Raw genomic sequence first — 42,601 nt, 5'->3', positions numbered from 1 at the left:
CTGCGGGTAGGCAACCCAGTCGCCGCCATTCAACCGGATCCACGGCTTGCCCTGATACATCATCACCACCGCATTGTCATTCTCCGACACCACCAGCGTCTGCGGCAGCTTGTCCGCCAGCACCGACATATTGACGTTCGGCGCGTTGAACACCTGACCGTCCACCACGCGCGACACCAGCTCGGACACCGCCAGCAGGCTGGTCGGCGCGTCAATGGTTAGCGGCTGGCCCTGATGCGGTGCCTTCATGCCGACAAATTTAATACCGACCGGCACGTGGGTAATGCTCGGGCTGGGAATATCGCGCAGGCCGGACATCTGCATCTTGTCGCCCTCCAGCGCCGCGCCGTGCTCCGGCACCACCAGCACCATCACGCGTCGACCTGACTTTTCAAGATTGGTCAGGAAGGCGTCGAGCTGATCGAACAGCACCTGCGCGCGCGGCTTCCACGGCGCAGTTTTGGTGCTGCCGAGATCGCGCGTGCCGTCGTGCAGCGGGATCAGGTTGTAGAAGGTGGCGCTGCGCGCGTCGCTGCTTTTGCTGCGATCGTCCAGCCAGCGCTGCATCAGCTGCGCATCGTTAAACACCGGCGAGCCGTCGAACGAGGTCAGCTCCGGCGCGATGCCGGCCTGCGACATCAGCGGCGCCTGAATATTGCCATCTTCGCGCAGCTCCTTCAGATAGTTACCAAACACCCCGGTGTGGTCCATCATCAGCTGCTGTTTAAAGCCCAGCTTTGCCAGATTATCAAACAGATAGCAGCGCGTATCGGTCGGTTTATAGAGATCGCTGTGCGAGGTCTGGCCGCAGCTGGCGCGCAGCAGACGGATGCCCGCCGGGCCGCTGTAGCCGGTCGCAGAGTTGTAGTTGTTGAGCACGATATCGAAATGCTGCCACAGCGGATGACTGCGCAGCTGAGAGACGTCGACGTCCGACCAGGCCAGGGAACAGATATTCACCACCAGAATATCGAACGGCTGCGAATCGGCCGGCAAGCTGTCGGGAAAATGGGTCACGCGCTTGCGCTCGCTGTCGTAAAAACGGTTCAGCCAGGCGGTCAGGTTGGCGCTAGTGGGCGGCGCGGACTGATCGAGTCCGTCCGGTGCGCTGGCGGCGGTCGGGTTGGCGGCGGGCGTCGGGTTCAGCGCCACCTCCGGCGCGGCGGCTTTGGTCGGCAGCAGCGACAGGGCAGGGCCGGCGATGGTCAGCACGTTGAGCCAGATCAGCATCAGCGACACCAGCACCGTGACGCGGATCCACTGCGAAATAAACAGATAAAGCACCAGCAGCACAAAGGCGGCGCCGATCATCTGCCAGTTAATAAAGCGATTCACCAGATCGAGCAGATAGGCGGCGGAGAAGCCCGCCACCTGATTGCCCTGACTGAGAATGCTCTCCAGACCTGGCAGCCAGGTGTCGTGCCAGAACAGGCCGAAGCCGATCGGAATCGATATCCAGTGGCGCAGCCGGTGCAGGCGCGGCGAAGGCAGCGGAAACAGCAGCCAGGCCAGAAACACCAGGTTGCTCAACGCGTGGAAATTGAGATAGCCGTACCACAGCAGGCCGAACTTAAATAAAAAATAGAGGTTCCAGCCGCCCAGCCCGCGCCAGTAAGACCACAGGCGGGAAGAGTGGGCAGAAGTCGATTGATCGTTATTCATTAATGATTTGCATCCGTTTTCGAGGATTTACGCTGCCAGCGACCTTCAGACTTCAGCGCACGCGCGGGCAGCAGGCGGTTCAACATGCCGTTCCAGCGGCGCGGCAGCCATTGCCGATATAACGGCTTTAAAAACAGTAAAATAAGCAACACTAACAGCGCTATCTGCACCCAGTCCATCAGGTTCATCGTGTGGTGCCCTCCGGTAATAGCGTAATGGGCTGCGGCGTCTGGCGTTCACGCACTTCAACCGGCGCGGCCGCGATCTGCGTCGGCTGAGGCGCCGAGGTAATATCCTGCAGCGCAACAGGCGTCAGGTTTTTTATATTATTGATTTCTGCCAGAATTTGGCTGTCCTCAAACCATACCATGCGGTTGGCGAACAGCTCGTCGTGCGACAGTGAAAAGATAAACTTCAGCGCTTTATCAAGGTCGTTGTAGCGGCAGGAAGAGAGAAACAGGATCACGCGGTCGTCCAGCACCGTCACCAGATCGCCAAAGCGGCGCGGTTTGCATAAGGTCAGGATCTGCTGCGGCTTCAGCTGCGGCACCGGACGCAGCGCCACCAGTAGCCCTTTGTCGTTTTCCGGCAGCAGCGTATTGCTGATCAGCTGGGCCACCGCCTGACAAAAGGCGTCGAGGCGCAGGTAGCCCTTCTCCTGCAACGGCTGCAGCGCGGCGGTCAGTGCATCGAGGCTGGCGGGCACGCGGCGGTTAAACACCTGACCCTGCACCGCCTCGAGGGTGGTCAGAAAGCGCGACATCGCCGCGCTGGCAGGCACGATGGCGGTCACGCCGCACGCCATCAACAGGCGTTCGTCGCTATAACGCAGGCTGGTGCCCATCTCACGCACCACGATTTTCAAACCGTTGCCGCGCGCGCGGCGCAGGCTGTGCACCATCTTCGCCAGCTCGCCAATATAGTCGCTGCGCGTCAGGCTGAAAATCACCGTCGCGGCGTTGGCCTGCTGCGCGCGGAAAAAGACCTGTTCATTGTCATCAAAGAGTTGCCACTGGCGCGAGAGCGGCGGAGCGCCTTCCAGTACTATTTTATCCGCCAGATAATGTTGCTCGTCGTTAAGGCTGAGCGGCTCCTGCTTTTCATTTTCAGTTTCCGCATAAAAACGATCGTCTTTGCAGACGAGGCGAATTGCGCGGTCGGCCAGCAGCCTGTCGGCGTCATACCACCAGTTAATTCGATACTGCCAGCTATCTTGTTGAAATGCTAAATGGGCGACGCCGTCCAGCTGGCGAAAATAACGCTGAAGATTATTACGCAGGTTAATTATCGTCGCGCCGGAGGTGACCATTAACAGCGTCAGCTGCTTTTTATTCAGCACCCGACGCATGCGCTTTATCCAGTCGGTCAGCTCTGCCTCGTTCAGCTTGTCCCACTGCGCCGCGCTGCTGTTAAAAATGACCAGCCCGCTTTTGCTGCTCAGCGTGCGAAGAAAGTCGGTCTCCAGACGCAGCAGGCTGTTCTTGCTTTTTGAGAGGGAAAACAGCGGGATACGATTTGGCCCCTCGGCAGGGTCCGGGGTCAGCAGGTCGCGTGGCTTCTCATCAGCGCTAATCAGCGTGACGGATTGCTGCGCCATGACGGCCTGGCGAATAAACGTGCGGGCATCTTCCTGACGTGCGCAGGTCACCCAATAACAGCCAGGAGTTTGCAATGCCGTTAATTCAGGCTGAACCTGCAGCAGCCCCAGCGCAAAGGAATTTTTCATATTGAATTCGCGATTTGTTCAGTCCAGGCTAGCTTATTATAGACGGGACAGGATGCAACCTGAGAAATTTAAAAAATACGTTATGACAGGCGGGTTCACATTGATCTATCATCGCGCCGATTCGGTAAAATGAATTTAATGTCCATACCAATATAACCGCCTTTTATCCGACGTTGTTTTATCCGTGGCGAAAAGTAATGAAAAATGAAAATGCTTACACGCTGGTCGCGTCCGACGGCGAACCTCAGGATGATATTAGCGCGTTGCGCGATGCTTTTTCTCTGCAGGCTTTTCGCTATATCGATATCGCCCGTGAAGAACGTCTGGCGAACATCGTCGCGCGCTGGCCGCTGTTAGCCGAAACGGCCGCTAAGCAGCCGGGACGTCTGCGCTAATGCCGCTGATCGCGCTGCAAGGCGTACGCGGCGGCACGGGCGCAACCTCTCTCTGCGCGGCGCTCGGCTGGGCGCTGACCACGCTGGGCGAAAGCGTGCTGCTGGTCGACGGATCGCCGGCGAGCCAGCTCGGCGCCCACTTCAACACGCCCGCGTCGCCGGAAAGCGGCTGGATGCAGGCGCTGTGCAACGGCGACGCCTGGCAGTCGGCCGCGCTGCGCTATCCGAACGGCCCTGATCTGCTGCCCCACGGTGCGCTTTCTCATCAGCAGCGCTTTACTGTGCTGCTTCAGGATCGCGCCGCCGCCGCGCCGCTTCTCGACGCGTTAGCGGATCTGAAACGCCGCTATCAGTGGGTGATTTTCGATCTCTCTGCCGAGTGGCTGCCCTGGCATGATGCGCTCGATAGCCACCTCGACGGCGTGCTGCGCGTGCTGACACCGGACGCCAACGCGCATCTGCGTCTGCATCAGCAGCACTTTTCGCCGCGCACCCGCTTTCTCGTCAACCAGTTCAACGCCAATAGCCGCCTGCAGCAGGATATTCACCAGCTGTGGGTCGCCTCGCTGAATAACCTTATCCCGCTGCTGATCCATCGCGACGAAGCGCTGGCGGAAGCGCTGATGATGAAGCAGCCGGTTGGCGAGTATCGGCCGCACGCGCTGGTCAGCGAAGAGGTCACCACGCTGGCGAGCTGGCTGCTGCTGCACCTGAATGGAGAGCGCCCGTGAACCCGCTGCGCTGGCTGCTGACCGCGCCGGTCTGGCAGGCGCTACGCCTGCGCTACGCCACGGCGCGCGAAAACGGCGCCTCCGCCTTCGCCAGCGGCCTCCATCTTTTCTGGTGCGCGCTGGGCTGGACGCTGCTGCGGTTTGAAACTCCAGGCTGGCAGCGCGTCATTCAGGATCGGCGTCGCCTCTATCCCCATATTTCGCCGGAGCGGCCGCGCCCGCTGGATATCCTGCGCTACCTGATCCAGAGCCTGTGGCTGGTGGTGATCCTGCCGCTGGACGACAGCGGCCGCAGCGAGCGCAAGCGTTTTCAGGGCTTTCACACCCTGTTCAGCTGGCGTCAGCGCGGCTATCAGTGGCTCGACGCGCTCGCTGCACGGGCGCAGACGGGCAATGTCGACGCACGCCTCGAACAGCGCATCCAGCGCCTGTCACCACTGGCGCGTCGCCTGATGTTTGTCGGCGTGGCGCTGTTCGCCTCGCTGCTGGCGTTACTCTGCATCAGCCAGCCGTTTGGGCTGATGACGCAGTTTATCTTCGTGGTGCTGCTCTGGAGCCTGGCGATGCTGGTGCGGCGCGTGCCGGGCCGCTTTCCCACCATGATGCTGATCGTGCTGTCGCTGACCGTCTCCTGTCGCTACCTGTGGTGGCGCTATACCTCGACCCTGAACTGGGACGATCCGCTCAGCCTGATCTTCGGCCTGCTGCTGATCGCCGCCGAAACCTACGCCTGGGTGGTGCTGGTACTCGGCTACTTTCAGACGCTGTGGCCGCTTAACCGCCAGCCGGTGTCGATGCCCACCACGCTCGATCAGTGGCCGAGCGTCGACCTGCTGGTGCCGACCTATAACGAACCGCTCAGCGTGGTGAAGCCGACCATTTATGCGGCGATGGGCATCGACTGGCCGAAAGATCGGCTGAATATCTATCTGCTCGACGACGGCAGCCGCGAAGAGTTTCGCGAGTTCGCCGCCAGCGTCGGGGTCAACTATGTGGTGCGCCCGACGCACGAGCACGCCAAGGCGGGCAATATCAACCACGCGCTGAAAACCCGCTGCCGCAGCGAATTTGTCTCGATTTTTGACTGCGACCACGTGCCGACGCGCGCCTTTCTGCAGATGACCATCGGCTGGTTTATCAAGGATCCGAAGCTGGCGATGCTGCAGACGCCGCACCACTTTTTCTCGCCCGATCCCTTCGAGCGCAACCTCGGCCGCTTCCGCCGCACGCCGAATGAGGGCTCGCTGTTTTACGGCCTGGTGCAGGATGGCAACGACACCTGGGACGCCACCTTCTTTTGCGGCTCCTGCGCCGTGCTGCGCCGCAGCGCGCTGGATGAGATCGGCGGCATTGCGGTTGAGACGGTGACGGAAGATGCGCACACCTCGCTGCGCCTGCATCGTCGCGGCTACGCCTCTGCCTATATCCGCATTCCGCAGGCGGCGGGACTGGCGACCGAAAGCCTGTCGGCACATATCGGCCAGCGCATCCGCTGGGCGCGCGGCATGGTGCAGATTTTCCGCCTCGACAACCCGCTGTTCGGCAAAGGGCTGAAGTGGGTGCAGCGGCTCTGCTACGCCAACGCCATGCTCCATTTTCTCTCCGGCATTCCGCGGCTAATCTTCCTGCTGGCGCCGCTGGCGTTTCTGCTCTGCCACGCCTACATCATCTACGCGCCCGCGCTGGCGATCGCCATCTACGTGCTGCCGCATATGCTGCACACCAGCCTGACCAACTCGCGCATTCAGGGACGCTGGCGCCACTCCTTCTGGAGCGAGGTGTATGAGACCGTGCTGGCCTGGTATATCGCCCGACCCACCACCGTGGCGCTGTTCAATCCGCACAAGGGCAAATTCAACGTGACCGCCAAAGGCGGCCTGGTCGAGGAGCATCATCTCGACTGGGTGATCACCAAGCCCTACATGTTCCTGGTGCTGCTCAACCTGGCGGGCGTGGCGATGGCCTTCTGGCGCATGCACAACGGCCCGGCCAACGAGGTGCTGACGGTCTGGGTAAGCCTGGTCTGGGTGATCTACAACATGGTGATCCTCGGCGGCGCGGTGGCGGTCTCCGTTGAAGCGCGTCAGATCCGCGAAGCGCATCGCGTAGAGATCGCCATGCCCGCCGCGCTGGCGCGCGAAGATGGCCATATGCTGCCCTGCACGCTGCGCGACTACTCCGACGGCGGCGTCGGCGTCGAGCTGCGCGAACCGAACGCCCTGAAGGAAGATGAAAAAGTGTGGCTGCTGCTGCGCCGCGGCCAGCAGGAGTTCAGCTTTCCCTGCCGCGTGCAGCGCGTCTTCGGCCTGCGCGCCGGCATCCGGCTGCATCAGCTGACTACCCAGCAGCATATCGAATTTATCCAGTGCACCTTCGCCCGCGCCGATACCTGGGCGCTGTGGCAGGACGGTTTCCCGGAAGATAAACCGGTGCAAAGCCTCGCCGATATCATGATCCTCGGCTTTAAGGGCTATCTGCGCCTGGCGGAATATGGTCCGCCGCAGTTACGTCGGCTGTTTAACCTGCTTACCGCTGGGGTGAGCTGGCTGGCCTCGCTGTTGCCGCAAGGCATCGGGCGGACGCCCGCTTCAAAAAACGTATTGAGTTGATGATATGACGATGACGAGAGTAAACGGTTGGTTTACCGCCCTGCTGCTGGGCACCGCAACGCTGAGCTGCGCCGCCGCGCAGGAGAGCGCGCCGATGAACGCCGCCGGGGCGACGCCGCTTCAGGCCGCGCCGCAGGATCCCGGCGCGCCGCTGCGCGACAGCCAGCTGAGCTTTACCCAGCTTGCGCCGCCGCCGGGCAGCATGACGCTGCGCGGCACGCAGCCGAACGGCCAGATCGAGTTCGGCGTGCGCAGCGACGAGGTGGTGACGCGTGCGCTGCTGAACCTCAGCTATCGTCCTTCGCCAGCGCTGCTGCCGACCCTGTCGCAGCTCAAGGTCTACCTCAACGACGAGCTGGTGGGTCTGGTTACCGTCACGCCGGAGCAGCTCGGCAAAGAGAATCAAACCCAGCTGGCGATCGATCCGCGCTTTATCAGCGACTTCAACCGCGTGCGCTTCGAGCTGGTGGGTCACTACGCCAACGTATGCGAAAACCCGGCCAACAGCGCCATCTGGCTCGATATCGGCAAAGAGAGTGGCATCGATTTGACGCTGCAGAAGCTGCCGCTGAAAAACGACCTGTCGCACTTCCCGGAGCCGTTCTTCGACGCGCGCGACACGCGCCCGCTGACGCTGCCGGTGGTGTTCGCCGCGCAGCCTGACGTGGCGCAGCAGCGCGCCGCCGGCATTCTCGCCTCCTGGTTCGGCAGTAAAACCGGCTGGCGCGGCCAGACCTTCCCGGTGCTCTACAACCAGCTGCCACAGCAGCAGCACGCCGTGGTGTTCGCCACCAACGACGCGCGCCCCGATTTTCTCAAGGATCTGCCGCCGGTGAGCAAGCCCACGGTGGAGATCGTCAGCCAGCCTGACAACCCCTATGAAAAAATGCTGCTGATCCTCGGGCGCAACGATGAGGATCTGCTGACGGCGGTGCAGGGCATCGCGCAGGGCGAGCTGCTGCTGCGCGGCGATACCTCGACCATCGACAGCGTGAAGCTGCTGGCGCCGCGCAAAGCCTACGATGCGCCGAACTGGGTGCGCACCGACCGGCGCACCACCTTTGCCGAGCTGACGCAGTATGAGAACCAGCTACAGGCGGACGGCCTGCAGCCGAATCCCGTTAGCCTGACGCTTAACCTGCCGCCCGACCTCTTTCTGGTGCGCGCGCGCGGCATCGATATGGATCTGAGCTATCGCTACACCGCGCCGTTCCAGCAGGACGGCTCGCGGCTGGCGGTCAATCTGAACAACCAGTTTATTCAGGACTATCCGCTGCCGCCGAAAAATACCGGCGGCCAGCAGCTGCTGCATATTCCGCTGATTCAGGGACTGCAGGACAACAGCCGCCAGCTGACTATCCCTGCGCTGCGCCTCGGCGTGGTGAACCAGCTGCGTTTCGACTTCGACTACGCCAACACCTTCGTCGGCGGCACGGCTGACGGCCGCTGCGAAACCGTGACGCCGGTCGGCCATCATGTGGTGGTGGACGACAGCTCCAGCATCGACTTCTCCGGCTACCGTCACTATATCGAGATGCCTTCGCTGCGCGCCTGGGCCGGTGCGGGCTTCCCGTTCAGCCGCTACGCCGATCTGGCGCAGACGCTGGTGCTGGTGCAGCCGAAACCGGACGCGCAGCAGGTCGGCACGCTGCTCAACGCGCTGGGCAATATCGGCGCGCAGACCGGCTATCCGGCGCTGCGAGTGCAGTTCACCGACGACTGGAGCAAGGCGAAGGATCAGGACGCCGATCTGCTGATGATCGGCGCCATCCCGAAAGATCTGCAGGATGACCGCCGGATCAGCGCGCTGGTCGACGCCGCCGCCAGCTGGATAAACACCCCGACGCGTCAGCCAGCGATCGATTCCGGCAGCCTTAGCGACGGCGATCGCGCGGTAGAGAGCACCACCGCCATTGGGTCGCGCGGTCCGCTGGCGACGGTCATCGGCTTCCAGTCGCCGTTTAACGACCAGCGCAGCGTGGTGGCGCTGCTGGCGGATGGCAGCCCGCGCGGCTGGCAGCTGCTGAACGACGCGTTGACCGACACCGGCAAACGCGGCGCGATTTTTGGCTCGGCCGCGATTATTCGCGAGTCGGGCGTCAACAGCCTGCGGGTCGGCGATAACTATTACGTCGGCCATCTCCCCTGGTGGGAGCGGCTCTGGACAATGCTGGCGACGCATCCGTTCTGGCTGGCGCTCTGCGCCGTGCTGGTGGTGGTGCTGTTCGCGCTGATGACCTGGCGTCTGATGCGTATCATTACGCGCCGCCGTCTGCTTGACGATGAAGATGAATAAAACCTGTGCGCTGCGGGCCAGCCTGCTGCTGAGCGGCGTGTTAAGCACGCTGCCGGGTCTGGCTGCGCCCGCCGCCGGACCGGAAGTCTCGCCGGTCGAATGGCTGCTGACGCAGATCCGCACCGGTGAATCGACCAACAAATACGATCTGGTGCAGCAGGCGCTCTACCGGCTGGAGAAGATCGATCCCGATAATCCGCAGGTGCTGGCGGCGCGTCTGCGTCTGGCGCTGCATCAGGGCGACATCGCCGCCGCGCAGACGCTGCTGGATCGGCTGAAAAAGGTGGCGCCCGACGACGCCGCCACGCGTGAATCCGCCGTCGGCCTGGCGCTGATCTCCGCCGACGGACGGCAAAAGCTGCAGGAGGCGCGTCTGCTCGCCACCTCCGGCCGCCTCGCGGAGGCTAAAAGCGCCTATGACGCGCTGTTCAACGGCGTCTTTCCCGACGCCAACACCGCGCTGGAGTACTGGCGGCTGCTGGCGCGCATTCCCGGCCAGCAGGATGTTGCCTATAGCCAGCTGCAGACGCTGGATCGGCGCTATCCCGGCAATATCGGCGTGGAGTTGCAGATCGCGCGCATGGCGTTCGATCGTCAGCAGCCCACTCAGGCGGTTGAGCAGCTGAAGCGGCTGGCCAACAGCAGCGCCGGACGCGACGCCGCCGCGGAACTCTGGCTGCAACAGATCAACAATCAGCCGGTCAGCGACGCCAGCGTGGCGCAGCTGAAAGCCTATCTCTCTGTTTTCACTGAGGGTGACGCGCAGAAGCAGGGCGAGGAGATGCTGGCGAAGCAGCAGGCGCTGCTGGCGGATCCCGCCTACCGCGAGCGTATGCGCGGGCTGGCGCTGGTGGACGCGGGCGGCGGCGCCAACGCCATCGCGGCGCTGACCGAGGCGCTCAAGGCGAATTCTAACGATGCGGAGCTGATGGGCGCGATGGGTCAGGCACAGGCGCGCGCCAACAATCGCGCCGCCGCCGTGCTCTGGCTTGAGCGCGCGATTCAGGCCGGACAGCAGAGCACCCAGGTCGGCAAGTGGCAGTCGCTGCTGCAGACCAACCGCTACTGGCAGGCCATCGACGAGGGCGACAAAGCGCTGGCGCAGCACGATCTTAGCGGGGCGGAGCGCCACTACCGCGACGCGCAGGCGCTGGATAACACCGACAGCTACGCGCTGATCGGCCTCGGCGACGTGGCGCTGGCGCGCAACAACGCGCAGAGCGCCGAACAGCTCTGGCAGCGCGCGCTGCGGCTCGACGGCAGCAACACCACGGCGGTGCGCCGCCTGGCGGGGCTCTATCAGACGCAGTCACCGGCGCGCGCCATGCAGTTTATTAACGGCCTGCCCGCCGCGCAGCAGCGCGCGCTGGCCGATACGCTACGATCCCTGCGCAGCGACAGCCTGCGCGCCGAAGCGGATGCGCTGGCGCAGCAGAGCCGCTGGTCAGAGGCGGCGGAGAAATATCGTCAGGCGCTGGCGCTCTCGCCGGACGACGTCTGGCTCAGCTACCGGCTGGCCGGCGCGCTGCGCAACGGCGGCGCGACGCAGCAGGCGGATGGGGTGATCGCGGCGCTGCAGCAGCAGCGTCCGCAGGACGCGACCGCCCTTTACGCCGCGGCGCTCTATCTTTCCGGCAGCGATCGCGACGACGCGGCGCTGGCGACGCTGCGCCGTCTGCCGCAGGCGCAGTGGAGTCCCAATATGCGCGAGCTGGCCGAGCGGCTGGAGCAGGATAAGCTGTTCGCGCGCGCGGAAACGCTGCGCGCGGCGGGGCAGGAGCGCGAGGCCATCGCGCTGCTGCGCCAGCAGCCCGCCACTAACCGACGCGACCTGACGCTGGCCGACTGGGCGCTGGCGCGCGGCGACGCGCAGCAGGCGCTGGCGGCGTATCAGCAGGTGCTTGAACGCGACCCCGCCAACGGCGACGCGGCGCTGGGACGTATCGAAACGCTGGTGGCGCTGAAGCGCAACAGCGAGGCGCGCGCGGCGCTGCAGGCGCTGCCGCCCGCGCAGGCGAGCCTGAACGGCGATCGCCGGGTGGCGCTCGCATGGCAGGCGGTGGGCGACGCGACGCAGGCCGCCGCCCTGTTTGCCGGTCTTAAACAGCGCGCCGCGCCGCAGCCACCGTCGCAGGATAAGGCGCTGGTGTTCCGCGACGCGGCGCGGCTTGAGCGCGCGCAGCAGCAGCCCGACGCGGCGCTGGCGGACTATCGCCAGGCGATGGCCGCCAGCGGCATCGGCGACAGCAAAAACGTCAGCCGGCTGACGCGCAACGATCCGCAAGACGACTGGCTGAAGCGCAGCATCCGCAGCGACGCCGCCGATCTCTATCGCCAGCAGGACACCACGCTGATGCTGGAGCAGGACTACTCGCGCAACAAGGGCACCGGCGGCGTCTCCGATTTCACCGCGCATACCACTATGCTGCAGGCGGAGACGCCGGTTGCCGACGGGCGCGGCTTCTTCCGGCTCGATCGGGTCGAGGTGTCAGCAGGCACCTTCTCGACCACCAACGGCAGTTTCGACGAAACCTTCGGCAGCTGTGACGACGCCAACTCAGGCGGCTGTAGCCGTGACGCGAACCAGCGCGACGAAGGCACGGCGCTCGGCGTCGGCTGGCGCAACGACGTCTGGTCGGCGGATCTCGGCACCACGCCGCTCGGGTTCGAGGTCACCAACTGGGTCGGCGGCGTCAGCTGGAAAACCGACGTGAAAGAGGTCGGCGTCACCCTGACCGCTTCGCGGCGTCCTGTCTCCAGCTCGCTGCTCGCCTATGCGGGCGCGCGCGATCCGGCGGCCAACGGCGGCAAAACCTGGGGCGGCGTGGTGGCGACCGGCGGCAGCGTCGGGCTAAGCTACGATCGCGGCGGCGCGCACGGCGTCTGGGCCGATATCAGCGCGCATCAGATCACCGGCGAAAACGTCGCGGACAACAGCCGCGAGCGGCTGATGGCGGGCTACTACTACAAGCTGATCAACAGCGATAACCGCCGCGCCACCGTGGGCCTTAACTCCATGCTGTGGCATTACCAGAAGGATCTCAGCGACTACACCTTCGGCCAGGGCGGCTACTACAGCCCGCAGCAGTATCTGTCGTTTTCCGTGCCGGTCACCTGGCGGCAGCGCACCGACAACTGGTCGTTCGATCTGGGGGGCTCGGTCTCCTGGTCGCACTCTAAAACAGACGCGCAGCAGCGCTATCCGGTGAATCCTGGCTTTACGCTGGCGAGCAACCCCACCTCGGCGAGCAGCAGCGGCGGCGGCGTCGGCTATACCCTGCAGGCCGTGGTGGAGCGTCGCATTACGCCGCACTGGTTTATCGGCGCGGGCGTGGATATTCAGCAGGCGAAGGACTACACCCCCAGCCACGGGCTGCTCTACGTGCGCTACTCCGCCGCCGGCTGGGACGGCGATCTCGATATGCCGCCGGAGCCGCTGATCCCCTACGCCGATTTCAAATAATTGTCGGAACGCGTAAAACTCGGACTCTGGCAGGCAGTAAAAAAAGTGAGTTCCAGGATATACTTGCTGCGCATTTTCCTGTCTGATAGCTGTGCTTTTTAGCCTGGAGAAGATTTTGCGCGTCAGCCGTTCACTTACGATTAAGCAAATGGCGACGGTATCCGCGGTGGCGGTGATTACCGTCTCTGTGTTTATCGTCATCCAACTGTTTCATTTTGTGCAGCAGCGCAGGATTGACTATGCCCAGCAGATGGAGAATATCGCGCATACCGTGCGTCAGCCGCTCTCTGAGGCGGTGCTGAAAGCGGATATCGCCCAGGCCGAGCGCATTCTGCAAACCCTGAAGCCCGCCGGCGTGCTGTCGCGCGCCGACGTGGTGCTGCCGAACGCCTTTCAGGCGCTGCACGCCAGTTTCGAAAACGAAAAGCCAATCCCGCTGCTGATCGCGCGCCTGTTCGAGCTGCCGGTGCAGATCACGCTGCCGCTCTATTCGGTGGAGAGCAGCGGCTCGCCTAAGCCGCTTGCCTATCTGGTGCTGCAGGCCAACTCCACGCGCGTTTACCAGTTTATCCTCAGCACCGTCTCCACCATGATCACCACCTATCTGCTGCTGGCGCTGATCCTGTCGGTGGCGATTAGCTGGTGCATCAACCGGCTGGTGGTGCACCCGCTGCGCAATATTTCGCGCGAGCTGCAGGAGCTGCCGCCGCAGGCGATCCTGACCCACAAGCTCGCCTTGCCCGCCAGCCACCGCGACGACGAGATCGGCATGCTGATCCGCAGCTACAACCGCAATCAGCAGGTGCTGGAGTCGGTGCATGATGAGATGAGTCGTCTGACCACCCACTACGCCGTGACCGATCTGCCGAACCGCGCGCTGTTCCTCGCGCTGCTGGATCAGCATTTGCGCAGCCACGGCAAAGGGTTCGGCGTCATGGTGATCCGCATCGAAACGCTGCAGGAAGCCAATGGCGTGCTGAGCGACGAGCAGCGCGACACCCTGATGCTGACGCTGGTGGAAAAAATTCGCGGCACCGTTGACGACCATACGCTGCTGGCGCAGACCGGCCCGAGCGATTTCGCGCTGCTGATGAAGCGCGCCAGCACGCCGTTTCGCGCCATGCGCCTGGCGCGCAACCTGATGATCCGTCTTAACCAGCCGGTGACGCTGCACCAGCTGCAGCTGCGGCCCAACGCCAGCATCGGCCTGGCGCTCTACGACGAGCAGCGCCTCTCCGCCAGCGAGCAGCTCGATCGCGCCACCTCAGCGATGATGTCGGCGCGCCATCTCGGCAAAAACCAGATCCTGTTTTTCGACGCGGCGCTGACCGAGCGCGCGCAGAAGCGCCTGACGCAGGAGCATGACATTCTGCAGGGGCTGCAGGATGAGCAGTTCCGGCTGTTTCTGCAGCCGCAGATCAATATGCAGACCGGCGAGCTGGCCGGCGCGGAGGCGCTGCTGCGCATGCGCATGCCGGACGGCAGCTACGGCCTGTCGGAAGAGTTTATCGCCAGCGCGGAGGAGATCGGGGTGATCGCCGCTATCGGGCGCTGGGTGTTTGAAGAGGCGTGCCGCATTCTCGCCGGCTGGCAGTCGCGCGGCATCACCATCCCGCTCAGCGTCAATATCTCCGCCGTGCAGCTGCGCGACGCCAGCATGGTGAGCCATCTGCAGGGGCTGCTGGAGCGGCACCATATCGCGCCCGGCAGCTTTGTGCTGGAGATTACCGAAACCGCGCAGATCGGCGATGCCGAGGTGGCGATGGCGCTGCTGCGTTCGCTGCAGGCGGCGGGCGTCGCGGTGGCGCTGGACGATTTCGGCATGGGCTACTCCAATCTCAACTATCTGCACCAGTTCAAGTCGCTGCCGGTCAACAAGCTGAAGATGGATCGCAGCTTTGTCGCCGCGCTGCCGGACGACGACACCATGGTGCGCATCGTGGCGGCCATCGCCGACATTATCGATCTCGACGTTATCGCCGAAGGGGTCGAAACCGCCGAGCAGCGCGACTGGCTGCTGGCGCGCGGCATTCATATCGGCCAGGGCTACCTCTATGCCGAAGCGCTGCCGCTGGATCGTTTTACGCAGCGCTGGCTCCCGCCGCTCGCCTCGCAGGATTAACGCTCTGATTGGTTGATTTTCCGCGTTTTTTAGTTACAAAAGGTCTTGCTGAAGCGTTTCAGTTCATAGTTGCGTTTCCAGAAATCCCTCGAGCTTTGTAAGCCTGTATTAATCCCGTTAACAGGGTGTTATTTTTTGCCAACCGCCAGCGCCGGGGCGCGCGTTGCTTGCGGATACATTAAAACGACAACCTCACAACCCTGTTGTAGTGGACACCTGTTATGAAAACCTCACTGTTTAAAAGCCTCTATTTTCAGGTGCTGTTAGCCATCGGCATCGGCGTCCTGATCGGCCATTTCTATCCAGAGTTAGGCACGCAAATGAAGCCGCTGGGCGATGGCTTCGTCAAACTGATCAAGATGATCATCGCGCCCGTTATTTTCTGTACGGTCGTGACCGGCATCGCCGGCATGGAGAGCATGAAAGCGGTGGGGCGCACCGGTGCGGTCGCGCTGCTCTATTTTGAAATCGTCAGCACCATCGCGCTGATTATCGGCCTGGTGGTGGTCAACGTGCTGCAGCCGGGCGCGGGCATGAACGTCGATCCGGCGACGCTGGACGCGAAAGCGGTGGCGATGTACGCCCAGCAGGCGGAACAGCAGGGCGTGGTCGCCTTCCTGCTCGACGTTATCCCCGGCAGCGTCATCGGCGCCTTCGCCAGCGGCAACATCCTGCAGGTGCTGCTGTTCGCCATTCTGTTCGGCTTCGCGCTGCATCGCCTCGGCAACACCGGCACGCTGATTTTTAACGTTATTGAGAGCTTCTCGAAGGTTATCTTCGGCATCATCAATATGATCATGCGCCTCGCCCCAATCGGCGCGTTCGGCGCCATGGCCTTCACCATCGGCAAATATGGCGTCGGTTCGCTGGTGCAGCTCGGTCAGCTGATTGTCTGCTTCTATATCACCTGCGTGCTGTTTGTGGTGGTGGTGCTGGGCCTTATCGCCCGCGTCGCCGGCTTTAACATCTTCCGCTTCGTCGCCTATATCAAAGAGGAGCTGCTGATCGTGCTCGGCACTTCTTCGTCGGAATCCGCGCTGCCGCGCATGCTGGATAAGATGGAGAAGCTGGGCTGTAAAAAATCGGTGGTCGGGCTGGTGATCCCGACCGGTTACTCCTTTAACCTCGACGGCACCTCGATTTACCTGACCATGGCGGCGGTGTTTATCGCGCAGGCCACCAACGCGCATATGGACGTCTTCCACCAGATTACGCTGCTGGTGGTGCTGCTGCTCTCGTCGAAGGGCGCGGCGGGCGTCACCGGCAGCGGCTTTATCGTGCTGGCGGCGACGCTGTCGGCGGTGGGCCATCTGCCGGTCGCCGGTCTGGCGCTGATCCTGGGTATTGACCGCTTTATGTCCGAAGCGCGCGCGTTAACTAACCTGGTCGGCAACGGTGTGGCGACGGTGGTGGTGGCGAAGTGGGTCGGCCAGCTGGATGAAAATCAGCTGAAAGCGACGCTTTCCGGCAATGCCAGGGCGAAAAAGCTGCCGGAAACCTCTGCATAACCACCGCTTTACAGCAAAATCCCCCCAAATGCCCGCTGTCACTTGCCCTGACAGCGGGCATTTGCATAATAATGCCCACTTATTTTTTTCATGGTTTTTCACTTCGTTGCGCGACATCCTGGCCTTCACGTGGTCAAAGACTCTGTTGTCGAAAAACGACGCGGCTAAAACGAGAAAAACTCACCGCGTATTACAACGGCGAAACGTGCCAGTGATAACGACTTTTAGATTAGAGGTTCACATGCAGGGCACCAGAATTCGGCTTTTGGTTGGGGGGCTAGCGTGGGTGGCCGCCAGTTTTGGCGCGTATGCCGAAACGTTGCAGCCCGATCCTGCCTGGCAGGAAGGGAAACTGGATAACGGATTGAGCTGGCAGCTGCTGACCACGCCGCAGCGCCCCAGCGATCGCATTGAACTGCGCATGGTGGTCAATACCGGCTCGCTGGTGGAGACCACCCAGCAGAGCGGGTTCAGCCATCTTCTGCCGCGTCTGGCGATGGTGCACAACGCCGCGCTCGACACCAACCAGCAGCGCGCGCTGTGGCAGCAGGCGATGGATCCGCAGCGTCCGCTGCCGCCGGCGATCGTCTCCTACGACTTTACTCAGTACAACCTGAGCCTGCCGAACAACCGCCCGGAGCTGCTGAAAGAGGCGCTTAACTGGCTGGCGGCAACGGCGGGCAAGATGTCTATCAATGAGCAGGTGGTCAGCACCGCGCTGAGCGCCTCCGATCCCACCGCCACCTCGCCCGCCAACACCCAGGACGTCTGGTGGCGCTATCGCCTGAAAGGCTCGACGCTGCTGGCGCACGACCCCGCCGAGCAGCCGCGCGCGCCGGTCGATCTCAACGCGCTCAACGCCTTTTATCAGCAGTGGTACACGCCGGACGCCATGACGCTTTACGTGGTGGGCAACGTCGAGAGCCGCAGCCTGGCGGAGCAGATTAATAAAGCCTTCTCTTCCCTGACGGGCAAGCGCAGCAGCCCCGCGCCGTTGCCGACCCTCTCGCCGCTGCCGCATCAGCCGATCAACCTGGTGAACGGCGCGATAAGTCAGGATCGTCTGGCGCTGGTGTGGGATAGCGCCTGGCAGCCAATTCGCGATTCGCAAAATCTGCAGCGCTACTGGCAGAGCGACCTGGCGCGCGAGGCGCTGTTCTGGCATCTGCAGCGCACGCTGGGTGACAGTAAAACCCAGAATGTGCAGGTTGGCTTCGACTGCCGCGTGCTCTATCAGCGCGCCCAGTGTTCGATCAATCTCGACGGACGCAACGACGCGCTGGAGCCGGGCCTGAATATGGTGGCGCGCGAGCTGGCGGTGGTGCGCGACAAAGGGCTGCCGCAGGAGGAGTTTGATGCGCTGATGGCGCAGAAGCTGCTGGAGCTGAACAAGCTGTTCGCCACCTATGCGCGCACCGACACCGACGTGCTGATGAGCCAGCGTCTGCGCTCGCAGCAGAATGCGGTGGTGGATATCGCGCCTGAGCAGTATCAAAAGCTGCGTCAGGCGTTTCTGAGCGGCCTGACGCGCGATCAGCTGAACCAGGAGCTGCGTCAGCAGCTGTCGCAGGAGCTGACGATGGTGCTGATGCAGCCGGAAGGCGAAGCGGAAACCAACGTGAAGAGCCTGCAGGCGATCTGGGATAAGGTGATGGCGCCGCCTGCGCCGGCCGACGCCGCGCCGCAGGAGAGCAGCGCCAGCGACGGCGCGCCGCCCGCCTCCTGATCCGTCAGGTTTTTGCTCTGAGCCACTCGGTCACCAGCATCGGCCAGCTGGCAAGGGGCAAATCCGCCACGCCGCGGATACCGAATCCGTGGCCGCCTTTCTGGTAGAAGTGCAGCTCGGCCGGCACCTTGTGTTCGCGCAGCGCGCTGAAAAACGCCATGCTGTTGTTCACCGACACCGTTTCATCATCCGCCGCGTGGATCAGCAGCGTCGGCGGCGTCTGCGCATGTACGCGCGTCTCCAGCGAATAGGTTTCGATGGTTTTCGCATCGGGCCAGGCGCCGAGCAGGCGCGTGCGCGAACTCTCATGGGCGATGCCGTCGCGCATGCTGATCACCGGATAGACCAGCACCATCGCATCCGGACGCGGCGAGAAATTGTCTGCGCCGTCCTGCAGCGGATAGATTTTTTCGGCGAAGCGCGTGCCCAGGCTGGCGGCAACGTGACCGCCAGCCGCGAAGCCGGTCATCACGATATATTTGCCGTTCAGGCCGCGCTGAGCGCGCTCGCGCAGCACGCGCACCGCACGCTGGGCATCGGCCAGCGGCGCGTCGGCGCCTTCATGATGGCCGTCGTAGGGCAGACGGTAGGTCATGACCGCCAGGGTGTAGCCCATCGCGGTGAAAAAGGTCGCCAGCGCGCTGCCTTCGCGGTCGATTAGCACGCGCTGATAGCCGCCGCCCGGCGCCACCAGCAGCGTAATGCCGTTGGACTCTTCGGGATACCAGAGGGCGATTTCCGGGCAGCGAACGCCGGTAGCCGCGCGATCGTAGGGCTCATACTCTTTCGCCAGATCGACAATCTGCGGCTGCGCGCGCGAATCGCTGGCGCCAGGCGCGTCGCCATTCGGCCAGATATTGATAATTTCTGTGTGCATAAAACAGTCCTGATGCGAGGGGTGTTGTAATTGTTTTGTCGCGGCCGGATAAAACAGCGTCCTGCTGTTGTTGAGGAAAAGATGGTCTTTTTTACGTCGGTCGTCCATCCGAAAACGGGGCGCGGAGCAGGATTCAGACTATGCCTGGAGAGGAGAGGCGACGGGCTTCAGGGCAAAAAAAAGCGGCCTGGCGCTCGCGTAAAAATTAGCGCCAGAGTTAATTTTTCTACTAACCAGGATTAGGGGAAAACTATCGGGCGCTAAGGCAAATTTCACGCCTTTTCGCCCGCGTGTCTGACCGTCACAACGCATTCGCCCCGCCTGAAGGCGAATGTTATGCCGGCATCGCCGCCAGCGGAATAATCGCGCCGCGATGCTGGATCACCGTACTGGCCGTCAGATGTCCGCGTTCGGCTGACGCCTGCGGCGAACCGCCTGTCAGGCGCTGCGACAGATAGCCCGCGCTGAAAGAGTCGCCGGCCGCCGTCGTGTCGACGATACGCGCCGGATCGAGGCGCACCGCAGGCACGTCAATCAGCGCATCGTCGCCGATCGCCACCAGACATGAATCCGCGCCGCGCTTGATCACGATCTCACTGGCGCCCGCTGCGCGCGTGCGCTCAATCACCGCGCTTAGCGGCTGTTCGCCCCACAGCAGATGTTCGTCGTCCAGCGTCAGAAAAGCGATGTCGGTGCGCTGCAGCATCGCCTGATAGGCCTGCTGCGCGCTCGCCTTGTCCGCCCACAGGCGCGGACGATAGTTGTTGTCGAAAATCACCTGGCCGCCGTTGGCGCGGCAGCGATCCAGCAGCGCCATCAGCTTTTCACGGCTGTCGGCGGGCAGGATCGCCAGCGAAATCCCGCTCAGGTAGAGATAGTCGTAATGCGCCAGCTCATCGACGACAGCGGTGGATTGCGGCGCGTCGAGCCAGTAGCGCGCGGCGGCGTCGCTGCGCCAGTACCAGAAGGTGCGTTCGCCTTTATCATCAGTTTCAATGACGTACAGGCCGGGCATTTTGTTTTCCAGCCGCTGGATCAGGCGGGTATTGACCCTTTCCTGCTGCCAGGCGGCGATCATCTGATCGCTGAAAGAGTCGATGCCCAGCGCCGTCACATACTCAACGTGCAGCTGCGCCTCATCCACCTGGCGCGCCAGATAGACCGCGGTGTTGAGCGTGTCGCCGCCAAAGCCGCGTTTAATGTTCTCACCCTTCTCGGACAGCTCAATCATGCATTCGCCGATAATGGCTATTTTTTTATGCGTCATGGTATTTGGCCTGCAGTGAAATAGTCTCTTAGTCTCGCGTCCTGTATGGCAGACGTCAATGATTTTAAAACACCGTTTTAATTCCACTTAAGTAAGAAAAAGCGGGTCTTAGCGGCAATTTAGCCGTCAAAGCCGGGCTTTTTTTCACGATTGCGTCCGATTCCGGTTGGTACACTCTGTAGTCTTATGTGACCAGAAGGTAGATAAAGTTATCCTGGCGATAGCCGATACTTGCCGCTGAGTTGTCACATGGCACTCGCCAACAACCAGGAAAAAACCATGGTGATGAAGAATATTAGTCATCGGCTACCTTCTTCAACTGACATCAACCCACGACAGGAAGCGCGTCTCTTCTGGCAGCAATGCCAACGATTCTACACTTTCCAGCCGATATACCAGGTATCGGGCCGGTTGCTGGCAATTGAAATCCTGACTGCGGTAACGCATCCGACCGCGCCGGAGAAGCGACTATCGCCGGAATCCTACTTTGAGGCGCTGGCGATCAACCAGCGGCTGCACGTCGTCCATGAGCAGCTGACGCTGCTGAAAGAGTGGCAGCCTTTTTTTTGCGACAACCAGATCGTCGCCTCGGTGAATATCGACGGCCCCACGCTGATGGCGATCCAGCAGCATGCGCCGATCCGCCGTTTGATTACCGCGCTGCCGTGGGTGCGCTTCGAGCTGACCGAGCATCACGCGCTGCCGCAGGAAGAGATGATCGCGCAGATGCCGGAGCTGGGCCCGCTGTGGCTGGATGATTTCGGCTCTGGCATGGCGAACTTTTCAGCGCTCACCGAGCTGAAATATGACTACATCAAGCTGTCGCGCGAGCTGTTTATCCTGCTGGGTAAAACCAGTGAGGGCAAAGCGCTCTTTTCCATGCTGCTGGCGTTGATCAACCGCTACTGCAACGGCGTGATCGTCGAAGGCGTCGAAACCGCCGAGGAGTGGCAGCAGGTCTGCTGTTCGCCCGCGATGGCGGCGCAGGGCTACTTTTTTTCGCGGCCGGTCCCTTTTTCACAACTTAATCATCTGCCGCTTCAGCTTGCCTGATGTCGTTCCACAGCGTCTCGACTATCTTTAACGGAGACTGTGGAAAGGCAAGGAGGAAGCGAAATGTCGCGCACGGGAAAAGTTGTTAGCTGGATAGTCGGGATTTTTTTGTTGCTGGTGGTGGTGATCGTGGTGATCATTGCGACCTTTGACTGGAATCGACTGAAACCTACCATCAACCAGAAGGTCTCGACCGAACTCAATCGACAGTTCGCCATTCGCGGCGATCTGGGCGTCGCCTGGGAACGCAACCGCGAAGAGCCGGGCTGGCGCAGCTGGATACCCTGGCCGCATGTGCATGCGCAGGACATCATTTTAGGCAATCCGCCCGAGATGGCGGAGGTAACGATGGTGCACCTGGAGCGCGTCGACGCCACGCTGGCGCCGCTGGCGCTGCTGCACAAAGAGGTCTATATCCCGTGGATCAAGCTGCAGCAGCCTGACGCGCGGCTGATCCAGACCGCCGACAAGAAAAACAACTGGACCTTCAATCTCGCCAACAGCGAGAATCCCGACCCCAACGCGCCGCCTTCTGCCTGGTCTTTCCGCCTCGACAATATTCTGTTCGACCAGGGCCAGCTGCGCTACCGCGACGCGGTGAACAAAGCGGACGTGACGGTTAAAATCAATCCGCTCGGCAAGCCGGTGCCCTATGGGCAGATCGCGGGCGGCAGCGACACGCAGAAAGGCGCGGGCGACTTTGTTTTCGGCTGGGACGCGCGCGGCACCTATAACAACGAGCGGCTGGAAGGGGAAGGCAAAATCGGCGGCATGCTCTCGCTGCGCAGCAAAACCACGCCGTTCCCGATTCAGGCCGATGTGCGCAACGGCACCACGCGCGTGCAGGTGACCGGCGGCGTGCAGGACCCGATGAATCTTGGTGGGCTGGACGTACGTCTGCGCTTCTCAGGCGACACCCTCGCCAATCTCTATGGCCTGACCGGCGTGCTGCTGCCTGACACGCCGCCCTATGAAACCGACGGCCACCTGATTGCCCGTTTTGCCGGCAAGAAAGGGCCGGAGTACCGTTATGAAAACTTTAACGGCCACATCGGCGACAGCGATATTCATGGCTCGCTCACCTACACCCAGGGCAAACCGCGTCCGACGCTGGTCGGTGAGCTGAGTTCGAAGCAGCTGCGCATGGCGGATCTGGGGCCGCTGATTGGCGTCGATTCCGGCAAAGGCAGCGCGAAAACCGAACAGGCGAAGGCGAAGCGCGGCGAAAAATCGACACAGCCCGCCGATCGCGTGCTGCCGCACGACAAGTTCGATACCAAAAACTGGGACGTGATGGATGCCGACGTGAAGTTCAGCGGCAAGCGCATCGAGCACGGCAGTTCGCTGCCGCTCAGCGATCTCTATACCCACCTGCAGCTGAAAAATGGCGATCTGCTGCTCGATCCGCTGCGCTTTGGCATGGCGGGCGGCGCGCTGAACAGCACCATCCATCTTGAGGGCGACAAATCGCCGATGCGCGGCCGCGCCGATATCCACGCGCGTCGCCTGCATCTGCGCCAGCTCTTTCCAGACGTCGAAGCGATGCAGCGTAGTCTGGGCCAGCTGAATGGCGACGCCAGCTTTACCGGCACCGGCAATTCAGTGGCGGATCTGCTGGCGACCAGCAACGGCCAGCTCAAGCTGCTGATGAATGACGGATTAATCAGCCGTAGTCTGATGGAGATCGCCGGGCTCAACGTCGGCAACTATGTGGTCGGCAAGCTGTTTGGCGACGATGAGGTGCGCATCAACTGCGCCGCGACGGATGTGAAGCTGCAGAACGGCCTGGCGACGCCGAATCTCTTTGTGTTCGACACCGAGAACGCGGTGATCAACGTTACCGGCAACGCCAACTTCGCCAACGAGCGCATGGATCTCTCTATCAATCCTGAGAGCAAAGGCATCCGCATTGTGACGCTGCGTTCGCCGCTTTACGTGCGCGGCACCTTTAAAAATCCCGACGCCGGCGTGAAGGCGGGGCCGCTGCTGGCGCGCGGCGCCGCCGCCGTGGCGCTCGGCGCCGTGGTCGCGCCCGCCGCCGCGCTGCTGGCGCTGATTAGCCCGAGCGACAATGAAGATAACCAGTGCAGCAACGTGCTGCAGCAGATGAAAAGCAAGAAGTGATCAGCTGCGGTAGAGCACTTTAATGATGTGATAGCCAAACGCGGTTTTCACCGGCCCAAACGGTTTCAGCAACGGGCAGGTGAAAACCGCTTTATCAAAGGCCGGCACCATCTGGCCCTGGCGAAACTCCCCCAGATCGCCGCCGTTGCGCCCGGAAGGGCAGGTCGAGTGTTTCTTCGCCAGCTGCTGAAAACTGGCACCCTTTTCCAGCTGCGCCAGCAGGTCGTGAGCCTGCTTCTCCTCTTTCACCAGGATGTGTAAAGCCGCCGCGGTTTTCGCCATGATAGTCCTCTGATTGTGTATACTGACCGCCCATTATTTCATCCTCCTCCCTTTTTACTGAGCGATTTTTTACTATGCGTTTAAACCCCAGCCAACAACGCGCCGTCGAGTTTGTTACCGGCCCCTGTCTGGTGCTGGCGGGAGCGGGATCGGGCAAAACCCGCGTCATCACCAATAAGATTGCCCACCTGATCCGCGAATGCGGCTACCAGGCGCGCCATATTGCGGCGGTTACCTTTACCAATAAAGCCTCGCGCGAGATGAAAGAGCGCGTCGCGCAGACCCTCGGCAAAAAAGAGGCGCGCGGCCTGATGATCTCTACCTTCCATACGCTGGGGCTGGAGATTATCAAGCGCGAATATGCCGCGCTGGGAATGAAGTCGAACTTCTCGCTGTTCGACGACACCGACCAGCTGGCGCTGCTGAAAGAGTTGACGCAGCCGTGGCTGGAAGAGGACAAGACGCTGCTGCAGCAGCTGATTTCCACTATCTCCAACTGGAAGAATGACCTGGTGGATCCGCCGCGCGCCGCCGCGCTGGCGCGCAGCGAGCGCGACAATATCTTCGCCCACTGCTACAGCCTCTACGATCAGCATCTGAAGTCCTGCAACGTGCTCGACTTCGACGATCTGATCCTGCTGCCGACGCTGCTGCTGCAGCGCAATCAGGAGGTCCGCGAACGCTGGCAGCAGCGCATTCGCTACCTGCTGGTGGATGAATATCAGGACACCAACACCAGCCAGTATGAGCTAGTAAAGCTGCTGGTGGGCGCGCGGGCGCGTTTTACCGTGGTCGGCGACGACGATCAGTCGATCTACTCCTGGCGCGGCGCGCGGCCGCAGAACCTGGTGCTGCTAAAAGAGGATTTTCCAGCGCTGGAGGTGGTCAAGCTGGAGCAGAACTACCGCTCGTCGCAGCGCATTCTGAAAGCGGCGAACATCCTGATCGCCAACAATCCGCACGTGTTTGAAAAGCGCCTGTTCTCCGAGCTGGGCGTCGGCAGCGAACTGAAAGTGCTGACCGCCAACCACGAAGATCACGAGGCGGAGCGCGTCGCAGGCGAGCTGATCGCCCACCACTTTATCAACAAGACCCAGTATAAGGATTACGCCATCCTCTATCGCGGCAACCATCAGTCGCGGGTGTTTGAAAAGCTGCTGATGCAGAACCGCATTCCCTATCGCATCTCCGGCGGCACCTCGTTTTTCTCGCGGCCGGAGATCAAGGATCTGCTCGCCTATCTGCGCGTGCTCACCAATCCCGATGACGACAGCGCGTTTCTGCGCATCGTCAACACGCCGCGTCGCGAGATCGGCCCGGCAACGCTGCAAAAGCTGGGCGAGTGGGCGAACCTGCGCAACAAAAGCCTGTTCAACGCCAGCTTCGACGTCGGCTTAGGGCAGACCCTGAGCGGGCGCGGCCTGGAGCATCTGCAGCGCTTTACCCACTGGCTGCAGGAGATCGTGCAGATGACCGAGCGCGAGCCGGTCAACGCGGTGCGCGATCTGATCCGCGGCATCGACTACGAAAGCTGGCTGTTTGAAACCTCTGGCAGTCCAAAAGCGGCCGAGATGCGCATGAAGAACGTCAATACGCTGTTTCAGTGGATGACGGAGATGCTGGAAGGCAGCGATATCGACGAGCCGATGACCCTGACCCAGGTGGTCACGCGCTTTACCCTGCGCGACATGATGGAGCGCGGCGAGAGCGACGAGGATCTCGATCAGGTGCAGCTGATGACGCTGCACGCCTCGAAAGGGCTGGAGTTCCCCTATGTCTTCCTGGTTGGCATGGAAGAGGGGCTGCTGCCGCATCAGAGCAGCATCGATGAGAACAACATCGAAGAGGAGCGACGTCTGGCCTATGTCGGTATTACGCGCGCGCAGAAAGAGCTAACCTTTACGCTCTGCCGCGAGCGGCGTCAGTATGGCGAACTGGTGCGCCCGGAGCCGAGCCGGTTTCTGCTGGAGCTGCCGCAGGATGACGTTATCTGGGAAACCGAGCGCAAAGTGGTCAGCGCCGAAGAGCGAATGAAGACCGGACAGACGCGGGTCGCCGGTCTGCGAGCGATGCTGGAAAAGGCGAAAAAGGGCTAAACGCCCTTTTTGCGATCAGGCGATGGTCAGCGGCCAGTGCACGTAAGACTGATAGTGGCTCTCCTGCTCAAGCAGCTCGGCGCGCAGCGGATGCGCCGCCAGCCAGCCTGAAGGCAGCGACAGGCGCAGCTCGTCGTCGCTGGCCTGCAGGCGCACCGCAGGCAGCGTATCGTCGCGACGGCGGCTGGAAAAGAGGATCGCCAGCCGCAGCAGGCGGCACAGGCGCTCGGCCAGGCGCGGCGGCAGGGCGTTCTGCTGGGTCAGCAGCGCCAGGTCGATGCTGCCGCTCTGGTTTTGCAGCAGGCAGGCCAGCAGCTTTTTTTGCGCGGGCGTAAAGCCGGGCAGATCGAGATGGCGTACCAGATAGGCGGCATGCTGCGGCGCCTGGCGAAAATCGACGCTGAGGCCGATTTCATGAATTGCGCTGGCGCTGAGCAACAGCTCCCGACAGCGCTGATCCAGCTTCCATGCGCCGCTTACCTGACGGAAAAAGACGTCCGCCAGCTGGCGCACCCGCGCCGCCTGATCCACATCGATGGAAAAGCGACGCTGCACGTTCTGCAGGGTGCGGCTGCGAATATCGCGATCGACCGGCAGATGCAGCATGCCGTAAACCAGCCCTTCGCGCAGCGCGCCGCCGGCCAGCGTCATGCTCTCAATGCCGAGTTCCTGGAATACCGCAATCAGGATCGACAGCCCGCTGGGGAAAACCAGCGCGCGCTCCAGCGTCAGTCCTTCAATCTCCAGCTCTTCCAGCTTGCCGCACTGAATGGCGCGCTGTTTCAGCTGCTGGAGCTTGCTCAGGGTGATGCGCTCGTCCATACCCTGCGCCACCATGATCTCCTGCAGCGCCTGCACGGTGCCGGACGCGCCAACGCAGGCTTCCCAGCCGTGCGCGCGCAGCGGCGCGACCACGGCACGGAGCATCTCGCGCGCGGCCTGTTCGGCGGCGGCGAAATTCTCCTGCGCCAGATGGCGGTCGCTGAAGAAGCGCTCCAGCCAGGTGACGCAGCCCATCGACAGGCTAAACAGCACCGACGCGTGCGAGCCGTCGCCGGTGGCCAGCTCGGTGCTGCCGCCGCCGATGTCGACCACCAGCCGCTTGTCCGATCCGCCGGTGGTATGCGCGACGCCCTGATAGATCAGGCGCGCCTCTTCTTCACCGCTGATAACGTTGACGGGGCAGCCGAGAATTTGCTGTGCGGTAAAAAGAAATTCAGCGGCGTTGGCCGCAAGGCGCAGCGTGGCGGTCGCTACGACGCGGATCTGCTCAGAGGGAATGTCCTGCAGCTGCTCGGAAAAGAGCTTCAGACACTCCCAGCCGCGCGTCATCGCCTCAGCGGAGAGATGGTTGTTCTTATCCAGGCCGGCAGCCAGACGCACCTTGCGCTTAATGCGCGCGACGGTCTGAATGCTTCCGGACACTTCGCGCACCACCAGCATATGAAAGCTGTTGGATCCCAGATCGATCGCTGCATAAAGTGACGATGCGCTTAGCATGGCGGATTAACCCGAACGTTTACGGTTGTTGTTACGCGGCGCTCCACGACGATTCGCGTTGTTGCCGCCGCGGCGCGGACCGTTGCCGGTGCGAGGGCGAGCCAGACGCTTCGGTGGCGGCAGTTCGCTCATCAGCGCGTCGCTGTTGTACTTGCTGACCGGAATGCTGTGGCCGATGTACTCTTCGATCGCCGGCAGATTCAGCGCGTACTCTTCGCAGGCGAGGCTGATGGAGTGTCCGCTGGCGCCCGCGCGACCGGTACGGCCGATACGGTGAACGTAATCTTCGCGATCGTCAGGCAGATCGTAGTTAAAGACGTGCGTGACCGCAGGAATATGCAGACCGCGCGCCGCCACGTCGGTAGCGACCAGGATATCGACGTCACCTTTAGTAAAGTCGTCCAGAATGCGCAGACGTTTCTTCTGCGGCACGTCGCCGGTCAGCAGGCCGACGCGATGGCCGTCCGCCGCCAGATGGCCCCAGATCTCTTCGCAGCGATGCTTGGTGTTGGCGAAGACGATGGCGCGATCCGGCCACTCTTCTTCCAGCAGCGTCTGCAGCAGGCGCATTTTTTCTTCGTTCGACGGGTAGAACAGCTCTTCTTTAATGCGGTGACCCGTTTTCTGCTCTGGCTCCACCTCAACGTACTCGGCGTTGTTCATGTGTTCGAAAGCCAGTTCGCGCACGCGCCAGGAGAGCGTGGCGGAGAAAAGCATGCTCAGGCGCTGCGTCGCAGGCGGCATACGGCGGAATAGCCAGCGGATATCTTTAATAAAGCCGAGATCGAACATGCGATCGGCTTCGTCCAGCACCAGCACCTGGATCGCGCCCAGGTTGATATGGTTCTGTTTCGCGTAGTCGATCAGACGACCCGTGGTGCCGACCAGAATGTCGACGCCGTCGGCCAGCACTTTCAGCTGCTTGTCATAGCCGTCGCCGCCGTAAGCCAGACCGAGCTTTAGACCAGTGGCCTGCGCCAGCGGTTCGGCGTCGGCGTGGATCTGCACAGCCAGTTCGCGCGTTGGCGCCATGATCAACGCGCGCGGCTGATTGATCTGACGGCCTTCCTGCGCCGGGTGAGTGAGAAGATGATGAAACGTCGACGTCAGGAACGCCATCGTTTTGCCGGTACCGGTTTGCGCCTGGCCTGCAACATCACGCCCTGAAAGCGTAAAGGGCAGGGCTAACGCCTGAATAGGCGTGCAGTGATGAAAGCCTTTAGTATCAAGGGCTTCCACGACCAGAGGGTGCAGGGCGAAGTCGGAAAACTTCTGTTCTGTTAAGTGTGTTTTGCTCATAGTGTGGTAGAATATCAGCTTACTATCGCTTTACGAAAGCGTATCCGATGAAATAAAGTCAACCTTCGTTGGTAAACTTTACGCCAATTCGCCAGGCATAATCTTGTGGAGTAATACATGAGCAGCGATAAAATCGTTCACCTCACCGATGACAGTTTCGACGCAGACGTTCTGAAAGCAGACGGCGTCACGCTGGTTGATTTCTGGGCTGAATGGTGTGGTCCTTGCAAAATGATCGCGCCGATCCTCGACGAAGTTGCCGAAGAGTACGACGGTAAGCTCACCATCGCCAAGCTGAACATTGACGACAACCCGGGCACCGCGCCGAAGTACGGCATCCGCGGCATCCCGACGCTGCTGCTGTTCAAAAACGGTGAAGTGGCCGCCACGAAAGTCGGCGCGCTGTCTAAAAGCCAGCTGAAAGAGTTCCTGAACGCCAACCTGGCGTAAGCAGGGCCGAACGTTCGGCGGTGGTGAATTTTCTTCCACTGCTGGACGTTCTCATTTTAGCGTGCTAAGTTACTTTCACTGCATTACGCACTTACCTTGTAGTTTGCATCTTAACGTTTTCCTTTGTTAAACCCTGAAGCACGTTCCGTATGCAGCGGTTTAGCAATTCTGACGGTTAGCACCAACTTTGGCATCGCATTTCAACCGTCTCTCTCGCTTCCAGTCGCCATCCCTGACGATGATCGTCGAGAAGAGTTGAAAGCGCCATTAACAGGCATGGAATATTAAGCCATACCATTCACGACCAACATTTCGAGAATTACCCCGAGTTTAAGAACCCATCACTATGAATCTTACCGAATTAAAGAATACGCCGGTTTCTGAGCTGATAACCCTCGGCGAAAATATGGGGCTGGAAAACCTGGCGCGTATGCGCAAACAGGATATTATTTTCGCCATCCTGAAACAGCACGCGAAAAGCGGCGAAGACATCTTCGGTGATGGTGTGCTGGAGATACTGCAGGACGGATTTGGTTTCCTCCGCTCCGCAGACAGCTCCTACCTTGCCGGTCCCGATGATATCTACGTTTCTCCCAGCCAAATTCGCCGTTTTAACCTTCGCACTGGTGACACCATCTCCGGCAAGATCCGTCCGCCGAAAGAGGGCGAACGTTACTTCGCGCTGCTGAAGGTTAACGAGGTCAACTACGATAAGCCGGAAAACGCCCGTAGCAAGATCCTGTTCGAAAACCTGACGCCGCTGCACGCCAACAGCCGTCTGCGCATGGAGCGCGGCAACGGTTCGACCGAAGACCTCACCGCACGCGTGCTGGATCTGGCCTCGCCGATCGGTCGCGGTCAGCGCGGTCTGATTGTCGCGCCGCCGAAAGCGGGTAAAACCATGCTGCTGCAGAACATCGCGCAGAGCATCGCCTACAACCATCCAGACTGCGTGCTGATGGTGCTGCTGATCGACGAACGTCCGGAAGAAGTGACCGAGATGCAGCGTCTGGTCAAAGGCGAAGTCATCGCCTCTACCTTCGACGAACCGGCTTCGCGCCATGTTCAGGTCGCCGAGATGGTGATTGAGAAGGCGAAGCGTCTGGTTGAGCACAAGAAAGACGTGATTATCCTGCTCGACTCCATTACCCGTCTGGCGCGCGCCTACAACACCGTCGTGCCGGCATCCGGTAAAGTCCTGACCGGTGGTGTTGACGCCAACGCCCTGCATCGTCCGAAGCGCTTCTTCGGCGCCGCGCGTAACGTGGAAGAGGGCGGTAGCCTGACCATTATCGCGACCGCGCTGGTTGATACCGGTTCGAAGATGGATGAAGTGATTTACGAAGAGTTTAAAGGCACCGGTAACATGGAGCTGCATCTCGCGCGTAAAATCGCTGAAAAACGCGTCTTCCCGGCGATTGACTACAACCGCTCCGGTACGCGTAAAGAAGAGCTGCTTACCTCTCAGGAAGAGCTGCAGAAGATGTGGATCCTGCGCAAAATCATTCACCCAATGGGCGAAATCGACGCGATGGAATTCCTCATCAACAAGCTGGCGATGACCAAAACCAACGACGAATTCTTCGATATGATGAAGCGCTCGTAATCCCGCTGCGGCTAACCGAGACGGGTAAACCGACTTTTTTAGCTTAAATGGGCAGGAAATCGCGCTAACGCCACGTCTTAACGTGGCGTTTTTTATTTGTGCGCATTAGGATTACCGCTGGCAGGAGCATTTATAATGACTGTGGCGCCAGCGTGCAAAAAATCACCATTCGCGCGCTGTCGGAAGCAGAATTCGGACTCGGGATGAAAGGCAAAAACATGCAGTTTGTTTATCCTGTCCCTGATTTTAGCTGAGAGCGTTTAACGTGAATTTACTCACTATGAGTACTGAGCTGGGCCTTACTTTTCTATTTTCTTTAGTCTTTATCTTTTTTGCGCGCAAAGCGGCTAAAAAAATAGGTCTGGTCGATACGCCCAATTCTCGTAAACGCCATCACGGCGCCATTCCGCTGGTCGGCGGCATTTCGGTGTATGCCGGCATCTGCTTTATGTTTCTTATCACCCGCTTTTATCTGCCGCACGCCACGCTCTATTTGATCTGTGCCGGATTGCTGGTGCTGGTCGGCGCGCTCGACGATCGCTTCGACATCAGCGTGAAAATTCGCGCGGTGGTGCAGGCCGCCGTCGCGGTGGCGATGATGGTGGGCGCCAAGCTCTATCTGCTTAGCCTTGGCTTTATTATCGGCCCGGTGGAGCTGGTTGTCGGGCCGTTCGGCTACGTGCTGACCCTGTTTGCCGTCTGGGCCGCAATTAACGCCTTTAATATGGTGGACGGCATCGACGGTTTGCTGGGCGGACTCTCATCCGTCACCTTCGCCGCCATGGGGATTATTCTCTGCTTTGACGGGCAGTTCAGCCTCGCCATGTGGTGTTTTGCGATGATCGCCGCCACGCTGCCCTACATTTTGCTTAATCTCGGTTTCCTTGGCCGCCGCTACAAAGTCTTTATGGGCGACGCGGGCAGCACCATGATCGGCTTCACCATTATCTGGATCCTGCTGGAAACCACCCAGGGGTTAAGCCATCCCATTACGCCCGTGACCGCGCTCTGGCTAATCGCCATTCCGCTCATGGATATGGTGGCGATTATGTATCGTCGCCTGCGTAAGGGCATGAGCCCGTTTTCCGCCGACCGTCAGCACATCCACCACCTGATCATGCGCGCCGGCTTCACGTCGCGTCAGGCGTTTGTGCTGATTACCGTGGCCGCCGCGATCCTCGCGGGCATCGGCGTGCTCGGCGAATACCTCGCCTTCATCCCCGAATGGGTGATGCTGGTGCTGTTTATGATGGCGTTTATGCTGTACGGCTATTGCCTGAAACACGCCTGGCGCGTGGCGCGCCTGATCCGTCGTATAAAGCGTCGTCTGAACGCCAGAAGCGACGCAAAGAAAAAATTACCCTGATAAGGATTGCCTTGTTATGACCTCTGAGGTTGCAGAGAACGAACTGGATATTCGCGGCCTGGGCTGCACGCTTTGGCGCGGCAAGCGCTGGATTATCGGCCTTGCGCTGCTGTTTGCGCTGGTCGCCTGGCTCGCGTCGCTGCTGATGAAACAGGCGTGGAGCACCACGGCGATCACCGATCGTCCTACGGTGAATATGCTCGGCGACTATTACGCGCAGGAGCAATTCCTGAATAATCTCGACGTGCGCAACAATACGCTCAATCTGGCGGCGCCTTCGCCAACCATTATGGATGAGGTCTATCAGGAATTTATTATGCAGCTGGGCGCCTGGGATACGCGGCGCGACTTCTGGCAGCAGACCGACTACTACAAAAGCCGCCGTTCAGGCAACGCGCACAACGACGCCGCGCTGCTGGACGATATGGTGGCGAATATCCAGTTTCTGCCCGCCGACGCGGCGCGCAACACGCGCGACAGCGTGAAGCTGATTGCGGAGAGCGCCGGCGACGCCAATAATCTGCTGCGTCAGTACATCGCCTTCGCCAGCGAGCGCGCGGCGCGCCACCTCAACGGCGAGCTGAAAGGCGCCTGGCAGGCGCGCGGCGAGCAGCTGCAGGCGCAGGTGAAGCGCCAGGAAGATGTGGCGAATGCGGTTTTCCAGCGTCAGCAGCATCGGCTGCAGCAGGCGCTGAAGGTCGCCAGCCAACAGGGGATCCATGAAAACCGCTCGGGCGACGCGCGCGAGCCTATCGCCGACAGCGACCTCTTCCTGCTGGGCGAACCGCAGCTGCAGGCGCAGCTGGAAACCCTGCAGGCGACCGGCCCGACTTACGATATCAGCTACGATCAAAACAGGGCGATGCTCACCACCCTGAGCGCCGGACCGACGCTTAACCGCACCTTCCAGACCTACCGCTATCTGCGGACGCCGGAAGAGCCAGTGTCGCGCGACAGCCCGCGTCGTCTGTTTATGATGATTATGTGGGGCGCATTAGGCGCGTTGACCGGCGCAGGCGTCGCGCTGGCGCGCCGTTCCGGCGCCCGATCAGCGAGAGAAACCGCGTGAAAGTGCTTACAGTATTCGGGACTCGCCCGGAGGCGATAAAAATGGCGCCGCTGGTGCAGGCGCTGGCGCAGGATCCTGCGTTCGACTCTCGTCTGTGCGTCACGGCGCAGCATCGCGAGATGCTCGATCAGGTGCTGCGTCTGTTTGCGCTGCAGCCAGATTACGATCTGAACGTGATGCGCCCGGAGCAGGGACTGACAGAGATTACCTGCCGCATTTTGCAGGGCATGAAAACCGTGCTGCTCGACTTCAAACCAGACATCGTGCTGGTGCACGGCGATACCACCACCACGCTGGCCGCCAGCCTGGCGGCGTTTTACCAGCAGATCCCGGTCGGTCATGTGGAAGCGGGGCTGCGCACCGGCGATTTGACCTCGCCCTGGCCGGAAGAGGGCAACCGCAAGCTGACCGGTCATCTTGCCCGCCTGCACTTTACGCCCACCGAGCGTTCGCGCCATAACCTGCTGGCGGAGAATCTGCCCGACGCGCGCATTTTTGTCACCGGCAATACGGTGATTGACGCGCTGCTGTGGGTACGCGATCGGGTAATCGCCGATCCCAGCCTTAACGCGCAGCTCGCCGGGCACTATCCTTTCCTCGACAGCGAGAAAAAGCTGGTGCTGGTCACCGGCCATCGCCGGGAAAGTTTCGGCGAAGGGTTTGAGCGCATCTGCAGTGCGCTGGCGCGCATCGCGCGTCAGCACCCGGATGCGCAGATCGTCTATCCGGTGCACCTTAACCCCAACGTCAGCGAGCCGGTAAACCGCATTCTCAGCGGCATCGACAATATCGTGCTGATCGAGCCGCAGGAGTATCTGCCTTTTGTCTGGCTCATGAACCGCGCCTGGCTGATCCTCACCGACTCCGGTGGCATTCAGGAAGAGGCGCCGTCGCTGGGCAAACCGGTGCTGGTGATGCGCGACGCCACCGAGCGTCCCGAAGCGGTCGACGCCGGCACCGTGAAGCTGGTCGGCACCGATGTGGAGAAAATCGTGGCCGAAGTTGGCCTGTTGCTGAGCGACGAGGCGGCGTGGCAAACCATGAGCCGCGCCCACAACCCTTACGGCGACGGCAACGCCTGTCAGCGCATTCTGCAAGCCTTAAAAGATACCCGAGTTGACCTATGAGTTTTGACACCATTTCCGTGATTGGACTGGGCTATATTGGGCTGCCGACCGCAGCCGTTTTTGCGTCGCAAAAGAAAAACGTGGTGGGCGTGGATATTAACGCCCGCGCGGTAGAGACCATTAACCGTGGGGCGATCCATATCGTCGAGCCCGCGCTGGATAAAGTGGTGCACGAGGCCGTGACGCAGGGCTATTTGCGCGCCACCACGCAGCCGGAAGCGGCGGATGCGTTTCTGATTGCGGTGCCGACGCCCTTTATGGCGGATCACCAGCCCGACCTGCGCTTTGTGAAAGCGGCGGCGGAATCGATCGCGCCGGTGCTGAAAAAAGGCGACCTGGTGATACTGGAATCCACCTCGCCGGTCGGCGCGACGGAGCAGATGGCGGAGTGGCTGGCGGTGACGCGTCCAGACCTGCGCTTCCCGCAGCACGGCGGCACGCCGGATATCTTTATCGCCTACTGCCCGGAGCGCGTGCTGCCGGGCAAAATTATGCAGGAGCTGATCCACAACGATCGCGTCATCGGCGGCATGACGCCCGCCTGCTCGGCGCAGGCCAGCGCGCTCTATCGCCTCTTTCTGCAGGGCGAATGCGTGGAAACCAACGCGCGCACGGCGGAGCTGTGCAAGCTGACGGAAAACAGCTTCCGCGACGTTAATATTGCCTTCGCCAATGAGCTGTCGCTGATTTGCGCCGATCAGGGGATCAACGTCTGGGAGCTGATCGCGCTGGCGAACCGCCATCCGCGCGTCAATATTTTGCAGCCTGGGCCTGGCGTCGGTGGTCACTGTATCGCGGTCGATCCCTGGTTTATCGTGGCGCAGAACCCGTCGCTGGCGCGGCTGATCCGCACCGCGCGCGAGGTGAACGACAGCAAGCCGCACTGGGTGCTGAACCAGGTCAAAACGGCACTGGCCGACTGCCTGACGCAGAGCGGCAAGCGCGCGGATGAGGTTGTTATCGCCTGCTTCGGCCTGGCGTTTAAGCCCAACATTGACGACCTGCGTGAAAGCCCGGCGATGCAGGTGGCGCAGATGATCGCCGAATGGCATCGCGGCCAGAGCTGGGTGGTGGAGCCGCATATCGACGCGCTGCCCGCCGCGCTCGGCGGCAAGGCGACGCTGGTCTCGCGCGAGCAGGCGCTGGCGCAGGCCGACGTGCTGGTGATGCTGGTGGATCACGATCAGTTCCGCGCCGTCGAGGCGTCGCAGGTGACGCAGCGCTGGATAGTGGATACGCGAGGAGTATGGCGGTGAAAAAACGTCTGCTGGATCTGCTGCATGCCCGCCCACGTCAGTATTAACCCCCTCGCCTGGGAAAGCGCCTTTTTCGGCTGCGCCACGGCGCGACTCGATCTGGACGGTGAGCTGCCGCTGGAGGATGCGCTGCGGCATCCCACTGATTTATGGCAAATCAAAGTGCCCGCTGACCGGCTTGAGGCGATCGACGCCCTCTGCCAGCACGGCTTTCAGCTGGCGGAAGGCGAAGCCGATCTGGCTATCACCATTAAACGCACCGAACGCCAGCCCGGCATCCGCATCGCCCGCGAGTCGCAAATCGCGGATTTGCGCGCGGCGGCAGCGCAGATTTTCGTGCAGAGCCGTTTTCGCGCGCCCTGGTTTGCCGCGGACGCCAGCGCGCGCTTTTACGCGCAGTGGATTGAGAACGCGGTGCGCGGCACCTTCGATCATCAGTGCCTGATCGCCAGCGACGCGTCCGGCGCGCTGCAGGGCTTTATCTCGCTGCGTGAAACGGAAGGCGACGTGCGCGTCGGGCTGCTGGGCGTGCTGCCGCACGCGCAGGGCAACGGCATTGGGCAGCGCCTGCTGCTGGCCGGCGCAGACTGGGGGCGGGTGCGTCAGCTCGCACATCTGCGCGTCGCGACGCAGCTCAGCAATCTGACGGCGATGCGCCTCTATTTACGCAGCGGTGCACGGCTGGAAAGCACCGCTTACTGGTTCTACAGGAAAGGTCATGATCCCATTTAATGCGCCGCCGGTTGTCGGCAGCGAACTCGAATATATGCAGTCGGCGATGGCCAGCGGCAAGCTATGCGGCGACGGCGGCTTCACCCGCCGCTGCCAGCAGTGGATGGAGCAGCGCTTTGGCTGCAAAAAGGTGCTGCTGACGCCCTCCTGCACCGCCTCGCTGGAGATGGCGGCGCTGCTGATCAATATTCAGCCCGGCGATGAAGTGATTATGCCGAGCTACACCTTCGTCTCCACCGCCAACGCCTTTGTGCTGCGCGGTGCGACCATTGTTTTCGTGGATATTCGTCCCGACACGCTCAACATCGACGAAAGCAAAATCGAAGCGGCGATCACCGAGAAAACGCGCGCCATCGTGCCGGTGCACTATGCGGGTGTCGCCTGCGAAATGGATGCGATTATGGCGCTGGCGGCGAAGCATCAGCTCTTTGTGATCGAGGACGCAGCGCAGGGGGTAATGTCGCGCTACAAAGGGCGCGCGCTGGGCACCATCGGCCATATCGGCTGCTTTAGCTTCCACGAAACCAAGAACTACACGGCGGGCGGCGAAGGCGGCGCGACGCTGATCAACGATGCGGCGCTGGTAGAGCGCGCCGAGATTATTCGTGAAAAAGGCACCAACCGCAGCCAGTTTTTCCGCGGTCAGGTGGATAAGTATACCTGGCGCGATATCGGCTCCAGCTATCTGATGGCGGATCTGCAGGCGGCCTATCTGTGGGCGCAGCTGGAGGCGGCGGAGCGCGTGAATCAGCAGCGCTTGCGCCTGTGGCAGCGCTACTACGACGCGCTGCAGCCGCTGGCGGCGCAGGGACGTCTTCAACTGCCGGCGCTGCCCGACGCCTGCGAACACAATGCGCATATGTTCTATATCAAGCTGCGCGACAGCGACGATCGTCAGGCGCTGATTAGCTGGATGAAAGAGGCGGAGATCCTGACGGTATTCCACTATATCCCGCTGCACAGCTCGCCGGCGGGCCAGCAGTTTGGCCGTTTCCACGGTGAAGATCGTTTTACCACCGTCGAAAGCGAACGTCTGCTGCGCCTGCCGCTGTTTTATAATCTGACGGACAATAACCAGAATACGGTTATCAGTTCTCTGCTGAGCTTTTTCGCCTGATGTCGCTGGCAAAAGCGTCGGTGTGGACGGCTTCGTCCACGCTGGTGAAAATTGCCGCCGGGCTGCTGGTGGTTAAACTGCTGGCGGTGAGTTTCGGCCCGGAAGGCGTCGGGCAGGCGGGTAACTTCCGTCAGCTGATTACCGTGCTCGGCGTGCTGGCCGGCGCTGGCATCTTCAACGGCGTCACCACCTACGTCGCGCAGTATCAGCATCAGCCGGCGCCGCTGCGCGCGCTGCTGGGCACCGCGTCGGCGATGGTGCTGGGCTTTTCCACGCTGCTGGCGCTGCTGTTTCTGTTGGCCGCCGCGCCGATTAGCCAGGCGCTGTTCGGCCATACCCGCTTTGAAAATGTGGTGCGCATCGTTGCCTTTCTGCAGTTCGGCATCGCCTGGGCTAATCTGGCGCTGGCGCTGCTGAAAGGCTATCGCGACGCGCGCGGCAACGCGCTGGCGCTGATCGTCGGCAGCCTGCTCGGCGTTGCGGCCTATGCGCTCAGCTGGTGGATCGGCGGCTATTCGGGCGCGCTGGTGGGCTTTGCGCTGGTGCCTGCGCTGGTGGCGGTGCCGGCATTCGCGCTGCTAAAGCGACGCGTGCCGCTGCCGCTCAGCTGGCTAAAACCCCAGTGGCAGCCAGACGTTGCGCGCCGCCTGGCGAAATTTACCCTGATGGCGCTGATTACCTCGGTAACGCTGCCGGTCGCCTGGATCATGATGCGCAATCTGCTGGCGCAGCACGACGGCTGGGCGCAGGTCGGCCTGTGGCAGGCCGTCACCAGCATCTCCGACGCCTGGCTGCAGTTTATCACCGCCACCTTCAGCGTCTGGCTGCTGCCGACGCTGGCGCGGCTGGAGCAGAAGCGCGATATCGCCCGGGAAATCGGCCGCGCGCTGCGCTTTGTCTTGCCTGCCGTGGCGGCGATCGGCTTTTGCGTCTGGCTATTGCGCGACGTGGCGATCTGGCTGCTGTTTTCGCCTGCGTTTCACGCCATGCGCGATCTCTTTGTCTGGCAGCTGTGCGGCGACGTGTTTAAGGTTGGCGCCTATGTCTTTGGCTATCTGGTGATTGCCAAAGCGTCGCTGCGTTTCTATATTCTGGCCGAAATTAGCCAGTTTATCTTGCTGACGCTCTTCTCGCGCTGGCTGATCCCGCTGTCGGGCGTTACCGGCGCGGCGCAGGCCTACATGGCGACCTATCTCCTTTATTTCGCGCTCTGCTGCGGCGCATTTATGATTTATTACCGGAAAAAATGACGTTAATTCACGTGCTGGGATCGGATATCCCTCATCACAATCACACGGTGCTGCGCTTTTTCAACGATGTTTTAAGCGCAGAGCTGCCGGCCGATCCGCCGCGCCAGTTTATGGTGGTGACGCAGCAGCCTGCCGCGCTCGCCGCCTTCGACAATCTGCGCATTGAGGCTTTTAGCTCGAAAAAGGCGCTGGCGCAGGCGCTGATCGCGCGGGCAAAAAACCGCGAGCAGCGTTTTTTCTGTCACGGGCAGTTTAATCCCGGCATCTGGCTGGCGCTGCTGAGCGGTAAGCTTCGCCCGAGCCAGATCTACTGGCACGTCTGGGGCGCAGATCTCTATGAGGAGTCGCGCAGCCTGAAGTTCCGCCTGTTCTATCTGCTGCGACGCATCGCGCAGGGGCGCGTGGCGCAGGTTTTCGCCACCCAGGGCGATCTGCACTATTACCAGCAGCGCCATCCGCGCGTGCCCGCCGCGCGGCTCTATTTCCCGACGAAAATGGGCCCGGCCGCGCCGCAAAGCACGCCTGACGAGCGCTTTACCATTCTGCTGGGCAACTCCGGCGACGCCAGCAATCGCCATATCGACGGCCTTAAGGCGATTCGTGAACAGTTTGGCGAAGCGGTGCGCGTGCTGGTGCCGCTGGGCTATCCGCCAGACAATGCGGCCTATATCAACGAGGTGGCGGCGGCGGCCGAGCGACTCTTTCCTGCGGGACAGGTCGAGCTGCTGCGCGACAACCTCGCCTTTGATGACTATTTAGCGCTGCTCGCGCGCTGTCATTTAGGTTATTTTATGTTCGAACGCCAGCAGGGCATCGGCACGCTTTGCCTGCTGATTCAGGCTAACGTGCCCTTTGTGCTTAACCGGCGCAACCCGTTCTGGCGCGATATCAGCGAGCAGGGGCTGCCGGTGTTGTTCAGCAGCGATGCACTGGATTACGCGAGCGTGGCGGAAGCGCGCCGACAGCTGGCGAGCTGCGATAAGCAGGCCATCGCCTTTTTTGCCCCTGGCTATATAACCGGCTGGCGCGACGCGTTGCGCCATTGTGAAGGGGAGTCGTCATGAACCTCATGCAGTTTAGCGGTCTGCTGGTGGTTTATCTGTTGTCGCTGGGTTTTATTCTGACCCTGACCTGGCGGGAGTTCAGGCGCGTGCGCTTTAATTTCCACCTTTTTTTCACCCTGTTGTTTTTGCTGACTTTCTACTTTGGCTTTCCGCTGACCTGCGGGCTGGTGTTCCGCTTTAACGTCGAGGTGGTGCCGCCGGAGTATCTGTTGCAGGCGCTGCTGTCGGCGACGGCGTTCTACGCCGTCTATTACGTCAGCTATAAGGTGCGGCTCCGTCCTGCGGCGGTGCCGCGCGCCAGGCCCTGGCTGCAGATGAACCGTGTGGAGACCCATCTGACCTGCGTTCTGCTGGCGCTGGTGGCGATCGGCACGGTGACAGTATTTTTCCTGCACAACGGTTTTCTGCTGTTCCGCCTCACCGCCTACAACCAGATTTTTTCCAGCGAAGTCTCCGGCGTGGCGCTGAAGCGCTTTTTCTATTTCTTTATCCCGGCGATGCTGATCCTCTATTTTCTGCGCCCGACGCAGCGTAACTGGCTGCTGTTTCTGCTGGTGACGGTAGCGTTCGGCCTGCTGACCTATGCGCTGGTCGGCGGCACGCGGGCGAATATCATCATCGCCTTTGCGCTGTTTTTGTTTATCGGCATTACGCGCGGCTGGATCAGCCTGTGGATGCTGGCGGCGGCGGGCGTGCTGGCGATTGGCGGCATGTTCTGGCTGGCGCTGCGGCGCTATAACCTTAACGTGTTTGGTGAAGAGGCGGTTTACACCTTTCTTTACCTGACGCGCGATACCTTTTCGCCCTGGGAGAATCTGGCGCTGCTGCTGGAGAACTACTCTAAGATCGAGTTTCAGGGGCTGGCGCCCATCTGGCGCGACTTCTATGTCTATATTCCCGGCTGGCTCTGGCCGGGCAGGCCGTCGATGGTGCTCAACAGCGCCAACTATTTTACCTGGGAAGTGCTGAACAACCATTCTGGCCTGGCGATTTCGCCCACGCTGCTGGGCTCGCTGCTGGTGATGGGCGGCGTCTGGTTTATCCTGCCGGGCGCGGTGGCGGTCGGACTGATTATTAAGGGCTTCGATACGCTCTATATACGCGGGCGCGACGCCGACAACCGCTACAGCGGCGCGATTATGCAGAGTTTCTGCTTTGGCGCGGTATTCAATATGATTGTGCTGGCGCGCGAAGGCGTGGATGCGTTTGGCTCGCGCGTGGTTTTTTTCGCTTTGATTTTTCTGGCCTGCCTCGGCGTGGCGAAGATGCTGTTCTGGCTGCTGGATCGCGCCGGGCTGATTCGACGTCGCGGCGGTCAGGTTTTACATAGCCCAACTTAACGCCTCTGGGCACAACGGGAAGATAAGACTCGACCATGACAAGGTTACCGGAAACGCCGCAGTATGATATCCGCGGCGTGTCGCTGTATGGCTTCGACAGTATGTCCGCCTTTGTGGATTTTCTGCTGCCGGAGGAGGGCGCGCGCAGCGGGACGCTGGTGGCGATTAATGCCGAGAAGATGCTGACGGCGGAGCACGACGAGGCGCTGCGTGCGCTGTTGCAGGAGGCGGAGTTCAAATATCCCGACGGCATCAGCATTGTGCGCTCTATCCGTAAGAAGTATCCGCATGCGGCGGTGCAGCGCATCGCGGGCGCCGACTTATGGGAAGGGTTGATGGAGCGCGCCGGCCGGCAGGGCACGCCGGTGTTTTTAATCGGCGGCCGCCAGGCGGTGCTGGATGAGACCTGCGATAAGCTGCGTCGGCAGTGGAATGTGAATATCGTCGGCGCGCAGGACGGTTTTTTCGCCCCTGCTGACCGTGACGCGCTTTTTGCCCGCGTCGCCGCCAGCGGCGCGCGTATCGTGACCGTTGCGCTGGGGTCGCCGCGCCAGGAGCTGCTGATGCGCGACTGCCGCGCGCGCTGGCCGCACGCGCTCTATATGGGCGTCGGCGGCACCTATGATGTGTTTACGGGTCATGTGAAGCGCGCGCCGAAGATTTGGCAGCGTCTGGGGCTGGAGTGGCTCTATCGGCTGATTCGCCAGCCCAGCCGGCTGCGTCGTCAGCTAAAACTGATCAAATATTTGCGCTATCACTGGCGCGGCGATCTCTGATCTGACTGATTACTTCGGCCTTTTTTCGCTGAGGAAATAGCCAAAGTGCTCTATTCCTCGACGAAATGCACAAAGCGTAATCAAACGCGTTTTTTTATTAAAAAAGCACTGGACAGTATCACCCCAAGTCCGTAGTATGCCCATCCGCAACGGCGCTACGCGCCCGTAGCTCAGCTGGATAGAGCGCTGCCCTCCGGAGGCAGAGGTCTCAGGTTCGAATCCTGTCGGGCGCGCCATTTAGTTTGTGCGCAGGAGCTGCGGTGGTTACATTACCGCGTTAGTAAAGAGTTACATGGTGCAGGTCGTTGGCTTGCAACATACCAAATTGTGGTGGCTATAGCTCAGTTGGTAGAGCCCTGGATTGTGATTCCAGTTGTCGTGGGTTCGAGTCCCATTAGCCACCCCAGATTTTGCTGGGATACGCGAAGGTGGCGGAATTGGTAGACGCGCTAGCTTCAGGTGTTAGTGTCTTAACGGACGTGAGGGTTCAAGTCCCTCTCTTCGCACCAGGCAAATCAAAACAATAAAAATTATCGGCGAGTAGCGCAGCTTGGTAGCGCAACTGGTTTGGGACCAGTGGGTCGGAGGTTCGAATCCTCTCTCGCCGACCATTTTATAAACCTGCTTGAAAAAGCAGGTTTTTTTTCGTCTGTAGAAAAAGAGGATGAGAACCTCCGAAGGAGGTTTGCGCCGAGCGTAGCGAGACAACGTT

General features: G+C 61.2%; 31 protein-coding genes and 4 tRNA genes. 27 read left to right on the top strand and 8 right to left on the bottom strand.

Going from position 1 to position 42,601, the window contains the following annotated elements:
* The 3 genes from bcsG to bcsE all read right to left on the bottom strand — a co-directional run.
* The coding region (gene bcsG / locus B2J69_RS23230) for a cellulose biosynthesis protein BcsG (protein ID WP_081142789.1) at positions 1 to 1,662 on the bottom strand (1,662 nt) is incomplete at its 3' end.
* Positions 1,662 to 1,850, bottom strand: coding sequence for a cellulose biosynthesis protein BcsF (gene bcsF / locus B2J69_RS23225; protein ID WP_081142786.1), 189 nt, complete (start codon positions 1,848 to 1,850; stop codon positions 1,662 to 1,664). The genes bcsF and bcsG, both read right to left, overlap by 1 nt.
* Positions 1,847 to 3,388, bottom strand: coding sequence for a cellulose biosynthesis protein BcsE (gene bcsE / locus B2J69_RS23220; protein ID WP_081142784.1), 1,542 nt, complete (start codon positions 3,386 to 3,388; stop codon positions 1,847 to 1,849). Before bcsE ends, bcsF begins: the two co-directional genes overlap by 4 nt.
* Before the next feature lie 197 nt (positions 3,389 to 3,585).
* Between bcsE and bcsR the strand changes: the two genes are divergently transcribed.
* From bcsR to B2J69_RS23175, 8 genes are all read left to right on the top strand, one after another.
* Complete coding sequence (gene bcsR, locus B2J69_RS23215; RefSeq protein ID WP_081142782.1) at positions 3,586 to 3,783, top strand: cellulose biosynthesis protein BcsR; 198 nt, start codon at positions 3,586 to 3,588, stop codon at positions 3,781 to 3,783.
* Positions 3,783 to 4,514 carry a cellulose biosynthesis protein BcsQ gene (bcsQ, locus tag B2J69_RS23210; RefSeq protein WP_081142780.1) on the top strand — a complete coding sequence of 244 codons (732 nt, stop codon included), beginning with the start codon at positions 3,783 to 3,785 and terminating at the stop codon, positions 4,512 to 4,514. Before bcsR ends, bcsQ begins: the two co-directional genes overlap by 1 nt.
* Positions 4,511 to 7,123, top strand: a complete 2,613-nt coding sequence (gene bcsA / locus B2J69_RS23205; RefSeq protein WP_081142778.1) for a UDP-forming cellulose synthase catalytic subunit — start codon at positions 4,511 to 4,513, stop codon at positions 7,121 to 7,123. The genes bcsQ and bcsA overlap by 4 nt, the downstream gene beginning before the upstream one ends.
* A 4-nt stretch (positions 7,124 to 7,127) precedes the next feature.
* A complete protein-coding gene (gene bcsB, locus B2J69_RS23200) occupies positions 7,128 to 9,419 on the top strand; it encodes a cellulose biosynthesis cyclic di-GMP-binding regulatory protein BcsB (RefSeq protein WP_081142776.1) in 2,292 nt (763 codons plus the stop codon).
* On the top strand, positions 9,412 to 12,882 hold the full coding sequence (gene bcsC, locus B2J69_RS23195; protein WP_081142774.1) for a cellulose synthase complex outer membrane protein BcsC: 3,471 nt from the start codon (positions 9,412 to 9,414) through the stop codon (positions 12,880 to 12,882). The genes bcsB and bcsC overlap by 8 nt, the downstream gene beginning before the upstream one ends.
* 115 nt (positions 12,883 to 12,997) lie before the next feature.
* Positions 12,998 to 15,004: a biofilm formation regulator HmsP gene (gene hmsP, locus B2J69_RS23190; protein ID WP_174580932.1), complete on the top strand. Its 2,007-nt coding sequence runs from the start codon at positions 12,998 to 13,000 to the stop codon at positions 15,002 to 15,004.
* A 221-nt stretch (positions 15,005 to 15,225) separates the two neighbouring features.
* Positions 15,226 to 16,512, top strand: a complete 1,287-nt coding sequence (locus tag B2J69_RS23185; RefSeq protein ID WP_081142771.1) for a dicarboxylate/amino acid:cation symporter — start codon at positions 15,226 to 15,228, stop codon at positions 16,510 to 16,512.
* Positions 16,513 to 16,753: 241 nt separating this feature from the next.
* Positions 16,754 to 18,238: a M16 family metallopeptidase gene (locus B2J69_RS23175; RefSeq protein ID WP_081142769.1), complete on the top strand. Its 1,485-nt coding sequence runs from the start codon at positions 16,754 to 16,756 to the stop codon at positions 18,236 to 18,238.
* 4 nt (positions 18,239 to 18,242) lie between these two features.
* Here B2J69_RS23175 and B2J69_RS23170 read toward each other — a convergent pair whose 3' ends face one another.
* Both B2J69_RS23170 and kdgK read right to left on the bottom strand, forming a co-directional pair.
* On the bottom strand, positions 18,243 to 19,115 hold the full coding sequence (locus B2J69_RS23170) for an alpha/beta hydrolase (RefSeq protein ID WP_081142795.1): 873 nt from the start codon (positions 19,113 to 19,115) through the stop codon (positions 18,243 to 18,245).
* 334 nt (positions 19,116 to 19,449) lie between these two features.
* Positions 19,450 to 20,382 (bottom strand): 2-dehydro-3-deoxygluconokinase, encoded by a 933-nt coding sequence (gene kdgK, locus B2J69_RS23165; protein WP_081142767.1) that lies wholly within the window; start codon positions 20,380 to 20,382, stop codon positions 19,450 to 19,452.
* A gap of 279 nt (positions 20,383 to 20,661) precedes the next feature.
* Between kdgK and pdeH the strand changes: the two genes are divergently transcribed.
* Both pdeH and B2J69_RS23155 read left to right on the top strand, forming a co-directional pair.
* A complete protein-coding gene (gene pdeH / locus B2J69_RS23160) occupies positions 20,662 to 21,435 on the top strand; it encodes a cyclic-guanylate-specific phosphodiesterase (RefSeq protein ID WP_081142792.1) in 774 nt (257 codons plus the stop codon).
* Between the two features lie 63 nt (positions 21,436 to 21,498).
* Positions 21,499 to 23,559, top strand: coding sequence for an AsmA family protein (locus tag B2J69_RS23155; protein WP_081142765.1), 2,061 nt, complete (start codon positions 21,499 to 21,501; stop codon positions 23,557 to 23,559).
* Here B2J69_RS23155 and ppiC read toward each other — a convergent pair whose 3' ends face one another.
* On the bottom strand, positions 23,560 to 23,841 hold the full coding sequence (gene ppiC / locus B2J69_RS23150) for a peptidylprolyl isomerase PpiC (protein WP_081142763.1): 282 nt from the start codon (positions 23,839 to 23,841) through the stop codon (positions 23,560 to 23,562).
* 74 nt (positions 23,842 to 23,915) lie between these two features.
* On the opposite strand from ppiC, the gene rep reads away from it, so the two are divergent.
* Complete coding sequence (gene rep / locus B2J69_RS23145; RefSeq protein WP_081142761.1) at positions 23,916 to 25,937, top strand: DNA helicase Rep; 2,022 nt, start codon at positions 23,916 to 23,918, stop codon at positions 25,935 to 25,937.
* Positions 25,938 to 25,952: 15 nt separating this feature from the next.
* On the opposite strand, the gene gppA is transcribed toward rep, so the two are convergent.
* Together gppA and rhlB are read right to left on the bottom strand one after the other, a co-directional pair.
* On the bottom strand, positions 25,953 to 27,437 hold the full coding sequence (gene gppA / locus B2J69_RS23140; protein ID WP_081142756.1) for a guanosine-5'-triphosphate,3'-diphosphate diphosphatase: 1,485 nt from the start codon (positions 27,435 to 27,437) through the stop codon (positions 25,953 to 25,955).
* A 6-nt stretch (positions 27,438 to 27,443) separates the two neighbouring features.
* Complete coding sequence (rhlB, locus tag B2J69_RS23135) at positions 27,444 to 28,736, bottom strand: ATP-dependent RNA helicase RhlB (protein WP_081142754.1); 1,293 nt, start codon at positions 28,734 to 28,736, stop codon at positions 27,444 to 27,446.
* Positions 28,737 to 28,853: 117 nt separating this feature from the next.
* Between rhlB and trxA the strand changes: the two genes are divergently transcribed.
* The 16 genes from trxA (at position 28,854) to B2J69_RS23055 (ending at position 42,500) form a co-directional block, all read left to right on the top strand.
* Entirely contained in the window at positions 28,854 to 29,186 is a 333-nt protein-coding gene (trxA, locus tag B2J69_RS23130; RefSeq protein WP_081142752.1) for a thioredoxin TrxA, read from the top strand.
* Positions 29,187 to 29,532: 346 nt separating this feature from the next.
* Positions 29,533 to 30,792 (top strand): transcription termination factor Rho, encoded by a 1,260-nt coding sequence (gene rho / locus B2J69_RS23125; protein WP_081142750.1) that lies wholly within the window; start codon positions 29,533 to 29,535, stop codon positions 30,790 to 30,792.
* 280 nt (positions 30,793 to 31,072) lie between these two features.
* Entirely contained in the window at positions 31,073 to 32,158 is a 1,086-nt protein-coding gene (gene wecA, locus B2J69_RS23120; protein ID WP_081142748.1) for a UDP-N-acetylglucosamine--undecaprenyl-phosphate N-acetylglucosaminephosphotransferase, read from the top strand.
* Positions 32,159 to 32,174: 16 nt separating this feature from the next.
* Positions 32,175 to 33,227, top strand: coding sequence for an ECA polysaccharide chain length modulation protein (wzzE, locus tag B2J69_RS23115; protein ID WP_081142746.1), 1,053 nt, complete (start codon positions 32,175 to 32,177; stop codon positions 33,225 to 33,227).
* Positions 33,224 to 34,354 carry a non-hydrolyzing UDP-N-acetylglucosamine 2-epimerase gene (gene wecB / locus B2J69_RS23110; protein WP_081142744.1) on the top strand — a complete coding sequence of 377 codons (1,131 nt, stop codon included), beginning with the start codon at positions 33,224 to 33,226 and terminating at the stop codon, positions 34,352 to 34,354. The genes wzzE and wecB overlap by 4 nt, the downstream gene beginning before the upstream one ends.
* Positions 34,351 to 35,610 carry a UDP-N-acetyl-D-mannosamine dehydrogenase gene (gene wecC, locus B2J69_RS23105; protein WP_081142742.1) on the top strand — a complete coding sequence of 420 codons (1,260 nt, stop codon included), beginning with the start codon at positions 34,351 to 34,353 and terminating at the stop codon, positions 35,608 to 35,610. The genes wecB and wecC overlap by 4 nt, the downstream gene beginning before the upstream one ends.
* A gap of 24 nt (positions 35,611 to 35,634) precedes the next feature.
* On the top strand, positions 35,635 to 36,342 hold the full coding sequence (gene rffC, locus B2J69_RS23100; RefSeq protein WP_081142740.1) for a dTDP-4-amino-4,6-dideoxy-D-galactose acyltransferase: 708 nt from the start codon (positions 35,635 to 35,637) through the stop codon (positions 36,340 to 36,342).
* Complete coding sequence (rffA, locus tag B2J69_RS23095; protein ID WP_081142738.1) at positions 36,329 to 37,459, top strand: dTDP-4-amino-4,6-dideoxygalactose transaminase; 1,131 nt, start codon at positions 36,329 to 36,331, stop codon at positions 37,457 to 37,459. Before rffC ends, rffA begins: the two co-directional genes overlap by 14 nt.
* Positions 37,459 to 38,709 (top strand): lipid III flippase WzxE, encoded by a 1,251-nt coding sequence (gene wzxE, locus B2J69_RS23090; RefSeq protein ID WP_081142736.1) that lies wholly within the window; start codon positions 37,459 to 37,461, stop codon positions 38,707 to 38,709. Before rffA ends, wzxE begins: the two co-directional genes overlap by 1 nt.
* On the top strand, positions 38,706 to 39,773 hold the full coding sequence (locus B2J69_RS23085; protein ID WP_081142734.1) for a TDP-N-acetylfucosamine:lipid II N-acetylfucosaminyltransferase: 1,068 nt from the start codon (positions 38,706 to 38,708) through the stop codon (positions 39,771 to 39,773). The genes wzxE and B2J69_RS23085 overlap by 4 nt, the downstream gene beginning before the upstream one ends.
* Positions 39,770 to 41,113 carry an ECA oligosaccharide polymerase gene (wzyE, locus tag B2J69_RS23080; protein WP_081142732.1) on the top strand — a complete coding sequence of 448 codons (1,344 nt, stop codon included), beginning with the start codon at positions 39,770 to 39,772 and terminating at the stop codon, positions 41,111 to 41,113. Before B2J69_RS23085 ends, wzyE begins: the two co-directional genes overlap by 4 nt.
* A 35-nt stretch (positions 41,114 to 41,148) precedes the next feature.
* Positions 41,149 to 41,889: a lipopolysaccharide N-acetylmannosaminouronosyltransferase gene (gene wecG / locus B2J69_RS23075; RefSeq protein ID WP_081142730.1), complete on the top strand. Its 741-nt coding sequence runs from the start codon at positions 41,149 to 41,151 to the stop codon at positions 41,887 to 41,889.
* A gap of 159 nt (positions 41,890 to 42,048) precedes the next feature.
* Positions 42,049 to 42,125: transfer RNA gene (locus B2J69_RS23070), tRNA-Arg, on the top strand.
* 94 nt (positions 42,126 to 42,219) lie between these two features.
* Positions 42,220 to 42,295 (top strand) — tRNA-His (locus B2J69_RS23065).
* 16 nt (positions 42,296 to 42,311) lie between these two features.
* A tRNA-Leu gene (locus B2J69_RS23060) sits at positions 42,312 to 42,398 on the top strand.
* Between the two features lie 25 nt (positions 42,399 to 42,423).
* A tRNA-Pro gene (locus B2J69_RS23055) sits at positions 42,424 to 42,500 on the top strand.
* Positions 42,501 to 42,601: the final 101 nt, after the last annotated feature.

It is taken from the genome of Pantoea latae (genome assembly GCF_002077695.1).
Lineage (GTDB): Bacteria > Pseudomonadota > Gammaproteobacteria > Enterobacterales > Enterobacteriaceae > Pantoea > Pantoea latae.
Note: the sequence above shows the minus strand (reverse complement) of the source record. Positions and strands in the feature narration are given on the sequence as shown.

Excerpts from the sequence above, each read along its gene's own strand:
- bcsF (WP_081142786.1), bottom strand. The coding sequence starts at position 1,850 with ATGAACCTGATGGACTGGGTGCAGATAGCGCTGTTAGTGTTGCTTATT.
- bcsE (WP_081142784.1), bottom strand. The coding sequence starts at position 3,388 with ATGAAAAATTCCTTTGCGCTGGGGCTGCTGCAGGTTCAGCCTGAATTA.
- bcsR (WP_081142782.1), top strand. The coding sequence starts at position 3,586 with ATGAAAAATGAAAATGCTTACACGCTGGTCGCGTCCGACGGCGAACCT.
- bcsQ (WP_081142780.1), top strand. The coding sequence starts at position 3,783 with ATGCCGCTGATCGCGCTGCAAGGCGTACGCGGCGGCACGGGCGCAACC.
- bcsB (WP_081142776.1), top strand. The coding sequence starts at position 7,128 with ATGACGATGACGAGAGTAAACGGTTGGTTTACCGCCCTGCTGCTGGGC.
- bcsC (WP_081142774.1), top strand. The coding sequence starts at position 9,412 with ATGAATAAAACCTGTGCGCTGCGGGCCAGCCTGCTGCTGAGCGGCGTG.
- B2J69_RS23185 (WP_081142771.1), top strand. The coding sequence starts at position 15,226 with ATGAAAACCTCACTGTTTAAAAGCCTCTATTTTCAGGTGCTGTTAGCC.
- B2J69_RS23175 (WP_081142769.1), top strand. The coding sequence starts at position 16,754 with ATGCAGGGCACCAGAATTCGGCTTTTGGTTGGGGGGCTAGCGTGGGTG.
- B2J69_RS23170 (WP_081142795.1), bottom strand. The coding sequence starts at position 19,115 with ATGCACACAGAAATTATCAATATCTGGCCGAATGGCGACGCGCCTGGC.
- kdgK (WP_081142767.1), bottom strand. The coding sequence starts at position 20,382 with ATGACGCATAAAAAAATAGCCATTATCGGCGAATGCATGATTGAGCTG.
- pdeH (WP_081142792.1), top strand. The coding sequence starts at position 20,662 with ATGGTGATGAAGAATATTAGTCATCGGCTACCTTCTTCAACTGACATC.
- B2J69_RS23155 (WP_081142765.1), top strand. The coding sequence starts at position 21,499 with ATGTCGCGCACGGGAAAAGTTGTTAGCTGGATAGTCGGGATTTTTTTG.
- ppiC (WP_081142763.1), bottom strand. The coding sequence starts at position 23,841 with ATGGCGAAAACCGCGGCGGCTTTACACATCCTGGTGAAAGAGGAGAAG.
- rep (WP_081142761.1), top strand. The coding sequence starts at position 23,916 with ATGCGTTTAAACCCCAGCCAACAACGCGCCGTCGAGTTTGTTACCGGC.
- gppA (WP_081142756.1), bottom strand. The coding sequence starts at position 27,437 with ATGCTAAGCGCATCGTCACTTTATGCAGCGATCGATCTGGGATCCAAC.
- rhlB (WP_081142754.1), bottom strand. The coding sequence starts at position 28,736 with ATGAGCAAAACACACTTAACAGAACAGAAGTTTTCCGACTTCGCCCTG.
- trxA (WP_081142752.1), top strand. The coding sequence starts at position 28,854 with ATGAGCAGCGATAAAATCGTTCACCTCACCGATGACAGTTTCGACGCA.
- rho (WP_081142750.1), top strand. The coding sequence starts at position 29,533 with ATGAATCTTACCGAATTAAAGAATACGCCGGTTTCTGAGCTGATAACC.
- wecA (WP_081142748.1), top strand. The coding sequence starts at position 31,073 with ATGAGTACTGAGCTGGGCCTTACTTTTCTATTTTCTTTAGTCTTTATC.
- wzzE (WP_081142746.1), top strand. The coding sequence starts at position 32,175 with ATGACCTCTGAGGTTGCAGAGAACGAACTGGATATTCGCGGCCTGGGC.
- wecC (WP_081142742.1), top strand. The coding sequence starts at position 34,351 with ATGAGTTTTGACACCATTTCCGTGATTGGACTGGGCTATATTGGGCTG.
- rffC (WP_081142740.1), top strand. The coding sequence starts at position 35,635 with ATGCCCGCCCACGTCAGTATTAACCCCCTCGCCTGGGAAAGCGCCTTT.
- rffA (WP_081142738.1), top strand. The coding sequence starts at position 36,329 with ATGATCCCATTTAATGCGCCGCCGGTTGTCGGCAGCGAACTCGAATAT.
- wzxE (WP_081142736.1), top strand. The coding sequence starts at position 37,459 with ATGTCGCTGGCAAAAGCGTCGGTGTGGACGGCTTCGTCCACGCTGGTG.
- B2J69_RS23085 (WP_081142734.1), top strand. The coding sequence starts at position 38,706 with ATGACGTTAATTCACGTGCTGGGATCGGATATCCCTCATCACAATCAC.
- wzyE (WP_081142732.1), top strand. The coding sequence starts at position 39,770 with ATGAACCTCATGCAGTTTAGCGGTCTGCTGGTGGTTTATCTGTTGTCG.
- wecG (WP_081142730.1), top strand. The coding sequence starts at position 41,149 with ATGACAAGGTTACCGGAAACGCCGCAGTATGATATCCGCGGCGTGTCG.